The organism is Clostridium sp. HMP27, assembly GCF_000765165.1.
In the GTDB taxonomy this organism is placed as follows: domain Bacteria; phylum Bacillota; class Clostridia; order Clostridiales; family Clostridiaceae; genus Clostridium_AK.
Genome location: NZ_JMFY01000008.1, coordinates 57,672 through 98,726 on the forward strand (window position 1 = coordinate 57,672; position 41,055 = coordinate 98,726).

Annotated in this window: 39 protein-coding genes and 1 tRNA gene (1 of these 40 cut by a window edge); 29 read left to right on the top strand and 11 right to left on the bottom strand. The window is 30.9% G+C overall.

Translation table 11 applies throughout. The annotated features are described in order from the left end of the window. A protein-coding gene (locus DP68_RS04685) for a glutamine synthetase (RefSeq protein WP_035306802.1) crosses the window boundary here: on the bottom strand, nt 1–1,543 show its 5' portion. The gene continues 356 nt to the left of window position 1, outside the view; 1,543 of the gene's 1,899 nt are visible here — the first part of the coding sequence; its start codon is at nt 1,541–1,543; the stop codon falls past the left edge of the window. Between the two features lie 226 nt (nt 1,544–1,769). Between DP68_RS04685 and DP68_RS04690 the strand changes: the two genes are divergently transcribed. The 3 genes from DP68_RS04690 (at nt 1,770) to DP68_RS04700 (ending at nt 4,267) form a co-directional block, all read left to right on the top strand. Further along, complete coding sequence (locus DP68_RS04690; RefSeq protein ID WP_291547312.1) at nt 1,770–2,147, top strand: DUF3783 domain-containing protein; 378 nt, start codon at nt 1,770–1,772, stop codon at nt 2,145–2,147. A gap of 24 nt (nt 2,148–2,171) precedes the next feature. Next, nucleotides 2,172–2,840 carry a helix-turn-helix transcriptional regulator gene (locus DP68_RS04695; RefSeq protein ID WP_035306805.1) on the top strand — a complete coding sequence of 223 codons (669 nt, stop codon included), beginning with the start codon at nt 2,172–2,174 and terminating at the stop codon, nt 2,838–2,840. Nucleotides 2,841–2,917: 77 nt separating this feature from the next. Next, complete coding sequence (locus DP68_RS04700) at nt 2,918–4,267, top strand: peptidoglycan-binding domain-containing protein (RefSeq protein WP_291547355.1); 1,350 nt, start codon at nt 2,918–2,920, stop codon at nt 4,265–4,267. Between the two features lie 33 nt (nt 4,268–4,300). On the opposite strand, the gene DP68_RS04705 is transcribed toward DP68_RS04700, so the two are convergent. After that, the gene (locus DP68_RS04705) at nt 4,301–6,067 is read right to left on the bottom strand and encodes a SpoIID/LytB domain-containing protein (RefSeq protein ID WP_035306811.1); all 1,767 of its coding nucleotides are present in this window, start codon (nt 6,065–6,067) and stop codon (nt 4,301–4,303) included. A gap of 134 nt (nt 6,068–6,201) precedes the next feature. Here DP68_RS04705 and DP68_RS04710 point away from each other — a divergent pair, with 134 nt between their 5' ends. Both DP68_RS04710 and DP68_RS04715 read left to right on the top strand, forming a co-directional pair. Further along, nucleotides 6,202–8,001, top strand: coding sequence for a heme NO-binding domain-containing protein (locus tag DP68_RS04710; RefSeq protein ID WP_035306813.1), 1,800 nt, complete (start codon nt 6,202–6,204; stop codon nt 7,999–8,001). Between the two features lie 62 nt (nt 8,002–8,063). Next, nucleotides 8,064–8,717, top strand: coding sequence for a phosphatase PAP2 family protein (locus DP68_RS04715; RefSeq protein ID WP_052085651.1), 654 nt, complete (start codon nt 8,064–8,066; stop codon nt 8,715–8,717). Nucleotides 8,718–8,737: 20 nt separating this feature from the next. Here the strand turns inward: DP68_RS04715 and DP68_RS04720 are convergent, their stop codons facing one another. Both DP68_RS04720 and DP68_RS04725 read right to left on the bottom strand, forming a co-directional pair. Next, entirely contained in the window at nt 8,738–9,637 is a 900-nt protein-coding gene (locus tag DP68_RS04720) for a radical SAM protein (RefSeq protein ID WP_035306816.1), read from the bottom strand. A gap of 58 nt (nt 9,638–9,695) precedes the next feature. Beyond that, nucleotides 9,696–10,748 (bottom strand): transporter, encoded by a 1,053-nt coding sequence (locus DP68_RS04725; protein ID WP_035306818.1) that lies wholly within the window; start codon nt 10,746–10,748, stop codon nt 9,696–9,698. Nucleotides 10,749–10,870: 122 nt separating this feature from the next. On the opposite strand from DP68_RS04725, the gene DP68_RS04730 reads away from it, so the two are divergent. From DP68_RS04730 to DP68_RS04750, 5 genes are all read left to right on the top strand, one after another. Further along, the gene (locus DP68_RS04730; protein ID WP_052085652.1) at nt 10,871–11,983 is read left to right on the top strand and encodes a hypothetical protein; all 1,113 of its coding nucleotides are present in this window, start codon (nt 10,871–10,873) and stop codon (nt 11,981–11,983) included. 77 nt (nt 11,984–12,060) lie between these two features. After that, on the top strand, nt 12,061–12,996 hold the full coding sequence (locus DP68_RS04735) for a TIGR01212 family radical SAM protein (protein ID WP_035306822.1): 936 nt from the start codon (nt 12,061–12,063) through the stop codon (nt 12,994–12,996). Nucleotides 12,997–13,079: 83 nt separating this feature from the next. Continuing rightward, nucleotides 13,080–14,189 (top strand): sn-glycerol-3-phosphate ABC transporter ATP-binding protein UgpC, encoded by a 1,110-nt coding sequence (gene ugpC / locus DP68_RS04740; protein WP_035306823.1) that lies wholly within the window; start codon nt 13,080–13,082, stop codon nt 14,187–14,189. A gap of 12 nt (nt 14,190–14,201) precedes the next feature. After that, nucleotides 14,202–15,140: a helix-turn-helix domain-containing protein gene (locus DP68_RS04745; protein ID WP_035306824.1), complete on the top strand. Its 939-nt coding sequence runs from the start codon at nt 14,202–14,204 to the stop codon at nt 15,138–15,140. Nucleotides 15,141–15,154: 14 nt separating this feature from the next. Then, on the top strand, nt 15,155–15,856 hold the full coding sequence (locus tag DP68_RS04750; RefSeq protein ID WP_035306826.1) for a 2-phosphosulfolactate phosphatase family protein: 702 nt from the start codon (nt 15,155–15,157) through the stop codon (nt 15,854–15,856). A gap of 115 nt (nt 15,857–15,971) precedes the next feature. On the opposite strand, the gene DP68_RS04755 is transcribed toward DP68_RS04750, so the two are convergent. The 7 genes from DP68_RS04755 to murC all read right to left on the bottom strand — a co-directional run bounded on the left by DP68_RS04755 (nt 15,972) and on the right by murC (nt 21,939). Continuing rightward, the gene (locus tag DP68_RS04755; protein WP_035306828.1) at nt 15,972–17,147 is read right to left on the bottom strand and encodes a class I SAM-dependent rRNA methyltransferase; all 1,176 of its coding nucleotides are present in this window, start codon (nt 17,145–17,147) and stop codon (nt 15,972–15,974) included. 78 nt (nt 17,148–17,225) lie between these two features. Beyond that, nucleotides 17,226–17,576: a hypothetical protein gene (locus DP68_RS04760; protein ID WP_186431196.1), complete on the bottom strand. Its 351-nt coding sequence runs from the start codon at nt 17,574–17,576 to the stop codon at nt 17,226–17,228. A 181-nt stretch (nt 17,577–17,757) separates the two neighbouring features. Further along, complete coding sequence (locus tag DP68_RS04765; protein ID WP_035306833.1) at nt 17,758–18,411, bottom strand: HAD family phosphatase; 654 nt, start codon at nt 18,409–18,411, stop codon at nt 17,758–17,760. A 68-nt stretch (nt 18,412–18,479) separates the two neighbouring features. Beyond that, the gene (locus DP68_RS04770; protein WP_035306837.1) at nt 18,480–19,823 is read right to left on the bottom strand and encodes a [Fe-Fe] hydrogenase large subunit C-terminal domain-containing protein; all 1,344 of its coding nucleotides are present in this window, start codon (nt 19,821–19,823) and stop codon (nt 18,480–18,482) included. A 180-nt stretch (nt 19,824–20,003) separates the two neighbouring features. Beyond that, nucleotides 20,004–20,079: transfer RNA gene (locus tag DP68_RS04775), tRNA-Pro, on the bottom strand. A 99-nt stretch (nt 20,080–20,178) separates the two neighbouring features. Continuing rightward, nucleotides 20,179–20,490, bottom strand: a complete 312-nt coding sequence (locus DP68_RS04780; RefSeq protein WP_035306840.1) for a hypothetical protein — start codon at nt 20,488–20,490, stop codon at nt 20,179–20,181. A 72-nt stretch (nt 20,491–20,562) separates the two neighbouring features. Further along, nucleotides 20,563–21,939, bottom strand: a complete 1,377-nt coding sequence (gene murC, locus DP68_RS04785) for a UDP-N-acetylmuramate--L-alanine ligase (protein WP_035306843.1) — start codon at nt 21,937–21,939, stop codon at nt 20,563–20,565. Nucleotides 21,940–22,124: 185 nt separating this feature from the next. On the opposite strand from murC, the gene purR reads away from it, so the two are divergent. The 19 genes from purR to DP68_RS04880 all read left to right on the top strand — a co-directional run bounded on the left by purR (nt 22,125) and on the right by DP68_RS04880 (nt 40,888). Continuing rightward, the gene (gene purR, locus DP68_RS04790) at nt 22,125–22,943 is read left to right on the top strand and encodes a pur operon repressor (protein WP_035306847.1); all 819 of its coding nucleotides are present in this window, start codon (nt 22,125–22,127) and stop codon (nt 22,941–22,943) included. Nucleotides 22,944–23,040: 97 nt separating this feature from the next. Next, entirely contained in the window at nt 23,041–23,325 is a 285-nt protein-coding gene (gene spoVG / locus DP68_RS04795; protein WP_035306851.1) for a septation regulator SpoVG, read from the top strand. A gap of 154 nt (nt 23,326–23,479) precedes the next feature. Further along, nucleotides 23,480–24,850, top strand: coding sequence for a bifunctional UDP-N-acetylglucosamine diphosphorylase/glucosamine-1-phosphate N-acetyltransferase GlmU (glmU, locus tag DP68_RS04800; protein WP_035306854.1), 1,371 nt, complete (start codon nt 23,480–23,482; stop codon nt 24,848–24,850). 19 nt (nt 24,851–24,869) lie between these two features. Then, nucleotides 24,870–25,829 (top strand): ribose-phosphate diphosphokinase, encoded by a 960-nt coding sequence (locus tag DP68_RS04805; RefSeq protein ID WP_035306858.1) that lies wholly within the window; start codon nt 24,870–24,872, stop codon nt 25,827–25,829. Between the two features lie 178 nt (nt 25,830–26,007). After that, on the top strand, nt 26,008–26,694 hold the full coding sequence (locus DP68_RS04810) for a response regulator transcription factor (RefSeq protein WP_035306917.1): 687 nt from the start codon (nt 26,008–26,010) through the stop codon (nt 26,692–26,694). Between the two features lie 3 nt (nt 26,695–26,697). After that, nucleotides 26,698–28,113: an ATP-binding protein gene (locus DP68_RS04815; protein ID WP_035306861.1), complete on the top strand. Its 1,416-nt coding sequence runs from the start codon at nt 26,698–26,700 to the stop codon at nt 28,111–28,113. 72 nt (nt 28,114–28,185) lie between these two features. Continuing rightward, a complete protein-coding gene (locus DP68_RS04820) occupies nt 28,186–29,331 on the top strand; it encodes a trypsin-like peptidase domain-containing protein (protein ID WP_035306863.1) in 1,146 nt (381 codons plus the stop codon). A gap of 128 nt (nt 29,332–29,459) precedes the next feature. Then, the gene (pth, locus tag DP68_RS04825; protein ID WP_035306866.1) at nt 29,460–30,023 is read left to right on the top strand and encodes an aminoacyl-tRNA hydrolase; all 564 of its coding nucleotides are present in this window, start codon (nt 29,460–29,462) and stop codon (nt 30,021–30,023) included. Between the two features lie 20 nt (nt 30,024–30,043). Next, nucleotides 30,044–33,565, top strand: a complete 3,522-nt coding sequence (mfd, locus tag DP68_RS04830; RefSeq protein WP_035306869.1) for a transcription-repair coupling factor — start codon at nt 30,044–30,046, stop codon at nt 33,563–33,565. 98 nt (nt 33,566–33,663) lie between these two features. After that, nucleotides 33,664–34,671, top strand: coding sequence for a peptidylprolyl isomerase (locus tag DP68_RS04835; protein WP_291547342.1), 1,008 nt, complete (start codon nt 33,664–33,666; stop codon nt 34,669–34,671). Nucleotides 34,672–34,838: 167 nt separating this feature from the next. Beyond that, nucleotides 34,839–35,390, top strand: coding sequence for a stage V sporulation protein T (spoVT, locus tag DP68_RS04840; RefSeq protein ID WP_035306871.1), 552 nt, complete (start codon nt 34,839–34,841; stop codon nt 35,388–35,390). Nucleotides 35,391–35,553: 163 nt separating this feature from the next. Further along, entirely contained in the window at nt 35,554–37,104 is a 1,551-nt protein-coding gene (locus tag DP68_RS04845) for a polysaccharide biosynthesis protein (protein WP_035306874.1), read from the top strand. Continuing rightward, the gene (mazG, locus tag DP68_RS04850; RefSeq protein ID WP_035306876.1) at nt 37,104–38,552 is read left to right on the top strand and encodes a nucleoside triphosphate pyrophosphohydrolase; all 1,449 of its coding nucleotides are present in this window, start codon (nt 37,104–37,106) and stop codon (nt 38,550–38,552) included. Before DP68_RS04845 ends, mazG begins: the two co-directional genes overlap by 1 nt. Nucleotides 38,553–38,649: 97 nt before the next feature. After that, complete coding sequence (locus DP68_RS04855) at nt 38,650–38,925, top strand: HU family DNA-binding protein (RefSeq protein WP_035306879.1); 276 nt, start codon at nt 38,650–38,652, stop codon at nt 38,923–38,925. A gap of 68 nt (nt 38,926–38,993) precedes the next feature. Further along, nucleotides 38,994–39,257, top strand: coding sequence for an RNA-binding S4 domain-containing protein (locus DP68_RS04860; protein ID WP_035306882.1), 264 nt, complete (start codon nt 38,994–38,996; stop codon nt 39,255–39,257). Nucleotides 39,258–39,371: 114 nt separating this feature from the next. Further along, a complete protein-coding gene (gene yabP, locus DP68_RS04865) occupies nt 39,372–39,659 on the top strand; it encodes a sporulation protein YabP (protein WP_035306883.1) in 288 nt (95 codons plus the stop codon). Nucleotides 39,660–39,668: 9 nt separating this feature from the next. After that, complete coding sequence (gene yabQ, locus DP68_RS04870) at nt 39,669–40,061, top strand: spore cortex biosynthesis protein YabQ (protein WP_035306885.1); 393 nt, start codon at nt 39,669–39,671, stop codon at nt 40,059–40,061. 96 nt (nt 40,062–40,157) lie between these two features. After that, nucleotides 40,158–40,427 (top strand): septum formation initiator family protein, encoded by a 270-nt coding sequence (locus tag DP68_RS04875; RefSeq protein WP_035306888.1) that lies wholly within the window; start codon nt 40,158–40,160, stop codon nt 40,425–40,427. A 50-nt stretch (nt 40,428–40,477) separates the two neighbouring features. Next, nucleotides 40,478–40,888, top strand: coding sequence for a S1 domain-containing RNA-binding protein (locus DP68_RS04880; protein WP_035306890.1), 411 nt, complete (start codon nt 40,478–40,480; stop codon nt 40,886–40,888). Nucleotides 40,889–41,055: the final 167 nt, after the last annotated feature.

Below are 41,055 nucleotides of genomic sequence, written 5' to 3' on the forward strand. Positions count from 1 at the left end.
TATTTCCTTCTTTTAAAACAGCTAGTTTGTCAGGATGTTTCTCAAAAGCTGTCAAATTTTCATATACTGTTGCAGGAACCTTTCCAAAGAAATTTTCACGCTCTTCTTCAGTAAAGTCTTCAAATACATCTTCTTCACTTCTGTAAGCTCTATCTTTTTCTAAGTAATCAGCTTCTTCTCCAGGTTTTTTAGATAGTTCTTTTAATAAATCGTCTTGAGATTTATTATTTAAAACTGAATATTTAATTCCATCCAGCATAGCTAGATATAACGTAGAGATACATAAATAAGTATTAGTAAAAGGATTTGGAGCTCTTAGCTCAAATCTTGTTCCTAAAGGATTTTGTAAATCTCTTATTACACCTACTAGTATAGTTCGATTTCTAGAAGGAACTTCCACTGTATGTCCTATGGATGTGACAATACAAACAGGAGCTTCAAATCCAGGCTTCAATCTTCTAAAAGAATCATTAGTGGAAGTAACAAATGGATTTATTACCTCATAGTTTTTAAGCATTCCCATTAATGAAGAGTAACCAATACCACTTAGGAAGTGGTTTTTATCTGTAGCAAATAAGTTCACTCTTTTTCCATTCTTTAATTTAAGGGAAATACCTACATGAACATGTTTTCCGCTACCGGCAACTCCATCTACTGGTTTTGCAAGGAATGTTACATCTAAGCCATTGCGTCTAAATGTTTCCTTAACAACTATTCTAGCTAGTAGTTCATTATCAGCAGCTTGAAGCGGAGAAGAGTACTTCCAATCTATTTCGAGTTGTTCCATTATGTGAGTTAACTTACCACTATCATCTAACTTAGCTTTTACTCCACCAACTTCTTTATGACCCATTTCTGGCTCTAGACCATAGTATTCTAAGAGTAGTAAGGATTGTTCTAAAGCTGTTCTTACAGAACCTTTAGTTCTAGTCCAATACTGTTCATGAAGTACTTGAGACGTTGAGAGTTCTTCTGTTTCGGCTTTATCATTAGGGGTTTTAACCCAAAATTCAAGTTCTGTAGCAGAAGTTATTACTATATCTTCTATATCATCGAAGGTAATATTAAATTCGGAAAGCACATAAGGATGAGATTTAAGTAATTCCCTAAGAGAGGATTTAATGTGTTCAATTGAGCTTTTTAAAATATATCGTGAGTCTATTGGCTTATTTTCATGATATAAAAAGCAAGGTATTCTAAGCGTACCAACAGGATTATTTGTTTCAGAGTCTATATGTTCATAGTTATAGTCTACAAACCAATTAGTATCAAGATCTGCAATCATATCAACTTTTGCATTATTTAAAGTTGCTATTCCAGGAAAGAAAACAGAAGAACCATCTGTTTGCACTCCACCAGTTAAAAAGGTAGACATGTCCTCTAAAAAAAGTGGAACTGGAATTTTTTCATCAGTATCATTACCAGAAAGGTCTATTCCCACAAATGAAACAAATTTTATTTCAGTATGAGAACTTAGTATTGAGCGTAAATTTTCTTCTGAATGCATGGTAGGTGGTATTAAATACAGCAAGTCTTTTAACATAGTTGACCTCCTTAAAATAACTAATATTTATCTTTACATTATATTATAGGCTATATAAAAAATATATGCTTGATTGTACAACTTGCTATAATTTTTGTCAATGATTCTTATCAGTAATTTCTGAAATATGTGTTTTTAATAGATAATAAATAATGTATAATGATTAATAATGGAAATAAGAAATTAATATTATATAATTATTATAAAGGAAGGGAGTGGCTTGATTTTGGAAAATGATAAGATGATATTAATATATGGATTAAATGAACAAGAAAGTAATGCATTTAAAAAAATAGCATCTGAGTATAACTTGCCAAAACACAAGATTATTAAAAATGATATGGGTAAAATGACAATTAGGGATATATTGGATGGTTTGAATTTAGAAGTATTTAATGTAGATTTACCAGAAGAAAAGATAATTCTCTTTAATAATTTTACTGATGAACAGTTAAAATACACTATAAATCTTATAAGAGAAACATTTGATTTTTCACCTATATTAGCTGTAATTACTCCAACTTCTATAGAATGGACTTTTGAAAATTTACTTGAACACTTAATTGAAGAAAGAGAATGGTTTAAAAAGCAAAAAAATAAATAAATATGATTTTACGAGGTGATACTAATGAGCAGAATAGGAGAAAAGATAAAAAATATTAGAATAGAAAAGGGATTAACACAAAAGCAGTTAGGTAAAAAACTTGGAGTAGCTGAGGGATTTATCAATGAAGTTGAAAGTGGAAGAAAGGTTATAAATCAATCTCTTATAGATAGGATAGGAAAGGTCTTAGGAAAGGACTTAAATGATATAACTATGTCCTTTGAAGAAGAAGTATATAAAGAGGAAAAACAAACTAAGTTTGAATATCAACCTAAAAAGGAAAAGATAAATGATGTATGGAATGAAGCATTTGGGTCTGTAATTAAAAATATACCAATATACTCATATGAGTTAAACAAAATGCTAGGACATAAAAAAATGCCCCTAATAGAAAATAAAATAGAAGGTTTTGCGCAGGATAAGGTAGTATTTTTGCAAATGCAAGATGATGAAATGATGGGATTTAGAATTGCTAAAGGGGATATAGCATTTGCAAATCTAACTAATGAAGTTCAAAATAACTCTATATGTCTTGTGGAGTATGGGAATGAAAGAAAAATAAGACAAATAAAAATTTTAGATAGTAATAAAGTTCTGCTTATAAGTAATGCAGGAAGTGTAAGAACAGAAACTATAGAAAAGAAAAGTTTAAAGATAATAGCAAAGTTAAATAAATTAGAAATAACTCTTTAAAATAAAAGTTAAATAAATGGCAACAAATTAAGTGTTACTTCATATTTATAATAATGAATAAATGATATAGGAGTAATATTATGGCCATAGGCAGGCTAAAAGTTCAAGTTTTTAGAGGGAATTCACTTACACCTGTAGATAATGCAAGGGTAACTATACTTCCTAGTAACGGGCAGCTTACAAGAGAAGCTCCCAAAGTACTTAGAAGTAATTCTTCAGGTATTACAGGAGAGTTAGAGCTTACAGCTCCGCCACTAGAATATTCACAGATACCTACAGATAACCTTCCATATAGTTTATATGATATTAGGATTGAGGCAGATGGATTTGTGCCTCAATTCATAGAGGGGTGTCAGGTGTTTCCGGATGTGGTTGCACTTCAACAAAGTAATCTTATTCCTCAGGCTACAAGGCAAGTTCAAGCGGAGCAAACAATAATTATTGAACCAAATACATTAGTTGGAAACTTTTTGCCTAAGATACCGGAGGATCCCAATAAGCCAGATCCACCTCCACCTACAGGACTTGTAGTTTTACCTGAACCTGTAGTTCCTGAATTTATAGTAGTTCATGCTGGAAGACCTGATGATAATTCAGCACCTAATTATACTGTGAGATATAGGGACTACATTAAAAATGTGGCATCTTGTGAGATATTTTCCACATGGCCACAAAATACAATTAGGGCAAATGCTATGTGTATAATATCTTTTACATTAAACAGAATATACACAGAATGGTATAGAGGAAAAGGAAAAGATTTTGATATTACAAGTTCCACTGCTTTTGATCATGCCTTTAGTTATGGTAGAAATATATATGATACGATAAGTGTTATTGTAGATGAGTTGTTTGCAACTTATATGAAAAGACCTGATAGGAAGCAGCCATTACTTGCTCAGTATTGTGATGGTGTGCAGGTACAATGTCCAGGATGGCTTACACAATGGGGCAGTAAATTTCTAGGTGATCAGGGAAGAACACCATATGAGATATTAACCAATTTTTATGGTAGTGACTTATCTTTAACTCGTGCAAAAGAGGTGGAGGGTATTCCCAAGTCTTATCCTGGAACACCTCTACGTCAAGGTAGTAGAGGAACTGATGTTAGAACAATACAAACTTATTTAAATAGAATAGCACAAAATTATCCTGCTATTCCAAAGGTAAGAGTAGATGGAGTATTTGGGGCAGAGACCACAAGGTCTGTAACTGTATTCCAACAAATATTTAATTTACCTCAAAATGGAGTAGTAGATTATGCTACTTGGTATAGTATATCAAATATATATGTAGCAGTTACACAAATAGCAGAATTAAGGGGCATAGAAGTTAGTGAGTTTAAAAATGGAATTTTTGTGCCTCCAGCATATGGCATACAAACTAAAAATTTTATACCAACTGCAATGTATCCAGAAGAATGTTAAAAAAATTTCCCGGAAAATTTTCCGGGAGATTTTTTAATATAGTTTAGTTAAATCTATATTTTTATAATATGTGTTTAGAATAGATTTAAAATCCTTTCCACTCTTAGATAGCGCCATAGCTCCATATTGACTCATACCAACCCCATGACCATACCCACCACCATATATTATAAAAGTATCATTAACTTTATCAATAGAAAAGAACGAGGATGGTAGAAAGTTATTATTTATCAAAGGTTCACCTTTATGCCTTATAATAGGTATAATTTCATCAGTGTAATCTTTATTAAGCCTTATGGCACTTCTAATATTATAGTCATTTTGTACATTTACTGTTGCATTAGAAAATATAAAGCTTATTTCTATTATATTTCCATATTTACTACGCTTAGTTACTTTAATATCTTTTAATTCTTTAAGTTCTGGAAAGCCTTTAGATGAATTGTTGGACTCTACACTCACGTAATCCTTTCTATTCTCAAATAAGTATTTAAGTGATTTTATAAGTGATTTTTCAAGAGGAGTTTTTTTAATTTCTACATTCCATCTAAAATAAGGTGATTCTAAATCTATCGCATCATATTTTGTACTCTTAAAAAACTGTAGCCATTCTGCTTCGTTTATTGGTGATTTGTTAACATTATTAATATAATATCCTGTAAAATAATAATCTTTATTTTCAGAAGCTCCATATTCTTTGAACCATACATCATCATACAAAGTTCCGAGGCCAGGGGAAGTTGAGTAGTATTTAGCATCTATAGGTTGATCTTTGTTTGTCATAATTAGTCCCTTAGTTAAATTAACAGCTTCAGTTGCCATGGAATTAGTAGGGGTATTGTTATAAACTTGACTTTGAGTACTATCATCTACATAAAACCCAAGTTCTGCAAATCTACATTGCAGCATATCAGACAATGCATAAGTTCTTGCAGCTATAGCTTGGCACTTTAAGGATTCTAAACCTCCAATGGTTGGCATTTCAGAGGGAACAACCTTAACTAGATAATTTTCTAAGGAAATTTCATTAATTATAAGCAACTTATTGTCCTTTTCAGAAGTTATTTCAAGAATTCCACTATAGGAAGGAATAAAATCAGGGGAACCTCTTCTTATAGAATTAATCCTTAAGTTTTCGCCTTTTAAATAAAGTCTTTCTTTAAATTTCAATTCTTTATCATTTAACAACACTGTATTTGGAGTAATAGTAATTTTACTATTCTTGGATATATCTAGTTTTAAGTTTTCTCTTAAGCTATAGAGTAGAGCAGAAGACAAACATTCTATTTCAATATTTGGATGATAAATGGATGAAAACTTTGTAGTGGATATTCCAATTCTCATATTAGTATAATCCTCTGGGGTGATGATAATAGTTTTTAATTTGCCTTTACTATCAAGATACATATTTAAATTATTTTTCCCCACTAATATCTTTTCACTGTCAGAAGGTATAAGTACATTACCATCATAAAAATAATATTGAGATTTAGATGCAAGGGTTATGGGCCCTTGCTTTTCAAGATCATAGGTATTAATATTTTTTTTCATTATGCGATCCTTTAAAGGAAATTCTTCTTTAAGTGAAAATATACCTATAAGGTTATATTTATAGCTTAAGACTGTCCCCAAACCATAAGTCTTTGATAGTTTAACTTTATGAGGCCTATTATTTATGTATACTTTTGTATAGTCATTATATTTCCCAGCTACTACTGCATGGGTAACTTTCCTTGGGAAAAGTAATATAAAAGTCAGTATGACTAAAAATGGTATTAGTAAGTTCTTGATTTTAAACAAATTTCCACCTCTCAAAGCAAATTCTATATTTTATGAATATTACAATTTTATATTAATTATAACCTATTATTTTTTGTAAAAACATAGATGATAAGTTATAATTTATATAAAAGTGTTTATTAGGGGGAAGGTAAATGAAGGGGACGGTAGTTGCTACATGGTTAAGAACTTGCAGAAGTCTTTATAAAGATGAGGTAGTAAATAAAGCTATGGAAGCAGTGGGATGGAACAGAAGTAAAATATTTTCTCCAGTAGAAACTGTAGAGGATATTAAAGTAAAAAAAGTAATAGAATATATAGCTAATGAAAATAATATAAGTGAAAAGGATTTATGGAAAAATATAGGGATAGATAACATTACTGCATTTCATAAGGATTTTCCAGCATTTTTCGAACATGAAAATTTATATTCGTTTTTCAAGTCAATGTTTGATGTGCATGTAGTAATGACCAAGAAGTTTCCAGGGGCAAAGCCGCCTTTGGTTACTATAGAACCTATTTCAAATAATGAAGCTATATTTTACTATAAATCTGATAGAGGAATGTTTGATTATTTCTTAGGACTTACAGAAGGAAGTATAAGATTTTTCAAGGAAAATATAAGAATACAGGAAGTTGAAAGAAATAAAAATTCTCTAAAACTAAAATTAACTTTTGAGAATGATATATATTATAAGAGAGTGTATAGATTTAATAAAATTATGTCCTTGGGGTTTATAAAGGATATGGGGGTAAAGGTAGGAATAATTACTTTTATAACATCTTTAATAAGCACACTAGGGTTTATTGGAGTAAATAATATTTTTAAAGCATTGTCCATACCAGTTATAAATGGAGTACTTTCCTATATAACTTGCAGTATGTTAATGGCACCGAAGAAGGCAATAGAAGAAGAAATTCAAAAGATAGTAAATAATAAATACATAGAAGACGGAGATATTGTGACTGGAGATAGTTTCGAAGATGTATTTACACTTTTAAAACAATATAAAAGAAATATAAAAGCTGATTTTGTTGGATTTAAAGGTGTTACAGATGAAATGGATACATTTGCAGATAGAATAAATAATATTAGTAGTTCTATGAATCAAACATCAGAAGAAATATCTGGAGTTGTAGAGCAAGTGGCAGAAAGTGCTGTAAATCAAGCTGAAAACACTGAACATGCTGTAGCGGTTTTAAATGATAATATACAAAATTTAAAGAAAATAGTAAACAGTGAAAATAGTAATAAGTTAGAGCTTGAAAGGGCAATTAATAAAATTAATACTAGCTATGAATATGTAGTAAATAGCAGCCAAAATATTATGTTAAATCTTGAAAAGTTTCAGCAGGTTAGGAATAAAGGAATAGAACTTCAACATAAGGCTAAGGATATAACAAATATTGTATGTATGGTGTCTGAAATATCTGAACAAACTAACTTATTAGCTTTAAATGCTTCTATAGAGGCAGCAAGGGCAGGGGAGCAGGGGAGAGGTTTTGCAGTAGTTGCAGAAGAGGTAAGGAAGCTTGCGGAAGAAACTAAAAAGGCTGTACAAGAGATTAATGTTAACCTAATTAGTTTTGCAGAACAAACAAAAATACTTTCTGAAGAAATAGATACACAATATGTAATATTAGAAGTAGAGACTAAAAATTTAGAAAATGTGAAGGATATAAGTTACGAAGCAACTAATTCAGTTAAAACTGTATCATCTTCTATGATAGAAACTATTAATGAATTAAATAATGAAGCTAATTTAATTTCAAGTGTATTTGAAAATATAGAGTCTTTAGCTGCTATTGCAGAGGAAAATTCGGCATCATCTGAAGAAGTAAGTGCTAATGTTTCTAGTTATACTAATGAATTAAAGAAACTTATCGCTAATATTCAAGAATTCAAGAAAGTTACAGAAGGCTTTAAAGGAGAACTTGCTAAATATATAATATAATAATGAATGGGAGGTGAAGGCTGCTTTTACAGTAAATAGATTTTATTTACAGCAGCTTTCCTATGGAGCATCTTTATAATGTAATCCTTTGTAAATGGAAGGAAATATCGAAACGAGCAGTATTTAGTTTAATAATTCCAATTATAAGCGTGATATATCCTATTCTAAATACACCAAGTGTAAGATCAGTTGTTATGCATACATTTATAGATGATCTCATTCCTTTTAATGCTTTTTTTGTAGTGCCATATATGCTGTGGTATGCCTATGTAACGTGGTTCCTGTTATATCTTTGTATAATAGATAAGGATAATTATTTCAAACTCTTATCATGCTTAGCAATAGGAATGCTTATAAGCTATGGAGTGTTTTATTTCTATCCATCCCATGTGCCAAGGCCCATAATAATAAAAATAGATGTTTTCTCACAGATGGTGGCATTTATATACCAAAGAGATAATCCTTACAACTGTTTTCCAAGTATCCATGTTTTAAATTCATTGTTAGTTGCTATGTATGTAAATTCAAGCGACAAAGTAAGTATAACAGTAAAAATAACTTGTAGTGTGCTGGCAACGCTAATAATTATGTCTACTTTGTTTATAAAGCAGCACTATTTTGTAGATGCAATAGGAGCTATATTTTTGGGATGTATATTATTTAAATTGATGAACATTGTAACGACTAAGCAGATAAAAAATACAAGAAACCTGTAGATAATATTATCTACAGGTTTTTAGACGCCTCTCATATCAAATTTAGGAACAAAGCTTTCTTTTACTGTACCCTCTTCTTGTATAAATCCTTGAGTAATTCCTATAGAAATACAATAATCTACGAATGATTCATATATTTTAGGATTTACAGGCTTGTTTATTTCAGGATAATCTTTGGCTTTATTTAAAGGAGTATATTGATTCATTATGCTAACATATACTAAATCCTTAAATTTATTATAAATGTAATCTATTATTTTCTTTGAGTCAAATAAAAGTCCCGGCAGCATCATATGCCGTATTATAACACCTTTTCTTATTATCCCATTTTCATAAAACTCACATTTACCAGTTTGGTTTACCATTTCTTCAATGGCTAGTGAAGCATATTTAAAGTAATTAGGAGCATTAGAGTATTTTATGGCGAACTTATCATTATAATACTTTAAGTCAGGCAGATATATATCAATGTATCCCTTCAAGGATTTTATGGTTTCTAAGCTCTCATAGGAACTAGTATTGTATATTATAGGTAAACAAAGACCGTTAGCTTTAGCTATATCAAGAGCTTCTATTATTTGTGGAACATAATGAGTAGGAGTCACAAGATTTATATTATGAGCACCTCTTTCTTGCTGCTCTAAGAAAATTTCACTAAGTCTTTTTATAGATATTTCTTTTCCTACGTGGTTTTCACTAATTGAATGATTTTGACAAAATACACAGGATAAGTTGCACTCTGAAAAAAATACTGTACCAGACCCACTTGTTCCAGAAATACAAGGTTCTTCAAAGTGATGTAAAGATACTCGTGCTACCTTAGGATTTATACTTGCCATGCAAAATCCTTTTTCATTATTTAACCTATTTACATTGCAATTTCTTGGGCATAGTTTACACTCAGAAAGTATACTTATCAAATCAAACACCTCATTAGTTATAATTATAAATCATAATTATACAACATATAGTATTATTTTAAAACATCCGTTTATTTTTAAAATAAAATATAAAGCATTGAACTATGAATATTATTCCCACAACTCCAAAGGCAGGATATAGAAAAGTTATAAGTTTTACAAAACCTATTTGAGAAATTAAAATGGCTAAAGTTAGGATAATAAAACATCCATTTTTATAAGGAATTTTAAATTTTTGCTCTAGATTTTTGCTTACACTAAATACATCGGAAACTTCAGTAGAAAACATTTCAAGCCAAATAATAGCTAAAAGTGCTACTTGAATTGCGCCTCCAAATCTATTTGAAACATATAATAGTGGAATTTCATAGTTAAATATATAAGGAATATTTAAAATTAACAAGAGATTTATTATTAATGACAGTATAGTCAGCCCTAAAGCACCAATTACAATTCCTGTATAAGTAATTTTAAAGTTGTTTATTTCCCGGCTTAAAGGTACCATTACGCCACTAGATGATAATATGTTAAAGCTGCCATAAAGAAGGCAGGAAAGTAGCCAAGGAGACTTAAAAGGTTTAATACTCTTTATATAGGAAATACTCATGTTATCGTAAAAGAAAAGATATAGTATAAATACTGTTATTATTACTAAAAATAACGAAGGAACTATAATTGAGTTTACCTCTATAAGACCTTTGGTATCACGAAGAAGAAAAATAACTGCTAAAAAGGCCATAATAATAAGTCCAACCCATTTTGAAACATTAAAGTATTGATGTATTAAGGCACCACTTCCTGCAAGAATAATTGAAGCACTGCTAAGTAAAAATAGTGTAGTAAATATATGAGTGGCTTTCCCAAGTAAACCTGGACTTATAAGCATTATCAAGTCGTTATAAGATTTTAAATTATACTTTTGAGATAAATTTACTATTATATAATAAGTGAATATATATAACATACAGCATATGCATATGCCTATAAAGCTTTTATACCCATAAGTTGAGAAAAATTGTTTAATTTCTTGGCCAGAAGCCAGGCCAGCTCCCACAATAGTGCCTATAAAAACTGCAGAAATTTGTAAAGTGGTAATAATTTTTTTAATCATATCTTCTCCTTTTATTAAATACTTTTCCATATATGTATATATATAATTTGAAAAAAAATGATTTTTCAACTAAAAATTTATTTTTGTGAAAGACTATATTAAAAGAGGAGGGAGGAATTCTCGTGAAAATAAAAAAGTGTATCAGCCTAATTTTAAGCTTATTAGTTACCGTATCTTTATGTGGCTGTGGGCTTATGTCTTCTAAGAATAAGCAAAGTGAAGAACCTGCCAAGGAATTTGATATAAAAGCAGCAGAAAGCATTGCGGAAAATTACATAAAGTATTTAATGCAAGAGGATTATGAAAAGGCCAACAAGTTTTATTCAAAAAAGTTATCTAAGACAACTAAAAGCACAGAAAAGCAACCATTGAAAATAAAAGGATATAGTATGCAGGAAGTTAATGAGGTAGGTAATTCAGGAATTTTTAAAATTAAAGTCATTCGATCTAATGAAACTGAACCATATGCATCCTTAGATGAATATTCTATCAAAATAATACAAGAAGAGAAGGAATATAAAATAGAAGATATACAAAGTACTTCAGAAAAGGAAGCTAGAGCAGATAAAAGCCAAATAAGATTAAAAAGTAAAAGTAATGTAGAGTCAAATTTAATTATAGACACAGCAGGGCTGCCCAATTACGCATTCTCAAAGGATGACAAGGCAAGAACTCACAAGATACTAGTGCCTAAAGATAATTATGGCTCCATGTCATTTAGCTTTCATGGATATGATATAGCAGTAACGACATATAATGATAGATATTCTTTCGCTGGACTTATAAGAGTAGATGAAAGTATGCCAACACAGGGAGGAAAAAATGAAGGAGGACAGGGAGGTCAAGGAGGTCAGGGCCAAGGCCAAGGAGGTGCAGATGGAAGCGGTTTAAGGGAAAAGCCTATAGGAAAGGAAATTACAGCTCTTGATATACTGGAAAATGCTAAAATAAACTTTTTAACTTTTTCATCAGATGAGAAATATATACTTATGCAATATACTAAGAAGGGTGGAGGAAAATGCATAAGATTATACGCAAGTGAAGGTGGAGATTTAATACCTTATGAATTTGAGCAAAACTACCCCATAGATAAAGTCGATATAGTATATTCTTCTTTTAGTGAGGAAGTGTTAAATTATGAGGTTATTCCACGTACAAATTCTGATAAAACTATAGGCAAATATATAGGAAGATGGCAATTAGATTTAAAGGAATTTAAGCCTTCAAAGATGTAGAGTTAATTGAAAGGATGGTACTCATAAATTATAATGTTTATGAGTACCTTATTACTTGAAAAACAAGAGGTGTATATATGATAGGTTTTGGAGATAAAAGATACAATAGTTTAAATTACTTTCTTAGAAATAAGTTTGGAGGTAAAATATTTAAAATATCATTAGATGCAGGATTCTCATGCCCTAACAGGGATGGAACCATCAGCAGTGGGGGATGTGTATTTTGCAGTGCCAGAGGTTCTGGAGATTTTGCAGGGGATAGAAAATTTTCTATATCTGATCAATTTGAAGATAGAAAAGAAATGATGAAAAACAAATGGAAGGAAGGTAAGTATATAGCATATTTTCAGGCATATACTAACACATACGCTCCTATAGAGGAGTTAAGGGAGAAATACAATCAAGCATTAATAGAAGATGGAGTGATAGGACTTGCTATAGCTACTAGACCTGATTGTTTAAGTGAAGAAGTTTTAGATTTATTAAGTGAAATCAATAAAAATACGTACTTATGGGTAGAACTAGGATTACAAACAATTCACGAAAAAACAGAAAAAATAATTAATAGAGGGTATTCTTTGGAAGTATTTGAAAAAGCTTTAAATGAACTTAGAAAAAGAAATATAGATGTAGTAACACATGTAATATTTGGACTTCCAGAGGAGAAAAAAGAAGATATGCTTGAAACTGTGAGATATCTATCACATCAAGATATTCAAGGAATAAAGTTCCACCTTCTTCATTTAATGAAAGACACTCCTATGGTAAAGTTATATGAAGAAGGAAGGTTAAAATTTTTAGAACAAGAGGAGTATATAGATATAATATGTGAAGCAATTGCAATGCTTCCAGAAGATATTGTCATACATAGGCTTACAGGAGATTCTCCTCGAAGTCTTCTCATAGGCCCACAGTGGAGTTTAAAAAAGTGGGAGATATTAAATAGTATAGACAAAAACCTTCAGGAAAGAAATTTATATCAGGGATTGTATTATAATACAAAAAATCACTGATAATTTTGTAATTTATGTAAATTGAGTTAATATTGCCTAGGTGGTAAAATATTATATATTAAAAGTTATTAGGAGGGAATTATATGTCTAGTTTATCATTAAAACATATGTATAAAGTTTACCCAGGCAATGTTACAGCAGTAAGGGATTTTAACTTAGATATAAATGATAAGGAATTTATAGTATTTGTAGGACCTTCAGGATGTGGTAAGTCTACAACTTTAAGAATGGTTGCAGGACTGGAAGAAATAAGTGAGGGAGAATTATATATAGAGGATAAACTTGTAAATGACACAGCTCCTAAGGATAGAGATATAGCAATGGTATTTCAAAATTATGCACTTTACCCACATATGACTGTATATGATAATATGGCATTTGGCCTTAAGCTTAGAAAGGTTCCTAAAAGCGAGATAGATGAAAAGGTTAAAGAAGCAGCGAGAATACTTGATATTGAGCATCTTTTAAGTAGAAAACCGAAGGCATTATCAGGTGGGCAAAGACAAAGGGTTGCTATGGGAAGGGCAATAGTCAGAAATCCCAAAGTATTTTTAATGGACGAGCCTTTATCTAACTTAGATGCAAAACTTAGAGTTCAAATGAGAACAGAAATAGCAAAGCTGCATAAAAAGTTACAGACTACTTTTATATATGTAACTCATGATCAAACAGAAGCCATGACTTTAGGTACGCGAATAGTGGTAATGAAGGATGGTATAATACAGCAAGTGGATAATCCTCAAAACATATATGAGCATCCAGTGAATATGTTTGTAGCAGGATTTATAGGAAGTCCCCAAATGAATTTTATAGATTCTAAGATTGAGGAAATTGAAGGCAAAGCTTATGTAGTATTTGGGCAAGATAAAGTACTATTGCCACAGGATAAAGCTAAAATAATAAAAGATAGGGCATATATAGGCAAAGAAGTGGTTATGGGTATAAGACCAGAACATTTAAGTGATAAAGAAGAACTAATTAAAACTTACCCAGGTTCAGTGTTTTCTGCTGATGTAGAAGTAACAGAACTCATGGGTGCTGAAACTTATTTATATTTAAGTAAGGAAAATCATAGTTTTACTGCAAGAGTAAATGGTTCATCAAAATCAAAATCAGGAGATAAAGTAACCATTGCTTTATTGCCTCAAAATATACACTTGTTTGATAAAGAAAGTGAGTTAACCATATTTTAGGGGGAGTTAAAGGTGCATAATATAGATAGTTTTTTAGTGGAGCTTTCTAATGGGTCAAATATTAAATTTAATTTTTACTGTAAGACAATGGGGATATCTTTTATTGGCATTACTAATAAAACACGTCTGATGAGCATGGATTTAAATTTATCTGATAGTAGGGCCGTATTAGAGCTAGACGAGAAAAACTACATGTATGCACCTTTACTTAAATTTACAATAGAATATAACTTAAGGGAAGTTAGTAATAAAAGAGAAAATTTATTAAGGGAAATTTTGGTTGGAAATGATATTCGAGAAGAAGATGCAAAAAAAGTCATTCCATATATATTTAATAATAGTTCGCTGTTAGTATTTGATGTAATAGATAAGTATAAAGAAATCTTAGCAATTATAAAAGAAACATATAATAGTGAAGATGTAATTCCCATATACCACGAAGGCAATGTTATAATTTTGGGAAATTTCGAAGACGTTATGGAGCATGCAGAAAGTATAAGGAATTCCATTATGATGGAATTATATTGTGATTGTGCGGTAAGTGTTGGGATAAATATAAGAAGTATCCTTTCTTTAAAGAGGGCTTATAGTAATGGAAAAAAAACGTTATACCTAAAAAAGAAATTTCAAGTTCCGGAAGGTGTATTGTTTAGTGATAAATTATTTTTCGAGGAGATAGTTGATGCTATTTCAATAAATATGAAGAATGAAATAAAAGAAATGTTTAAAAATAAGTTTGATAACTTAGATAAAGAAATAATTGTTACTATAGAAGAGTTTATAAACTGTGGTTTGAATATAAGCGATACTGCAAAAAATCTTTATATACATAGAAATACTCTAATATATAGGCTAGATAAAATATATAAGGATACAAACTTTGATTTGAGAAATTTTAAGGATGCAATAGTTTTTTATGTAGTATTCCTACTTTGGAAAGAAAGAGTTTAGATAGAGGTGTTAAAATGAAAGTGGACTTAATAATATCGGCAGATGATATAAAAAAAGAGAAAGTTATTGATAAATCCGTAGTGGTGATAGATATGCTAAGAGCTACTTCGGTTATAGTAACAGCAATAAATAATGGATGTAATAAGGTTATTCCAGTGGTTTCTATAGAAGAAGCATTAAACATAGTAAATAAGGCTAAAGAAAAACATATACTGGGTGGAGAGAGAAAGGCCTTGAAGATAGAAGGATTTGATTGTTCTAACTCTCCGCTAGAATATACATGCGAGATGGTTAAAGATAAAGTGATAGTAATAACTACTAGTAATGGAACCAGAGCAATTAAAGGAAGTGAGGGAGCAAGGAATATATTGATAGGAGCTTTAATAAATGCTAAGGCTGTAGCGGAAAAGCTCGGAGAATTCAATAATGATATAGTGTTGGTAAATGCAGGAACTTATGGGGAGTTTTCTATAGATGATTTTTTATGCAGCGGTTACATAATAGAATGCCTAGTTAAGGATTTAGATGTAGAGTTAACTGATATAGCTAAAACAGCTCATTATTTATATAAGGAAAACCCGAACTTAGAGTTCATAGAAAATGCCAGTCACTTTAAGAGGATAAAAGAGCTTAACTTAGAAGAGGATTTAATATACTGTTGCAAAAAAGATATAATAGACATAGTTCCCGAATATGTAGATGGGCTAATAATATAAAAATGCGGACATTTTTATAGGTGTTGGGCTAAAGGCATTAGGATTTTAATGAACCTTGCTGTGCAAGGTTTTCATATATCCTATACCCTTACACCCAACTACTAGAGACTGATACTTATACTACTTGGAATATATAAAATTTAAGATAATAGGATTCATCCGAATTCCATAATATAGGGTGGTCAGAAGACTGAGTTCTAAATTCTACTTGGCGTAAAGTTCTTCTTGCATCCTTTGCAGCATCTGCTATGGTTTCCTTAAATAACTCTGGATTCATAAAATGAGAGCAGGAACAAGTCATAAAGAAACCACCGGGTTTAACCATTTTTATTCCTCTCAAGTTAATTTCTTTATATCCTCTTACTGCACCATCTATAGTGGAGCGGGATTTTGTAAAGGCAGGAGGATCTAATATAACTACATCATATTTTCTTCCTTCTTTTGCCCATTTATTTAAAACATCAAAAGCATTATGACATTCAAACTTTACAATATCTGAAAGACCATTAAGTTCTGCATTTTTAGTGGCATCCTTTATAGCTAGTTCTGATATGTCCAAGCCAAGTACGCTTTTAGCCCCAGCGATGCCGGCATTAAGCGCAAAGGAACCTGTATGAGTAAAACAATCTAATACATCTGCACCATTACAAAGTTTATGTATTGCATTTCTATTTTCCTTTTGATCAAGGAAAAATCCTGTCTTTTGACCATTTTCCAAGTCAACGTGATATTTAACTCCATTTTCTGTTATTATCACATTAGTGTCAAAAGGTTCTGTAAGAAATCCCTTTGTTTGTTCCATTCCTTCTAATTCACGGACTCTAACGTCACTTCTTTCGTATATTCCCTTTGCACCATATTCTTCTTTCAATATGTTCACTACTATATCTTTATATTTATCTATACCTAAGGCAAGTGATTGTATCACATAATAATCTTCATATTTATCTATTATAAGTCCTGGTAAAAAGTCTGCTTCACCAAATACAAATCTGCAACTAGAAGTATCTATTACTTTTTTTCTATATTCCCATGCATTTTTTAACCTTTTTCTAAAGAAATCTTCATCTATTTCCTCATTGATATCTCTAGTCATTATACGGATAGCGATTTTTGATGCATCATTTATATAGCCCTTGCCTATAAATTCATTTCTAAAATTATAAACTTCTATAATATCACCATTTACGTATTCTCCATCATAGCCTTCAATTTCATTAGAATATATCCAAGGATGACCTGCCTCAGATTTTCTTCCGCGACCTTTATATAAATAAAACTTACTTGCCATTAAAAAACCTCCTCGATATTTAATACTTTTGTAGTATACCATAATGAATAATACAATAATAGAACTACCCTATAAAAATTATAGAGTAGTTATATCAGGTATAGTGTCTAGGTTATCTTCTGTGATCCAGCATATGGACGATTCTAAAATCCATCCCTTATTATTAATTCTTTCCTCTTGAGGGAAAAAGACTTCAAGCCAAAGGATATCATGTATTTCTCCCATGTCTATCACATTTATTATAGTTTCGGGATTTAAAGTGAAGAGTACAGGGGAGTCATTTAAAGGTGATAGATGAATATAAGTAAAACTCATAATTTTTACTTTAGAGTAAATAGGTGTCCGGTATTTTATTACTATAGTATTTAAGGCTTTATCTTCTGCATTGCAGGATTCTTTAAGCTCTTCATATTGCTTCTTAAGTACCATTATCTGCCTTTTTTGAATATAAACTTTATTATTAAAGTAATAGGAAATATAAAGTGATAGACATAGAAGAATTATAAATAGAAAGGCAAACATATGGGCCTCCATATAATTATTTATAATTATATTTTATTCATGTAAGTTTTTTATATACAAAAAACTCGTGACTTTGCACGAGTTTTTATTAAACAGCTTCAATCAAGTCGTCATATTTATATATATATAAGTCTGCTAAAGACATTAAGTCTTCCTTTTGAGGCTCAGCATATAAATCATGAACTGCGACTACTTTCATCCCTGCAGCTTTAGCACCTATTACTGCAGGAAGTATATCTTCGAATACAATACAGTTATCAGGAGATACTTCAAGTCGTTCTGCACAAAGCAGGTATACATCTGGGAAATTCTTGCCCCTTGAAACTTCCCCAGTAGTGGTGATGCAGTCAAAGTAGTCATATATGCCTGTGCTTTTCAAGGCAGCCTGTAGTAACATATCACAATTGCTTGTAGCTAGACCAATCTTAATATTATTAGATTTAAGCAGTGCCAAGAATTCCTTAGCTCCAGGTTTAAGAGTTACATCATTGATGTATTGATTTAGGGCCATATTATTCCATTCATCTGTTATTTCTTCTATGGAAGATTCAAGAGAAAATCTGTCTTTAAAATACTGTGCAGTTTGACTAAAACTTAAGTGCTCTATATTTTCTTTTAAATCTGAAGGAATGGTTATATTATGTTTTTTTAGGTATTCTACATCTATATTATTCCATATCCACATGGAATCAATTAAAGTACCATCCATATCAAATATAGCGGCCTTAATATCCTTAAACATTTATTTCATCCTCTCTACAATAGTTTTATAGTAATCCTATTATAGCATGAAGTAATGAAATATATCATTTAAAATTCACGTTCAAATATTCTTATCTTAACGTTATCTTTAAAATCCTCTATTGAGTTTATATCTATTTTCTGAAGAAGTGCACCCATGCACTCACTATCTATAGCTACTTTAATTTCTGATTTATCTGCAAAACTATTTACTAGTTCTCTACCTTGTTCATGGGGAAGTAATGCTTTAGGTCCGCCAACACATCCTCCGATACAGCCCATTCCTTCAATAAAATTAGCTGTAAACTCTCCATCCTTTAATTTATTAAGCAATTCTTTACATTCACGTACTCCATTGCCTTGAACAGTTTTTAAGTATTTATATTTTTCGGGAAATAGTCTCTCTATGGCCTCGCCTACAGCCAAAGAGACTCCTCCTGTACGTGCATATAACCTACCTCCACGAGAAGCATACTCAGAGCATTCGTCTTCCTGTAGCTCATCAGGGTCTATACCTAGTGCATCAAATATATCTTTTACTTCTGCAAAGGTAAGTACGAAATCAATGGCACCTTCTATATCCTTTTCACGTGCTTCTGCTTTTTTTGCTATACAAGGTCCTACAAATACTACTTTACAATCTGGATTTAATGCTTTTAAAATTCTACCAGATGCAATCATAGGAGATACAGATGGAGATACATGTTTAACCAAGTCAGCATAGACTTTTCTAAGCATTCCTACCCACATAGGGCAGCAACAGGAAGTAATCATAAAATCTTTTTCGTCTTGTACAAAATGGTCATATTCCACAGCTTCTTTTAATGTAAGCATATCTGCAAAAAATGCAGTTTCAATCATATCTGAGAAGCCCATTTTCTTAAAAGCTGTTCTTAATTTATGTATTGTTACGCCTTCACCAAATTGTCCTACAATAGCAGGGGCAACACTAACAATTACTGGAGCGCCACTCTTTAGTAAGCTAATTAAAGGAATAAACTCAGAGTTATCTAATATAGTTCCTTCAGGACAACTGTCTATGCACATACCGCAATCCAAGCATAATTCATCATTTATGTATATTTTCTTGTTTGTAGGATCTGAAAGAATAGCACTAATGGGACAGGCTTGATGACAGAGACAATCTTCTGGATTTTTACAGTCATCTATACAGTCTTCTATTTTAAATACCACTCTTTGAGAAGGGGAATAGTTTTCTATAGCCTTTGTAAGATTATCTATATAATTATCATCAAATTTTACTTCTACACCGCACAATGAAGATATGACTCTACCTAATTTATCCTTATTAACTTCTGGATCAGAAAATAAACTATTAATTTCAATTTTTAAATTACCGTCGTAGTGAGCTTTTACTAGTTTCTTAAATAAATCTTGATAGGACTTGTGCATTAATAAACACCCCTTTATATATGTAGTTAATGATGCTTTTATAATAAAATAAAATAAAATAAATGAATAATATTTATTATTATTCACTTATTAAATGGAAATTATTTATTAATTACATATAGGGTATAGAATAGAAAAGTATTTTTATAATAAAAAAAGGACTACCATTTGGTAGTCCTCTGGTCGGGGTGACAGGGATTGAACCTGCGACCTCATGGTCCCAAACCACGCGCGCTCCCATCTGCGCTACACCCCGATAACAAAATATATTATAAAAGAAATTTTAAAGAATTTCAAGAAGAAATTTTATTAAAAAAAGAAAATTGGTGAAAACCAACTTTCTTTTTTAATAAAATTACTTTTTCTCTTTATCACCTATACCTCGAGTAGGAACTAGTGACATGACAAATCCAACTAATATAGAGACTAAAGCAGGTGCTATTACATTTATATAAGCAATAAACCTTGTTTTATAAAGTACTAACGCACTAACACTTGTTATTACTACAGTTATTAGAAAGATAGATATTACAAATTTAGCAAAGGAACTAAAGATTTTTTCATATATTTTATGGCGAGTAGGTCCACTTATTAGTTTTTTAAATAAAAAGTAAGATATAAATATCAATACTATGTTTACAGCAGTAGAAATTAAAAAATTTCTCACGAAAAACACCTCCTAGTACTGTTATATTTATTGTTACCAGCTTAGAGGTGTTTTACACTTTTTATTTTTCAATTATTTATTTAAAAAATCTTCTCCGATTTTATATACATCTCCTGCTCCAACTGTTAAGACTAAATCACCTTCATTTAAAGAACCATTTAGGTAAGTTAATATTTCTTCAAAGCTATGAAAGTTTTTGCAGTTTAAATTCTTTAACCTTAATGCATCACCAAGCATTAAAGAACTCACTATCCCAGTATCTTTTTCTCTTGCGGCATAAATGTCTGCTAAGATTATTTCATCTGCATCATAAAAGCATTCAGTGAATTCATTAAATAAGGTTATAGTTCTTGTATAAGTATGGGGTTGAAAAATACATATAACTTTATTATGAGGATAATTTTTAGCAGCTTTTAGTGTAGCTTTGATTTCTGTAGGGTGATGTGCATAGTCATCTATAACTGTAATACCATTTTTAGTGCCTTTGAGTTCAAATCTTCTATGAGCACCGCCAAAGCTTTCAATTCCAAGCTTTATATCTTCATAAGGTATATCAAGTATAAGTGCTATGCATATACTTGATAGGGAATTTAAAAGATTGTGTTTGCCAGGTACATTTAAGTTTACTGAAAATAATTTATTGTTATTTTGAAATACATCAAAAGATGCACAAGCTTTTTCGTTATAAGTTATATTTTTAGCAACTACGTCACCCTTGTCTATTCCGTAAGTTAATATATTGGCATTACAAGCCTGTAATACTGGCTCCATATGAGGATCTTCAGCATAAGCAACTAAGTAACCTTCTTGCGGTATAAGCTTTGCAAATTTTACAAATGTATCTTGTATATCTTGTATATCTTTATAATAATCTAAGTGGTCAGCATCGATGTTTAGGATTGTACCTATATAAGGATAAAACTTTAAAAATGAAGCCTTATACTCGCAAGCTTCTGTTATAAAATATTCGCTTTTTCCTGTTCTTACATTTCCGTTTATAATATCTAAATTGCCACCAACCAATATAGTAGGATCCAAATCAGCCTTTAGACATATATGGGTTATCATGGATGTAGTTGTAGTTTTACCATGAGTTCCAGATATAGCTATATTGTATTTATGACCTTTCATAAGCTTTCCTAAAAACTCTGCTCTATCCATTAAAGGTATATTAAGTTCTTTTGCTTTTATAAGTTCTGGATTATCTTCAGAAATCGCTGCAGTATATACTATCAAGCCTGCATGTTCAACATTTTTGGATTCATGGCCTATATAAACTTTTGCACCTATGGATTCAAGTTTGTCAGTTATATTAGATTTATTCATATCTGATCCTGATACAATATAATTTTTTTCTAAAAGTATCTCAGCGAGACCGCTCATACTTATTCCGCCTATACCTATAAAGTGTATAGGTTTGTCTTTGTATTTTTCTAAATCAAGTAGCAATTTGCTCAACTCCTCGTAAATTTCATTCCATCTAATAATTATATACAAAAAAGCATTAAAAAAACACTTAAAAAATTTTTTATTTTTACTATATCATTGATTATATTCTATTTTTAGAATAGAATATGAATAATAGGAAATATTTAATAAAGAATAATCGTAATTAATATAGTTAGGTGATATATATGGAAAAATTTACACGAAATCAAAGAATTTCTGCTATTACTAAAATACTTATAGAAAATCCCAATAAGATAATAAACTTGAATAGATTTACTGAAATGTTTAATGCCGCGAAATCTACTGTAAGCGAAGATTTAATTGCAATAAAGGAAATTTTATTAAAGCTTTCTTTGGGGAGAATAGAAACTATACCAGGGGCAGCTGGTGGAGTAAGATACATAGGAGGAGTTTCTGAGGAAGAAAGTCTAAAATTTGCTGAAGAATTATGCATGATTTTAAAAGATAGAGAAAGAATAATACCAGGGAATTTTCTCTACGTTACAGATTTAATGTTTAATCCGGATGTAATTAGTAAAGCTGGAAAAATATTAGCATCTTCATTTAATAATAAAGGTGTAAATTATGTAGTGACTGTAGAAACCAAAGGTATTCCGTTAGCTTATGAAGTGGCTAAAATGCTTGGGGTTCAATTAGTAGTTGTGAGAAGGGAAAATAAGGTGACAGAAGGACCGACAGTGAGTATAAATTATGTATCAGGTTCTACTAATAGAATACAAAACATGACTTTATCTAAAAGAACTATTAATAAGGGAAGTAATTGTATTTTTATTGATGATTTCATGAAAGCTGGTGGAACTGCCCTTGGAATAATGAATTTACTAAAAGAATTTGAAAGTAATTTGGTAGGCATTGGTGTACTTATAGATAATATAGAAATGGATAAAAAGTTAGTAGATAATTATGTATCCATTATTGAGTTTGAAGGATTAGATGGAGAAGATAATGCTATCTTAAATGTATCCAAGAAGATAAGAATGTAAAATATTCTAAAAATTATATATTTTTTTAAAAAATAAGAAGGAAAAATACAAAACGTAGAGAATATTATTATCATAAGCATCGTGGAGGTGGATTTTTATGCAAATTACAGATGTAAGAGTTAGAAAGATTGCCGCTGAAGGTAAAATGAAAGCCATTGTGTCCGTAACTTTTGATAATGAGTTTGTTGTACATGATATCAAAGTTATAGAAGGACAAAATGGACTATTTATTGCTATGCCAAGTAGAAAAACCCCAGATGGAGAGTTTAAAGACATAGCTCATCCAATAAATACTCAGACAAGAGAAAAAATACAAAAGTCTATTTTAGATGAGTACGAAAAGGTAAAGGATGAAGCAGTTACTGACGTTACAGAAGAGTAAAAAGGAGGAGTATTAGTACTCCTTTTTATTTTGTCAAATTTTCTGAATATGCTTGGCAATGTTGCAATTGATATGCATATAAAATATAATAATAGGTAAGAAGTTATATTATTATATATAATAATGTAAAAATGTGCCTATAAGAGGTGGTAAAATGTATAATTGTGCTATAATATTAGCTGCTGGTGAAGGAAAAAGAATGAAATCAAGCTTACCAAAGGTACTTCACAAAGTGTGCGGAAAAGAAATGGTTAATCATGTAATAGATACCTTAAAAGAGGCAGAAGTAGATGACATAAATGTAATCGTTGGAAAAGGAGCAGATGAAGTAAAAAACGACACTTCATCTAGAAAAGTTTCATATTCATTTCAAGATAAGCAGCTAGGGACAGGTCATGCAGTAAAATGCGCAAAGGACTTTTTAAAGGGTAAGGAAGGCACTGTAGCTATATTTACAGGGGATGCCCCACTTATTACATCTAATACAATAAAAAATCTAATTTCTTTCCATGAAAAAGATAAATATAAAGCAACTATACTTACTTCTATTGTGAGTGATCCAACAGGATATGGAAGAATAATAAGAGAAGAAAATGAAGAAGTAGGGAAAATAGTAGAACATAAGGATTGTAATGACGAAGAATTAAAAGTCAATGAAATAAATGCAGGTATGTATTGTTTTGATATACATGAACTTTTAGGAAGTTTGGAATTATTGTCAAATAATAATTCCCAAGGAGAATACTACTTAACTGATGTAATTGAAATATTAAAAAGTAAAGGATTTAAGGTTGGTGCATTACCAGTAGAATTTGAAGAGACTATGGGTGTAAATTCTAGAGTTCAATTATCTGAAGTAGAAAGTATTATGAGAAAAAGAATAAATAATAAACATATGGAAAATGGTGTTACTTTAATAGATCCAAATAACACATATATTGAACCTGGAGTAATAATTGGAAATGGCACGATTATTTACCCGGGAAATGTAATTGGAGGAAGTACTATAATAGGTCAAGAATGTATATTATATCCTAATTCTAGAATTCAAAGTAGTACTATTGGCGATAAAGTAACTATACAAAATTCAGTTATACTGGAAAGTAGTATAGGAGAAAATACTACAGTAGGTCCTTTTGCATATATAAGACCAGAAAGTAGAATAGGAAAGTCTGCAAGAATAGGAGATTTCGTAGAAATAAAGAAATCTATTATTGGAGATAATACTAAAGTTTCACACTTAACATATATAGGAGATGCAGAGGTAGGTAGTAAGTGTAATTTTGGATGCGGTACAGTTGTAGTGAATTATGATGGTAGTAAGAAATATAAGACTATTATAGGGAACAATGTATTCATAGGATGCAATACTAACCTAGTAGCGCCTATAGAAGTAAAAAATAATTCTTATATAGCTGCAGGTTCAACAATTACTGAAAATGTACCAGAAGATGCGTTAGCTATTGCAAGAGCAAAACAAGTAAATAAGGAACAATGGGTAATTAAAAAAGGATTTAGTAAATAATTCTAAGGAGGTCTTTCTAATGATAAGCCACGGAAAAAGTATTAAGATTTTTAGCGGAAATTCACATCCTGAGCTTGCAAAGGATATAGCAGAAATTTTAGGAGTGCCACTAGGAGATGCAAATGTAAGTAAATTTAGTGATGGAGAAATATGTGTAGACATCAATGAAACAGTTAGAGGTATAGATGCATTTATAATTCAGTCTACTAATGATCCAGTAAATGATAATTTAATGGAACTTTTAATCATGATAGATGCATTTAAGAGAGCATCAGCAGGAAGAATAACAGCAGTTATTCCTTACTACGGATATGCAAGACAGGATAGAAAAGCTAAAGCTAGAGATCCAATTACTTCAAAGCTTGTTGCAGATCTTTTAACTGCAGCAGGAGCAGATAGAGTTTTAACTATGGACTTACATGCGGCTCAAATTCAAGGGTATTTTGATATACCAGTAGATCACTTATTAGGGGTTCCTATACTTGGCAAATATTTTGCTCAAAATGGATTTGATGAAAGAGATGATGTTGTAGTTGTTTCCCCAGATTTAGGTAGCGTTACTAGAGCAAGAAAGTTTGCTGATAGAATTCATGCACCAATTGCAATAATAGATAAGAGAAGACCAAAGCCAAATGTATCAGAAATTATGCACATAATCGGAGATATAAAAGATAAAACTTGCATACTAGTTGATGATATGATAGATACAGCAGGAACTATTACTAATGGAGCTAGTGCATTGATGAAAATGGGAGCTAAAGAAGTATATGCTTGTTGTACTCATTCCGTATTATCAGGCCCTGCTATAGAGAGAATAAATGAATCTGTTATAAAAGAATTTATAATGCTAAACACTATATCCCTTCCTGAAAATAAGAAGAGTGATAAGTTTAAGATGTTATCTGTAGCTCCTGTATTTGCAGAAGCTATAAGAAGAATATATGAAGAAATATCAGTAAGTAAATTATTCGAAGAATAAAACTTTGATACTTATAAGAGGTATATATTACGAGTTACCGTAATATATGCCTCTTAAAATTTATTTAAAAATATAAACTTTGGTAAAGAATTTGTAACAATTTAAATATATACTATTAATAGTATTATGGTGTATGATAAATTTAAAATATAAAATATGGTAGGAGGAGCATAAAATGATGGACGGTAAAATAGCAAAGGTATTGGTAGTAGATGATGATAATAATATTTGTGAAGTGATAAAAATGTACCTGGAAAATGCGGGATATGAAGTTAGGGTAAGTAATGACGGAAAAGAAGCACAAGAAGCCTTTTTAGAGTATAAGCCAGAGTTGGTGTTGTTAGATATAATGCTCCCTCATATAGATGGAGTAGATGTACTTAAGTGGATAAGAAAAGATTCTGAAATTCCTGTAATAATGCTAACAGCAAAAGGGGAGACTTTTGATAAGGTTTTAGGATTAGAACTAGGAGCAGATGATTATATAGTAAAACCCTTTGAGCCTAAGGAATTACTTGCGAGAATTAAAGCAGTTCTTAGAAGATATAGTTCGGAAAATGAAAATAAAGAAGTATTAAAGTTTGAAGATTTAATGGTTGACAGCAATTCTTATAATGTAATATACAAGGGTGAGGAAGTAAAAATGCCTCCAAAGGAATTCGAGCTTTTACACTACTTGGCAAGTAACAAAAATAGAGTTTTTACAAGGGAGCAACTCCTATGTGAAGTATGGGGATATGATTATCCTGGAGACTCTAGAACTGTAGATGTTCATGTTAAGAGATTGAGGGAAAAGCTTCAAGGTGGATCTAATTGGAGCATAGAAACTGTTTGGGGCGTTGGATATAAGTTTGAGGTGAAATAAGAAATGAAAAAGGGACTTTTCCCTAAAATGGTAGCTACCTTTACTGCTATTATAGCAGTTAGTTTCATAGTAACAGCTGCATTCTTGTCTTATTGGTTTGAAGGCTACTATTTTAATGAAAGAAAAAAACAGTTAACTAACGAATCACAATTTATAAGTGAAATTGCTATAAAATACTTAGAAGGAAATGCTACTCATGAAAGAATTGAAGAGATGATTAGCAATATTGGCAGTTATTTATCTACCAGTATATGGCTTACAGATAACTATGGAATAGTATATAGCGTTTCAAATGATGAGCATAAAAGGATAATAGGCAAACAAGTGCTTACAGATGAATTAAGTGACCTTAGAAGTGGAAACAGTGTAGAAAAAAGGGGTATGTCATCAGACATATTTCCAATGCAAGTACACACTTTTATAATTCCAATTTTTCATAGTAATGTATTTAAAGGGTCTATAATTATGCATACCTCACTTAACGAAATTAAGGAGCCTCTAGAAAGGGTTTATGAAATAATATGGCTAGCTGCAATACTTGCCATAATGGGATCAGGATTTATTATTTATTATTTTTGCCAAAAGATAATTATAAAGCCTCTTGGGAAAATAAACTACGTAGCAGACAAGATTTCTAAGGGTGAAGTTGAAAGAAGAGTACACTTAAACTCTAAAGATGAAATTGGAATTCTTGCAGAATCCTTTAATACCATGGCGGAATCTCTTGAAAAAATAGAGGAGAATAGAAGAGAGTTTATGTCCAATGTATCTCATGAGATCAGAACTCCGTTAACTTCTATAAAGGGATTTATAGGAGCCATATTAGATGGGGTTATACCAAGAGAAAAGGAAAGTTACTATCTTTCGTTGGCTCAGGATGAAACGCAAAGACTTGCAAGACTTGTGAATGATCTTTTAGATCTTTCTGCAATTGAGGCAGGGGAACTTAAGCTTAATATAGGAGATGTAAACATAAGTGAGATAATAAGGATCACTATTATAAAACTAGAAAATAAGATAAAAGGAAAAGACTTGAATGTAGAAGTGTATTTAGATGATGAAGATTTACATGTAGTAGGTGATAAAGACAGACTTACTCAAGTGGTTACAAATTTAGTAGATAATGCAATAAAGTATTCTAATCAGTCCGGATTAATGCAAGTGAATACTAAAGTTAGGAATAATAAGGTACATGTTTCAATTTATAATAGTGGACCGCGTATACCTGAAGCGGATATTAAAAACATATGGTCAAGATTTTATAAGGCTGACAAAGCGAGGTCTTCTAAAGTTAGTACGGGATTAGGACTTTCTATTGTACGAAGCATATTAACTCAACTAGGTGAAGATATTTGGGTTAGAAATAAACCTGAAGGAGGAGTAGAATTCACCTTTACGCTAAGGTTAAATAAACAATAGCATTATGCTATAAAATTGTATGTAAGTAGTAACATATAATAATTATTATATAGTTGGAGGGCGTAACTACAGATGGATGATTATAAATATGATAAAGTAACTGATGTGAGTTTTGAAGAGGTAGATTCAAGAAATGGTAATATTAAATTTAAAAAGAAGAATAGATACAGTAGTGAAATTTTCAAGCTTATAGCTATAATAGTAATTTCAGCTTTATCTGGAGCAGTGGGGGGAGCTTATATAGTTGAGAAATATCAAGCTACTCAAAGTAATAAGGGGAATGCTATAATTCAGCAAACTCAGGTATCCACTAAGGAAGTGCCTAAAAATGCTATAACAAATGTAGCTGAAACTGTAGGACCTGCTGTAGTTGGTATAAATAATAAAGGAGAAACTTTTTGGGGAGATATAGAGCAAGGAAGTGGGTCAGGAATAATATTTGAACCTAATGGATATATAGTAACGAATTACCATGTTATAAGTGGGGCATCTAAGGTAACTGTAAAACTATCTACTGGAAAGGTTTTTCCGGCTAAGCTAGTAGCTGCAGATCAAAGATCGGATTTAGCAATCATTAAGATAGAGGCTACTAATTTGCCAGCTGCTAAGTTTGGAGATTCCTCTAAGGTAAGAGTAGGAGATTTAGCAATTGCTATAGGTAATCCATTAGGGGAAGAATTTGCAGGGTCTGTTACCTCAGGAATTATAAGTGCACTAAATAGAGAAATGCAATATGATGGAGCTATATATAAGGTGTTACAGACAGACGCTGCAATAAATCCAGGTAATAGTGGAGGAGCTCTTTGTAATGAAAATGGAGAGGTAATAGGAATAAATAGCTTAAAGATAGGATCAGAGGCTAATGCAGAGGGCATGGGCTTTGCTATCGCAAGTAATGAAGCTAAAGCTATTATTGATTCACTTATGAACTATGGTAAGGTTAAAAGACCAGCATTAGGTGTAATAGGGCAGGCTGTAAATTATAAAAATGGCGAGGTTAAGGGGTTTTATGTAAGCGAAGTTATAAAGGGTTCAGGAGCTAGTAATGCAGGAATAAAGCCAACAGATATAATAACAGAAGTAGAGAAGACTAAAATTAATTCTTATGAAGATCTAGCAGGTGCATTAGATAACCATAAAATTGGAGATACTGTATCAATAAAAATATGGAGAAGTGGCAATACTATAACAAAGAACTTAATTCTTTCAGAAATGTAGAAACAAAACTAATAATTAAATAAAACAGGGGATTATTATAATAAAGAGGCTTTAAGGTCTCTTTATTATTTATTTTACCTAGTGTAATATATTTATTAGCGCATTATTTAAATTATGGAGGAAATAACATGTATCTAATAGTTGGACTAGGAAATCCAGGAAGAGAATATGAACACACAAGACATAATGTAGGGTTTGATTCTATAGACAAGATAAGCAGTAGGTATAACATAGATTTAAACAGGACAAAATTTAAAGGAATGTATGGAGAAGGTTTTATAAATGGTGAAAAGGTTATTTTACTAAAACCTCTTACATATATGAATTTAAGTGGAGAAAGTGTTGGAGAAATAGCAAACTTTTATAAAATAAAAAGTGAAAATATAATAGTAATATATGATGATGTGGATTTAGAGGTCGGAAGAATTAGAATAAGAAAAAAAGGTAGTTCAGGAGGCCATAATGGTATAAAAAGTATACTTTATCACTTAGTAAATGAAGATTTTACAAGAATAAAATTAGGTGTAGGAAAAGCGGAAAGGGATATGATTTCCCATGTGCTTGGGAAATTTAATGTAGAGGATAGGGAAAAAGTCGAGGGAGTATTAAATTGCACTTTAGATATAGTAGACACGATTATTAAGGAAGGTGCAGACAGTGCCATGAACAAGTATAATAATTTTAAGGCATAGTAGTTATTGAGGTGAAATAAATGAGATTAAAAGGTATAATGAAACCTTTAAAAGATAGTATAGAGTTTAAAAATATAATAAATGGTATAAATAAAAATAAGTTTCCTATAGCGTTGTATGGGGTTTCTGAATCGGCGAGAGCTTATGTAATGAATGGAATATATGCTGAGATGGATAAATCTCTTTTAATATTAACTCATAGCGATGTAGAAGCTAAGAATATATATGAGGATTTACTATTATATGTGCCAGAAGTATACTATTTCCCAACAAAAGAAATAGTTTTTTATAATATAGATGCAATTTCAGGAGATCTCAGATGGGAACGATTAAAGGTAATAAAAAGTATAATTGATAATAGTAAGAAGGTTATAGTTTCATCCATTGAGGCCATAGCAGCTTGCTGTATTGACTATGAACTTTATAAGGAATATACCTATAATTTCTCAGTGGGTGATGTAATTGACTTTAATGAACTTAGCGAAAAGTTCATACAATGTGGATATGAAAGAGTAGATGTGGTTGATAGTAAGGGTGAATTTTCTATAAGAGGGGGGATAATGGATATATATCCCCCTATTTCAGCAGAACCATATAGGATTGAACTATTTGGAGATGAGATAGATTCTATAAGAAGCTTTAATACAGAATCTCAGAGAAGTATTGAGAAAATACAGAAAATAGAGGTGTTTCCAGCTAAAGAAATCATATTATCTAATGAGACTATAGAAAGAGGATACAAAAATATAGAAACAGATTTAAAAGGTATGATGGATACCTTGAAAAGCAAAAACAACAAAGAGGCTGCAGAAAAATTAAGTTCCACAGTAAATCAAAACTTAGAATTTCTTAAGGAAACCTGGAATTTTGAGGCTATTGATAGTTACTTACCATATTTCTATGATGATAGTACATCCTTTTTGAGTTATTTTAGAGATTGGATGATAATGATTGATGATGTGCAAAGATGTGAGGGTAAACTTAATAGTGTATATTTTGAATTTGAAGAAAATTATAAAGGTTTCCTTCAAAGAGGAGATATACTTCCAAAGCAAGGAGAATTACTTATCCCTAAAAGTGTTATTTGGAATACCTTAGAGCAACATAGTGTAATAACTATGAGTTCTATTCCTAAAACCGTAAAATTATTGCCACCTAAGGCTATAATAAGTTTTACTGAAATTACTCTTCATAATTATCAAGGGCAAATTGATTTATTGATTGAAGATATAAAGGATAAAAAGCAAAGGGGATATAAAACTCTTATTCTTTCTGGTACCAGGCCAAGAGGAGAAAGGCTTGTAAACACATTAAGAGATAGGGGGATAGATAGTGTATATAAGGATAAGATAGATGAGATTGTTAATGGAGAGGTAGTGGTTACCTTTGGAAGTCAAATTAAGGGGTATGAATACCCAACATTAAGAATATGTATCATTTCCGATAAAGAAGTATTTGGAGAAGCTAAGAAAGGCCTTAATAAAAGAAGTTCTAAAAGAGGAATAAATAAAATAAAGAGCTTTACGGAGCTTAAGCCTGGAGATTATGTAGTACATGTAAATCATGGAATAGGAGTATATAAAGGAATCAAGCAGCTAAATATAGATGGACATACAAAGGATTATTTAGAACTTACATATACTGCAGATGATAAATTATATGTTCCGGTTGATCAATTGGATTTAGTGCAAAAATATGTTGGTGGAGAGGGAAAGGTACCTAAAATCACCAAACTTGGTGGAAGCGAGTGGAGTAAAGCTAAAAGTAAGGCTAAAAAGTCCATACAAGAAATAGCAGAGGATCTAGTAAAATTATATGCTTTCCGTTCTACTTTGAAGGGGCATGCTTATTCTAAGGATACAGTTTGGCAAAAACAATTTGAGGAGGAATTCCCTTATGAGGAAACCCCAGATCAGATCACAGCTATTGAAGACATAAAAGGAGATATGGAATCGGATAAGGCCATGGACAGACTGTTGTGCGGAGACGTAGGCTATGGTAAGACTGAGGTAGCTGTAAGAGCAGCATTTAAAGCTGTAATGGATGGTAAGCAAGTGGCTTTTTTAGTTCCTACTACTATTCTTGCCCAACAACATTATAATAACTTCATACAAAGGTTTTCTGATTTTCCAGTAAGAATAGATATGTTAAGCCGCTTTAGAACTGCTGCTCAGCAAAAGGAAACTATGAAAGCAGTCAAAGAAGGAAATATAGATATTCTAATTGGAACCCATAGAATACTACAAAAGGACATTAAATTTAAAGACTTAGGAATTTTAATTATAGATGAAGAACAAAGATTTGGAGTAAAGCATAAGGAAAAAATAAAGGAATTTAAAAAGAATGTAGATGTTTTAACATTAAGTGCAACTCCGATACCTAGAACACTTCATATGTCCCTGGTAGGAGTAAGGGATATAAGTGTAATTGAAACTCCGCCAGAAGAAAGACATCCAATTCAAACTTATGTTGTAGAATACAATGATCAGTTGATAAGAGATGCGATTTTAAGAGAAGTAAATAGAGGTGGTCAGGTATATTTTGTATACAATAGAGTAGAAACTATAAGTGAAACGGCATCTTATATATCAAAGTTACTGCCTGAGGTAAGAGTAGATGTAGCACATGGACAAATGGATGAAAAGGAGCTCGAGGGAGTCATTATAAACTTTATGAAAAATGAATTCGATGTTTTGGTGGCGACTACAATCATTGAAACAGGCATGGATATTCATAATGTAAATACTATGATAATATATGATGCTGATAAAATGGGACTATCTCAATTATATCAATTAAGAGGGAGAGTTGGGAGAAGCAGCCGAATTGCATATTGTTATTTAACTTATAGAAAAGATAAAATACTTACTGAAGTAGCAGAAAAAAGATTGAAAGCTATTAAAGAATTTACTGAATTAGGTTCTGGATTTAAGATAGCTCTAAAGGACTTGGAGATTAGAGGGGCAGGTAATATGATGGGATCTTCCCAACATGGACATATGGCATCTATAGGATATGATTTATATTGTAGGATGCTTGAAGATACCATAAAACAATTTAAGGGAGAAATAGATAAAGAACCAGTAGATACTACAGTGGAGTTAAAAGTAGATGCTTATATACCTGGAAGTTATATAAATGATCAAACTCAAAAGATAGAGGTATATAAAAAGATAGCGGCTATAAATTCTTATGAAGATATGATTGAAGTTCAAGATGAGTTAGAAGATAGATTCTCCAATATACCAAGTTCTGTGCAAAATCTTATTGATATAGCCTATATAAGGTGTATAGCTAAGGAATTAGGAATTGAAAACATAAAGGAAAGAAAAGATGAGATATTAATTCAATTCCAAAGCATGGAAAATATGACGGGAGATATAAGAGGAAGCATAAAAACAAAATATAATAAAAATATATTGTTTAAGTTTGGAGAAAAGCCTATTATAGCATTAAAAATGTCACAAATAAAAAGGGAAGAAATGCTTGATAATGTGAAAGAATTGATTTTATTTATGAAAGAAATGGAAAATGGTAATTAATCTACAACAGAGCAATAAAAAACCAGTAAAAATATTTGCAATATATATTAAAAATTATTATAATGAAAAAAGATTATGAAAAATGGGGGAATAATATAATGAACATAAGAAAAATAATTGCCGCAGCGATTATAGGTGCTTGTACCTTTGCTACTGTAGGATGTAGTATGGTGGAAAAGACACCTGAAGCAATAAAGAAAAGTACTGTAGCTCAAGTGGGTAGTGAAAAAATAACTAGAGGAGAATTAGATGAAAATCCTCTTTTATCGGAACAGTTAAATGCATTAAAGGCTCAATATGGTGAAAACTATAGTACAAATGCAGAGATAAAGGACCAGCTTGTAGAATACAAGAAACAGGTTTTAGATCAAATGATACAAGAAAAGCTTGTGCTTCAGCATGCTAAGGACTACAATATTAATCCTGAGGATGCTGCTATAAAGGAACAAGTAGATAAATCAATAAATGATATGATAAAACAAAACTTTGCTAACGATAAGAATAAGTTTGCAGAAGAATTAAAGAAAATAGGAACTACAGAAGAAATCTTAAGAAACTTTTATAAAAAGCAAATAGTTATAGAAAAGATAAATGATCAAATTGCTAAAGATGTAAAAGTAGATGATGCTACTGCAAAAAAGTATTATGATGAAAATGTATATCAATTTTTAAAGAAACCAGCTAAGTTCCATGCATCACACATATTAGTAAAAACTGAGGAAGAAGCTAAAAAGGTTAAAGAAAGATTAGATAAAAAAGAGGACTTTGCAAAGGTAGCAAAGGAAGTTTCAGTAGATGGAAGCAAGGAAAAAGGTGGAGACCTAGGAGAAATGGAGTATTCTGGTGTAGTTAAACCTTTTGCAGATGCTGTTGTAAAATTAAATAAAGGCGAAACATCCGGAATAGTGAAAAGTCAATTTGGATACCACATTATAAAGCTTGCAGATAAGGAAGCTGTAGAATTCAAGGGCTTTGAGGAAGTTAAAGAACAAATAAAAAAGGAATTGCTTGATGACCAAAAGCAAAAGGCCTTTACTAATAAGGTAGAAGAATGGAAAAAGTCAGGTAAAATTGAAACTGAAAAGTATGAAAAAAACTTAATATAATTTTTTAAAGAGGCATATGGCTTTCTTAAAGTATTTTTTTGGAAAAAAGAATTTAAGGAGGATATATGCTTTTTTAATTACAAATGTGTATAAAATTTCATAAATAGAAAGATAATATTAATACAACTTGTATCAAGCAAGTATCAATTTAAGGGAGGTAACGCAGCATGAAAGCTACAGGTATTGTAAGACGTATAGATGACTTGGGAAGAGTAGTTATTCCAAAAGAAATTAGAAGAACATTAAGAATAAGAGAAGGAGATCCATTAGAAATATTTACAGATAGAGAAGGTGGAGTAATACTTAAAAAATATTCCCCTATAGGAGAGTTAAGTGAATTTTCAAAGGGTTACGCAGAATCGCTACAACAAGTTATAGGAAATGTAGTTATTATATGTGATAAAGATAGTATCGTTTCTGTGAGTGGAGCTCCTAAAAAGGAATACATAGATAAAAAGATAAGTGAAGAATTAGAAAAAATTATTGAAGAAAGAAAAACAGTTTCTTTAGCTGATGCAAGTCAGTTTATACCTTTAAATTCAGATGATGATGTAGATGGTAGATATACGTCTCAAGTAATTTCACCTATAATAGCTGAAGGAGATGCAATTGGTGCTGTTATTATAGTTTCTAAGGAAGAAGGGAAAAAGTTTGGGGATGTGGAAATAAAATTAGCAGAAACTGCATCATCCTTCTTAGGTAAACAAATGGAACAATAAATGACAAAATATTTTAGTATTGAAATGGCAGCGTGTCTGCCATTTATTATTTTTTGTTCATAAAGGATTATTGACTAATTTAAAATAAATATTCAATAAAAGTAATAATATTTGCCAAACTAAAATAAATAATAGTTAGAATGATTTCAGAGAGGTTGGGGAAATGAAAACACATTCTTTGTTAAAAGGTACATTTATACTAGCAACTGCAGGGCTTGTAGCAAAGTTTTTGGGTATATTTTTTAGATGGCCACTAATAATGCTAATTGGTGATGAGGGAATTGGGTATTATCAAATGTCATATCCACTATATACTTTTTTTATTGCTGTGGCATCTGGAATACCTGTAGCTATTTCCAAGTTAATATCAGAAAGAAGAGCAGTTCAAGACATGGAAGGAATTATCCAAGTGTTCAGGAAGTCTATTTTAGTAATGTTTATAATAGGGGGAGGATTTACAGCTTTTCTTTTAATTTTTTCTAAGAGATTGGTAAATATTTTTGGCTGGGAAGCCAAATCATATTATTCTTTATTAGGGATAGCGTTAGCACCTATGTTTATTTCGCTAATGAGTGCATTTAGAGGCTTTTTTCAGGGGCTTCAATATATGACTCCTACTGCATGGTCACAGCTTATAGAGCAAGCTGGAAGGGTAGTGTTTGGGGTAGGGCTTGCTATACTGCTTTTACCTAAGGGAATAGAATATTCAGCAGGGGGAGCAGCTTTTGGAGCAACAGCAGGAGGAATATTTGGAACTATATATCTATTTTATAAATACACCAAAGTTAAAAAGGAATTAAAAATAAGAAAAGTGAGAAGCAATCTAGAAGTATTAAACAAATTATTATTAACAGCTATACCTATATCTGTAGGAGCTACGGTTATAAGCATAATGAGTTTAATTGACTCTTTCTTGGTGCCTAGAAAGCTTCTAGAGGCGGGATTGAGTGGGAAGGAAGCAACTATACTATATGGGCAACTAACTGGCAAGGCATTTGTATTAGTTAACGTACCTTTAACGGTATCTATGGGACTATGCTTAAGTTTAGTGCCTATAATAACTGAATGCTTTATACTTAATAGAAGAGGCGAGCTTATAAACAAGATAGAAACTGCTATGAAGTTTTCCATGGTTGTAGCAATACCGTCATTTTTAGGCCTTTTTGTATTAGCAGAACCAATTTTATCGCTAGTGTTTCCAGGACATAGTGATGGGTATCCTATACTAAGATATTTATCTATTTCAATACCATTTATAGTGATATTTCAAACTTCTACATCTATTTTGCAGGGTGTAGATAAATATATAACACCAGTAAGAAATCTAATGGTTGGATGTATTATAAAATTTATAATTACATTTATGTTGGTTCCTATATCTCATATAAACATTTATGGGGCGATTATAGGTACTACAGTAGGATATATCATATCTTCAATTATGAATGTAAGAACTTTAGAAAAGTCTCTAGGCATTAACATAAATTACTATGATATAATAATAAAACCAGCATATGCGTCAGTTTTGATGACAATAGCAGTAATATTTATATATGAGAAAAGTTTTAATTTATTTCTTAGTAATGGGCTTGCATGTATAATATCGATATTTTCTGGGTTATTAATATATAGTATACTGGTTATAATATTTAAAATAATGAGCTATAAGTACGTAAGAGAAAGACTAAAAGGAGACAAAAGGAGAGAATTGTAATGATAAAAATCATAGGCTTAGGTCCAGGAGATAAAAATGCTTTAACTTTGGGTGCGATAGAAACTCTGAAAAGCGGAGAAAAGATATTTTTAAGAACCTTTAAGCATCCTACTGTGCAGTATCTTGATGATTTGAACATAGCATATAATACTTTTGATGATAAGTATGAAAATAGTAAAAGTTTTGATGAAGTTTATAACTCTATAGCAGAAGAACTTATAATAAGCCATTCTAAATATAAGCAGATTGTGTATGCTGTGCCAGGACATCCATTGGTTGCTGAGAAGTCTGTAAGTATTCTTATTGAAAAGTGTAAAAGTCTTAATATAGAATATAACCTGCTTCCTGCAGTGAGTTTTGTTGATGCAATTATGGAAAGTCTAACGATAGATCCTATAGAAGGTATTAAAATTATAGATGCATTTGATATAAATAATCAACTATTAGATAAAAGAAGTGGAGTTATAATAACGCAAGTTTATAATAAGTTTATAGCTTCTGAAATAAAATTAGCCTTACTGGATTATTATAAGGATGATACAAAAATATATTTTATAAGGGCAGCAGGGGTGAAAAATTTAGAGATAGTTAGAGAAATTCCTTTGTATGAGTTAGATAGACAAGAGGAAATAGATTATTTAACATCGGTATATATCCCTAAGGATTTAGATAATAATAAGGATTTTTATGATTTGCTAGAAGTTATGAAAACTTTAAGAGGGGAAGGTGGATGTCCTTGGGACAGGGAACAGACCCACGAAAGTCTTAAGAAGTACCTTCTAGAGGAAAGCTATGAAGTTATAGAAGCTATAGAAAATAAAAATGATGATATGTTAATAGAAGAATTAGGGGATGTATTACTTCAGGTTGTATTTCATGCCGAAATAGGAAATGAAGAAGGATTTTTTAATATAAATGATGTAATACAATCTATATGTAATAAAATGATAGATAGACATCCACATGTATTTGGAGAAGTAGATGTAGAAAATTCAAATGAAGTACTGGATAATTGGGATAAAATAAAGAAAAAAGAAAAGGGATTCAAAACCTATACAGAAGAAATGAAGCACATAGCAAAAATCTTGCCTGCTCTTATAAGAGCTGAAAAAGTTCAAAAAAAAGCTGCTAAGGTAGGGTTTGATTGGGATAAAATAGAGGATGCATTTCATAAAGTAAAAGAGGAATTTTATGAGGTAAAAGATGTATATAAAAATAATAATAGGGAAAAAATACTAGAAGAAGTTGGAGATTTAATATTTTCTGTGGTAAATGTAGCAAGATTTCTTGACATAGACCCTGAGTTTGCATTAAATTATACTATAGATAAATTTATTAATCGTTTTAGTCATATCGAACAAACAGCGATTGATAAAGGTTTAAAATTAGAAAACATGACGTTGCAGGAAATGGACTTATTATGGGATGAAGCAAAAACAAAAAAATAGCTTTTTCTTAAAAAACTGCAATAAAAAGAAGGAATTTTTAAATTAACGAAGAATATGCTACTTTATAGCATACTCATATTTAAGGAGGTAAACAAAAGTGAACAAATCAGAATTAATTACAAGCATGGCTGAAAAATCCAAACTAACTAAGAAAGATGCAGAGGTTGCTTTAAAGGCATTTATAGAAAGTGTTGAAGAAGCTTTAGAAAAAGGTGAAAAGGTTCAGTTAGTAGGATTTGGAACTTTTGAAACAAGAGAAAGAGCAGCAAGAGTTGGTAGAAACCCAAAAACTAAAGAAGAAATACAAATACCTGAATCAACAGTTCCAGTATTTAAAGCTGGTAAGGAATTTAAAGATAAAGTTAATAAATAATAGACGTATTTATATTCATAAAAACCTGGGTGAAAATCTAGGTTTTTTGTATTATTGGAGGAGAGCAAGTGAGATTAGATAAGTATTTAAAGGTTTCAAGAATAATAAAAAGAAGAACTGTTGCGAAAGAAGCTTGTGAAAATGGAAGAGTATACATAAATAATAAAGTTGCTAAACCTGGTACAGATATAAAGGAAAATGATATTATCGAAATAAAATATGCGGATAAGTCCTTGAAGGCCCGAATAATTAATGTTGCAGAACATGTAAGTAAAGAAAATGCTAAAAGCATGTATGAAATTATAGCTGGGGAAGAAGATACAGAAGAATAATGAGAGTTAATAACAATAAGGTATAGAATGTATTTATATATTCTATGCCTTATTTTTGTACTATAAAATTAAAAAAAAGCATATATAATATTATAAAAGTTGGAGGTGAATTGTATGGAAAAAAAGGAAATTAAGATAGAGGGAAAAAGCAGTTTGAATTTAGAAAATAGAAAAAGATTGACTTTAAGTGGCGTGGTAGAGGTTGTAAGCTTTAATGAAGATCAGATAATACTAAATACATCACTTGGAACTTTAAACATAAAAGGGGAAGGGCTAAAGATGAATAAGCTAGATGTACAAAATGGGGATGTTATTATAAATGGTATTGTAAATTCTTGTATATATGTGAATAAAGAAAATAAAAAGGAAAAAGAAAAGTTACTTTCAAAACTATTTAAGTAGAGGTAGTGTATGTTAATTTCTATTAGTCATCAATTAAAATTAGTAATATTTAGTTTTGCCTCAGGAATTCTCACGGGAATACTATTTGATATTTATAGAATAATAAGGGGATTTGAACGAACTAATAAAATACTAACATTCATAGAAGACATGCTATTTTGGATATTTTCAAGTGTAGTAGTCTTTATATTTTTACTATTTACAAACTATGCATATATAGGATTTTACGTTTATTTACTAATAGCACTGGGCATATATGTATATTTAAGATTTTTAAGTAAAGTAATTTTATCTATAGAATACAAAATACTGAGAGGTGTGGGTAAACTTTTAAGAGTTTCTAAAAACATCCTATTGTTTCCCGTTGATGTTTTGTTATACACTATTAAAAGAAAAAAATAATGTTAAATTATAAAATTTACTTGAAGAAACATTAAAATCACATTAGAATATAATAGAGGGATAAAATATAATTAAGAAAGGAATTATTTTTTATCTATGAAAAAGAATGTGAATTTTAAAAAGTTATTATTTTTCTTTTTATTTATATATGCAGGTTATATTTTTGTAAATCAACAAATTATAATAGGCAATATAAAAAAGCAAGTTATTCAAAGGCAGACCGAACTTGAAAATCTACAGGAAAAAAATCAAAAGCTCCAAGATGAGGTTAAGATGTCAAAAAGTGATTCGTATATTGAAAAGCTAGCGAGAGAAAAACTGAATCTTATAAAAGAGGGAGAAATTCCTGTGATAAGCAACAAATAGTTATATCTTAAATTTATTATACATTTATTTTAAGGAGGAATTTTTTTAATATGACCTTAAAGGCAGGAAACATACTAGAGGGTACAGTGGTAAACATCACTAATTTTGGTGCTTTTGTTGAAATTGAAGGCAAAACTGGATTGGTGCATATATCTGAAGTTTCAGATAGCTATGTGAAAGATATCAGAAGTTATCTAAAAGAAAAAGAGACAGTTAAGGTTAAAGTAATTTCTGTAGATGAAAGTGGTAAAATAAGTTTATCAATAAAGCAGGCGACACCACAAAAAAAATCAGTGAAACCTATGGAAATCGATTGGCAGAGAGAAAAGGAAAAACCATCACCTAAGGATTTTGAAGACAGAATGATGAAATTCTTAAAGGATAGTGAAGAAAGACTTCAAGATGTAAAAAAGAATCAGGACTCAAGAAGTAGAGGATACAGAAAGAGTTCTAGTTACTAGTAAATTAGAGGCTTTACAGCCTCTTTTATATTTTTTCAAAAAAAGTGTTGACATATGTAGAAGCGTGAGATATAATAATTTATGTCGTGAGACGGCAAAAGCTTATGTGCCGAAGTGGCGGAACTGGCAGACGCACAGGACTTAAAATCCTGCGGGCCTAACAGCCC

Coding starts and splice junctions, on each gene's coding strand:
- DP68_RS04695 (WP_035306805.1), top strand. CDS start 2,172: ATGAGCAGAATAGGAGAAAAGATAAAAAATATTAGAATAGAAAAGGGA.
- DP68_RS04710 (WP_035306813.1), top strand. CDS start 6,202: ATGAAGGGGACGGTAGTTGCTACATGGTTAAGAACTTGCAGAAGTCTT.
- DP68_RS04715 (WP_052085651.1), top strand. CDS start 8,064: ATGGAGCATCTTTATAATGTAATCCTTTGTAAATGGAAGGAAATATCG.
- DP68_RS04725 (WP_035306818.1), bottom strand. CDS start 10,748: ATGATTAAAAAAATTATTACCACTTTACAAATTTCTGCAGTTTTTATA.
- DP68_RS04735 (WP_035306822.1), top strand. CDS start 12,061: ATGATAGGTTTTGGAGATAAAAGATACAATAGTTTAAATTACTTTCTT.
- ugpC (WP_035306823.1), top strand. CDS start 13,080: ATGTCTAGTTTATCATTAAAACATATGTATAAAGTTTACCCAGGCAAT.
- DP68_RS04750 (WP_035306826.1), top strand. CDS start 15,155: ATGAAAGTGGACTTAATAATATCGGCAGATGATATAAAAAAAGAGAAA.
- DP68_RS04755 (WP_035306828.1), bottom strand. CDS start 17,147: ATGGCAAGTAAGTTTTATTTATATAAAGGTCGCGGAAGAAAATCTGAG.
- DP68_RS04760 (WP_186431196.1), bottom strand. CDS start 17,576: ATGGTACTTAAGAAGCAATATGAAGAGCTTAAAGAATCCTGCAATGCA.
- DP68_RS04765 (WP_035306833.1), bottom strand. CDS start 18,411: ATGTTTAAGGATATTAAGGCCGCTATATTTGATATGGATGGTACTTTA.
- DP68_RS04770 (WP_035306837.1), bottom strand. CDS start 19,823: ATGCACAAGTCCTATCAAGATTTATTTAAGAAACTAGTAAAAGCTCAC.
- purR (WP_035306847.1), top strand. CDS start 22,125: ATGGAAAAATTTACACGAAATCAAAGAATTTCTGCTATTACTAAAATA.
- spoVG (WP_035306851.1), top strand. CDS start 23,041: ATGCAAATTACAGATGTAAGAGTTAGAAAGATTGCCGCTGAAGGTAAA.
- glmU (WP_035306854.1), top strand. CDS start 23,480: ATGTATAATTGTGCTATAATATTAGCTGCTGGTGAAGGAAAAAGAATG.
- DP68_RS04805 (WP_035306858.1), top strand. CDS start 24,870: ATGATAAGCCACGGAAAAAGTATTAAGATTTTTAGCGGAAATTCACAT.
- DP68_RS04810 (WP_035306917.1), top strand. CDS start 26,008: ATGGACGGTAAAATAGCAAAGGTATTGGTAGTAGATGATGATAATAAT.
- DP68_RS04815 (WP_035306861.1), top strand. CDS start 26,698: ATGAAAAAGGGACTTTTCCCTAAAATGGTAGCTACCTTTACTGCTATT.
- DP68_RS04820 (WP_035306863.1), top strand. CDS start 28,186: ATGGATGATTATAAATATGATAAAGTAACTGATGTGAGTTTTGAAGAG.
- pth (WP_035306866.1), top strand. CDS start 29,460: ATGTATCTAATAGTTGGACTAGGAAATCCAGGAAGAGAATATGAACAC.
- mfd (WP_035306869.1), top strand. CDS start 30,044: ATGAGATTAAAAGGTATAATGAAACCTTTAAAAGATAGTATAGAGTTT.
- DP68_RS04835 (WP_291547342.1), top strand. CDS start 33,664: ATGAACATAAGAAAAATAATTGCCGCAGCGATTATAGGTGCTTGTACC.
- spoVT (WP_035306871.1), top strand. CDS start 34,839: ATGAAAGCTACAGGTATTGTAAGACGTATAGATGACTTGGGAAGAGTA.
- DP68_RS04845 (WP_035306874.1), top strand. CDS start 35,554: ATGAAAACACATTCTTTGTTAAAAGGTACATTTATACTAGCAACTGCA.
- mazG (WP_035306876.1), top strand. CDS start 37,104: ATGATAAAAATCATAGGCTTAGGTCCAGGAGATAAAAATGCTTTAACT.
- yabP (WP_035306883.1), top strand. CDS start 39,372: ATGGAAAAAAAGGAAATTAAGATAGAGGGAAAAAGCAGTTTGAATTTA.
- yabQ (WP_035306885.1), top strand. CDS start 39,669: ATGTTAATTTCTATTAGTCATCAATTAAAATTAGTAATATTTAGTTTT.
- DP68_RS04875 (WP_035306888.1), top strand. CDS start 40,158: ATGAAAAAGAATGTGAATTTTAAAAAGTTATTATTTTTCTTTTTATTT.
- DP68_RS04880 (WP_035306890.1), top strand. CDS start 40,478: ATGACCTTAAAGGCAGGAAACATACTAGAGGGTACAGTGGTAAACATC.